Source organism: Prosthecobacter sp. Pr1, assembly GCF_057652315.1.
Window position 1 is genome coordinate 1 of record NZ_JBYFBS010000025.1, and the last position, 57671, is coordinate 57671.

Here is a 57671-nt window from a genome sequence, read left to right on the forward strand (position 1 = left end):
AATGCATGGCGATCTTCGTCACGAGGAACATATCACCGTAACAAGACCTGACTACGATAGTTTTATGACTAAGTATCCGGTTATCGCAACACATCTTTCGGCGATGTTGATAACCAGAACCCCGCTTTTTATCGGTTACAGCCTGACTGATCCGGATTTTTTACAAATCCGCAGTGTTATTAGGTCTAGGCTAGGAAACTTTGAACGAATGGCGTATTCCATTCAATTTAACTGTTCACCAGAGGATCACGAGAAAGCATTGGATCAAAGGGTTCATATTATCTCTCTTTCTACTAAAGGGGGGAAGAGCAGAGATCACGCTCTCGCAGAATTTTTTGAGAAAATTTTAAATAGGCTTGATTCTGAAGGCGGAACAAAGTTGCGGGAATCACGCCCGGACGCATTTGAGCACGTAGAAAAGAAGATCGTCACAGAAGCAATCACGTCCCCGGAACTCGCATCAATTTTGACTGCAACGTCCAAACTCTGCTTTGTGCTTATGCCATTCGGTGGTCAATTTGATATTGTTTACCGGACACTCATTGCTCCAGTTGTAACTGATTCGGGACTATCAGTGATTAGAGCTGACGAAATGACCGCCCCCGGTTCGGTCTTTGAGCAAATAAGAGTGGCCATTCAGCAAGCACGACTTTGTATCGTTGATCTGACGACCAATAACCCCAATGTTCTTTTTGAATTGGGGTTGGCTCAAGCTGCTGGCAAGCCAATAATTCTGCTTAGCCAAAGTGTCGATAGTTTGCCTTTCGATATTAGCTGGCAACGAGTAATTAAATATACTGGGGATGGTTCAACTGCCATTGAATCACTGCGTCTAGCCATTCAATCAGTATTAATTGGAGATCAACTTCAGAAGGCTCAGCAACTTCTTCAAGCCGGACATTATCGTGCATCCATCCTTGAATCTTCGATCATTCTTGATGGTGGACTGAGACGACTTGCTGGGAAAACAGCCGTAGCTGAGACTACACTGCACTCACCAGGTAAAATACCACTTATTCGTGTCCTGAAGCACCTCACGGACAACCAAATTATCGATGGCCATCTTTCCCCCGAACTTTCAAAAGTGCTTCACATACGAAACACTGCGGTTCACGAACAAGCAACGCCATCCAAAGCCGACGCCCTAAACATATTGAACGTTACGCAGAGATTTGCTTCACAGTTCCCCGACGTTTTTTAAGAGTGCATTTTTATGTGACCCTATGGCTTGCGACTTTTTCGCCACAGCCCACTCTCAAAGATTGAAAATTCAATCTTTGGTATTGACTCTTGGGCCAACATGGGTTGAAATTTCAACCCATGAAGAAAATTGCCCAATTGAGCCGCCGTGAGCGGGAGGTGATGGACCTGGTGTTTGCGCAGGGGGAGGCGACGCTGTCGCAGATTCTTGAGGGAATGGAGAAGCCACCGACGCGGGCGGCGCTGAGATCGATCCTGACGATTCTGGAGGGGAAAGGACAGCTGAAGCACCGGCAGGAGGGGCGGGAGTTTATCTACCAGCCGGTGCATTCGCGGGAGGAGGTGGGGCAGAGCACGCTGAGCCGGGTGATCGGGACGTTTTTCGGGGGATCGCTGACGCAGGCGCTGGCGGCGTATCTGAGCGCGCCGGGGACGAGGCTGAGCGAGGAGGAGGTGAAGGAGCTGAGGGGGTTTTTGGATGGGGCGAAGACGGACAAGAGGGCCAAGAAGGCCTGATTTTACACCGCAGAGATGGGAACGCCGCAGAGATTGAGCCTAAGACGACATGCGGTGTTTTGAGCCTCTGCTGCGCAGATTTTTTCAATGATTCACAACCACGTTAGCAAACAACAACGCAATCTATGAGCACTGAGCTTTTTCTTTCTTTCACACCGGGCTGGCTGCTGGATGTGACGCTGCAAACGACGGTACTGCTGGCACTGGCGGGAGGGGTGACGATGGGGGTGCGGCGGATGGCGGCGGCGCGGCGGCATTTTATTCTGGCTTCGGCGCTGATGCTGATCCCTGTGGTGATGGGGTGCAGCTTTATCGCGCCGGTGTGGCGGATTTCATGGGGAGCGCTGCATTCTCCGCAGACTGCGGGGGGACTTGAAACCACGGTGGCGCTGAACAATGAGGATGTGCCGCCAACGGTGGCTTCGACGGTGTCGGTGACGGTGGCGCAGGAGGAGGTGCCGTATTCGCCGCTGTGGGCGGTGCTGTGGCTGGGGGGCATCTGCGCGGGTGCGGTGGTGCTGGGGGGCTCGGCCTGGACGCTGCGGAGGCTGAGGGCGGAATCTCACATGGTGGTAGATACTACCATGCAGCGGTGTTTTGCGGAGGAGGCGGGGGCTTTGCGCCTGGAGCTGCCGGTGACGTGCCTGCGGATGAGCGCGGTGTGCGCGGTGCCGATGACGTGGGGGATTTCCAAGAAGACGGTGCTGCTGCCGGTGCAGGCGGCGGGGTGGGAGGAGAAGCGGCTGAGGCTGGTGCTGCGGCATGAGCTGGCGCACATCGCGCGCGGGGATGTGCTGGTCACGCTGCTGACGACGGTGGCGGCGCTGCTGCTGTGGTTTCACCCGCTGGTATGGGTGATGCTGAGGGCGAGCGCGAGGGCGCGTGAGCAGGCGTGCGATGATGTGGCGCTGGAGCGCAGCGGGGTGAGTGCGGATGATTTTGCCGAAGAGCTGCTGGCGGCGGTGGCGGGACTGGGGAGCACGGCGCGGCCATGGATGCCGCTGGCGCTGGCGGTGTCTGCGAGCGCGAAGGCGATGCGTGGGCGGCTGGCAAGCCTGGTGCAGGCGGGTCGTGAGCGCGGTGGGTACTCTATGGTGCAGAAGCTGGGGCTGCTGGTGCCGGCGGTGGCGGGGGCGTTTGGGCTGGCGGGGCTGAGTGCGTGCCGGAAGGCGGAGCCGGTGGCACCGAAGCAGATCATGGTGAAGAGCCGATTTGTGAGCATTCCCATGGACTCGCCGATGCTGGCGGAGGCGGGGCTGACGCTGGATGGGAACAAGTCCGGGCTGCAGAGCCTGGGTATTTTAAACGAGGAGCACGCCAACAACCTGCTGCGCAAGCTGAGCCAGCAGAAGGGCGTGAACCTGATGAGCGCGCCCTCCGTGACGACACGCAGCGGGCAGAAGGCGACGGTGGAGGTGGTGCGTGAGTTCATCTATCCCACGGAATTTGATCCGCCGAAGCAGGCGACGAAGACCGAGCCGCTGATCCCGACGACGCCGACGGCTTTTGAAATGAAGCCGGTGGGGGTGCGGATGGAGGTGGTGCCGACGCTGGCGGAGAATGGGAGCATCGACCTGACGGTGACGCCGGAGGCGACGAGCTTTGAGGGGTTTATGGAGTACGGCAGCCCGATCACGCACGAAGGCAAGGTGGTGTCTGAGAACAAGATCCAGCAGCCGATTTTCCACACGATGAAGACGACAGCGAGCTTTGTGATGGAGTCTGGGCAGAGCGTGGTGTTTGGCGGGCTGGGGAGCCCGGACGCGACGCCGCTGACGAGCAGCATGCCGAAGACGAAGGACCTGGTGTTTTTCATCATCCAGGCGAATGCGGTGGAGGCTGGGAAGGTGGCGGTGGTGCCGAAGGAGACGGCTGCGGTGGTACCGAAGAATGGTGCTGCAACGGCACCGCAGGAGCTGACGGTGACGGTGCTGGGGCAGGTGAAACGCCAGGGGCTCTATGTGCTGAAGCCGGGGATGACGGTGGGGGATCTGGTGAAGGAGGCGCAGGGGCTGAGCGAGCGTGCGGCAGGCGGGCTGATCCGGCTGAAACGGGGGTTTCAGTTTTCGTTTGTGGATCTGGAGAAGGACAGCGCGAAGGCGCTGGAGGATGGGGATGTGCTGACGGTGCCGGAGAAGTGAGGCTACCAAGGTGCGCGGCCTGCAGCATGACAGGCACATTTGTCTGCGGGTCTTGGGACTGAGCGCGGACGAAGGGACATTGCGGTGCCGCTGATCGACAGACAGGAGTGTCTGTCGTACTTCCCGGAGGTGGCTGCTTCGTGCGCGCTCATGGGTGAGGCAGCGGAGATGTTGTAGATCCTGACTGAGGCTGGAAGCCCCAGGCCGTTGACAGGCCGGAGGCCTATCCTCCGTGGGAGCTAATGGGTGAGGGCGTAGAAGACGATGTTGATGCCGAGGGGGTAGGCGTGCTTTTCGGAGACGTGGGTGAAGTACCAGGGATCGCTTTGCTCCTGCTCCCAGCCGTCGCCGAGGTCGTTGTTGAGGCAGATGAGCATGACCATGCGGCCGCGATCATCGAAGACGGCACGGAAGTGCGGGGTGGCGGAGTCTTTGCGGATCTCGTTGTGCATGTTGGTGCGGCCATGCTGGTTCATCTCGGCCCAGTAGACGTTGCTGTGGACCTGGGGTGGCGAGGGGAGATCGTAGACGCTGTGGAAGATGGGGTGGTCGGGCTTGAGCTCTTCGTAGCTGCGATCAGGCCAGATTTTTTTGAAGGCGGGCTCGAAGCCTTTCCATTCATCGCCGCCCCAGAAATCATCCATGAGGATGAAGCCGCCATTGAGCATGTAGTCGCGAAGGACGCGGGCCTGGGCGGTGGTGATGTCCATGTGGCCGGGCTCGGAGACGTAGAGGAAGGGGTGGTGGCGGAGTTGGGCGGGATCGATGTCGAGGATGACGGGATAAGGATTCACCTGGACGGAGGTGAGCTGGTGGAGGCGGAAGGAGAAATTGAGATCGGCCTCGGGGTAATCAGCGGTCCAGCGGCCGCCACGGCGGAAAGGGTAGCAGAGGCGTGCGAAGGTGAAGACGTCTTTGGGGAGCTCTGCGGGGAGATCCCAGACGGGGGCGTTTTGGCCGTAGTGGCGCCAGCCTTTGAACTGGCGTGCGTCATTGGGGAACTGGACTTCCCTGCCCCGGTAGGTGGCGCGGCGATTTTCGGGGACACCCTGTGAATGGGACTGCCCCAAGGTGAAAAGCGCGAGGCATGGCAGGAGCCATTTCCAGAATCTCATGGGTGGGTTTTACCCGATGAGGGGGAGGGATGGCGAGAGGTTTTCTATTGTGGACGATTTATGATGGGCTGTGGCGACAAGAAAGCTGGCCGTCCTACCGCTGTCTGCCTGTGCAGCGGTGGCAAAAACGCCCCCCCTCACCCCACCCCTCTCCCCGAAGAGGAATCATCGTTGTTGGCGTATGTCAGGGGCGAGGAGAGGGAGAATCGCTTTGGCCGCCCTGGATTTGTCGGACACGAAATGATGCCAAATCCACTACATCGCGTTATTCGGCGATGAGCTTGTTGAGCGTGTAGTAGGCCATGCGGTGCCACAGGGGGGAGCCTTCTTTGGATTTGAGCTGGGGGAGCTGGAACTCGTGGACGTAACCGGGGCGGAGGGTGGAGCAGACGATGTCGAGGACGAGGCCGTCGGAGGAGAGTTTACTGGAGGTGATGGTGAGGGGCTGGGTGTCGAGCTCGTCGCCGCCGTATTTGCTTTGGAAGGGGTAGGTGTAGCTCTGGCCGGTGAGGGTGGTGATGCTGGCAGGATCCACGGGGAGGGTGAAGGTGAAGCGGAAGCCGGATTGGGTGAGCTCCATTTTTTGGACTTCGAGCGGGGTCTTATGGGTCCACACGATGCGCTGGAGGCCGAAGGGGCGATTGCCTTTGCTGTTCCAGCCGCGGTTTGACTGGCCGACGACGAGGGAGCCGTCCTGGAGGAAATTGAGGGCGAGGGCGGCGCATTGGAGGCCATCGATGAAGGGGAAGCAGGCGCCCTGGTATTCGCCGCCGACTTTTTCGAGGAAGACGCGGTTCACGCCGCTGAGGACGAATTCGCCGAGGAACATCTGTTTTTCGAAGGGGCCGAATTTGCCGGGGCTGAGATCGCAGGTGATGCCGGTGCCGCTCTGGCCCATCTTGACGTAAGGGAGCCAGACGGCTGGAGGGGTGTAGCCCTGGACGGTTTTTATGGCTTCGGCGACGGTGATGCCGTCGGGCTGCTTGGCGGCGATTTTGACCGGGGACTCGGGACGCATGGCGTCGGGGATGGATTCGGCGTGGGAGAAGTAAGCTCCTTTGCGTGCGTGCATCAGCGGCGTGGTGGGCATCCAGTTGCCCTGCTGATCGGTGATGAAGATGTCGCCTTCGGCGTTTTGGCCGATGCCGCAGGGGCTGCGAAATCCGGCGCAAAAGGGCTCGAGTTTTCCGTCCTTGGTCATGCGCACGACCCAGCCGCGCCAGAGGGGATGTTTTTCTTCATCGCCTGCGCCTTTCCAGGCTTTGCCCATGCTGGAGTTTAGCGAGGTGTAGAGATTGCCTTCTTTGTCGAACACGGGGCCGTAGGCGTACTCGTGGTAGGCGCCGGAGACGCCCCAGCCGGTGGAGGCGCTGAGGTATTCGTCGGCTTTGCCGTCGGAGTCGGTGTCGCGGAGCTTGGTGACTTCGGAGCGCTGGGTGGCATAAAGTGCTCCATCATGCCATGCGAGGCCGAGGATTTCGTGCAGGCCGCTGGCGAAGAGTTTGAAGTCGGGCTTGGCGGTGTCGGAGGGATTTTGAGCGATCCAGACTTCACCTTTGCGGAGGCCGACGGCGAGTTTGCCATCGGGGAGAACGGCGATGCCGCTGGCTTCGAAATTGACGCCTTTGGGGAGCTCGTAGGTTTCGGTGCGGTAGTAGGTGGACTGGTCCTGGGCGTGTAATGAGGACGCGATCAACAAAAGCGCGAAAGCGTTCTGGAGTGCGCCGGTCCTCCGGCGCTTTCGAACGTCCACAGGCCTACGCAAAGCTCCAGAGGACTGGAGCACTCCAAAACGCTTCGCGACTACCATGACAAGATCTCCTTCGTTTGCTTTCCGTTTTTGCTGATCACGTGTTCAAAGCCACCCTGCACCGGACGCAGCGTATCCTCTACCTGCTGCCCATCCTCACGATAGCGGAAGGTGGGGACGCCGTCTTTGCCGAGGGTGTAGCCGCCGTAGATGCGTTCGCTGGTAGATGCTGGCATGGGCTTTATATCGGTGCCGAGGGGCTTGATGGGGGGCATGGAGCGGTCCTGCCAGTTGCTCATGGCATCGAGGAAGCGGCCTTTCCAGAGGATGGCCCAGCGGCTGGTCTTGGCATCGAAGGCGGCATTGAGTCCGCCGGGGAAACCGACGCCGATGGCGTGGGTGCCGACGCCTTCGATGAAGCTGCGGAAGATGATGGGGCGCTTTTCGGCATCGGGCTTCAATTCGAAATCGGCGGATGACATGAGGCCTTCGGGGAGCGGCTGGCCTTCGATCTCGCGGAGGTAGGTCCAGATGCTCTCGATTTCCTGATCGGCTTTTTTGCGGCCCATAAACATGGGTGGCATGACGGTGCCGGGTTGGGTGACCTGGGGATTGAGGAGGAGCTCTTTGAAATATTCGGGCTGCAGGCGTTCCACGGTGTGGGTGAGGCGGATGACGGGTGGGCCGAGGGATTTGCGATCCTTCATGCCATGGCATGCGACGCAGGCGAGGCCCTTGGCTCCGAGGAGCTGGCGTCCGGCTTCGGCGCGGTGGTGCTTGGCGAGGCCGCTGACATCGATCTGGAAGGGTTTTTCCAGGGCGTCGGCTTCGTTCAGCCAGGCGATGACCATTTCGGTTTGTTCGCGGCCGAAGCTGGGCATGTGGGTGTCCATGTAGGGGCGGACGCTGCCGTCTTTGCCCCAGAGGATTTTCTCGAACCAGCCGCGTGTGAGTTTGCGACCGACTTTGTCGAGATTTGGTGGCAGGTTACCGAGCTGGCCGAGGGATTCGGCGCCGGGGTCGTTCACGCCGAAGTACTGGGCGCGTGGATCTTCGGGGCCGCCTTTGCCATCGCGATCGTGGCAGGCGTAGCAGTTCAGGCGGGTGAGCTGCCAGTCGATTTTTTCCTGGGCGGTGAGCTTGGGGGCGTCTTCTTTTTGGATGAGAGCCAGGGCGAGTTTGATGGCGCGTTTTTCGAGGGCGTTGAGGTCGAAGCGCGGGGTGCCGGAGGGTTGTTTTTCGGCGAGGCAGCCTTGGTCTTGGGCGAGGTCTTTGAGGGGTTTGGGGGTGGTGGGTTTTGCGGAGCTTCCGGAACCGGCTGAAGCCGGGACTACAATACTGGAACCGGCGGAGACGGGAGCTGCAGAACTGGATTTGTGGCAGGCGATGCAGTTGAGCTGTTCGAAGAGCTGGCGGCCTTTTTCGATGGTTTGCTTGGGGAGCTTGAGGGCTGCGCGGGCGGTGGCTTTTTCGGCGACGCGGCCGACGTGGAGGTAGGCAGCTATGTCAGAGGCTTGCTGGGCGGTGAGGCGCATGTCGGGCATGCGACCTGAGGGGCGGATGGAGAGAGGATTGTGGAGGAAGTGGGAGAGAGCGGTGAAGTCGTAGGCATCGGCGAGGGCGATGGGCACGGAGGCATTGCCGGGTTTTTCGACTTCGGCATCTGCGGCGACCTTGGGCGGACGCACGTCTTTGGCGGGCTCATGGCAGGCGACGCAGCCGACTTTGTGATAGAGATCCTTGCCGCGCTCGACATCGCCAGCGGGGACTTTGGGCTGGGGCTGTTTCAGGCTGCTGAGGTACTCGACGAGGGCTTCGACTTTTTCGTCATCGCCTTCCGCACCTGCAAACAAGCCGGGCATCTGCGTGCCCTTCTTGCGGTTTTGCGGACTGCGGATCATGAGCCAGAGGGTGTCTGGATCGAGGCGGGAGCCCACGGCGCTAAGGTCGGGGCCGGGCTTGGGCTTGAGTCGTTCCTCCCATGACTTCGGCACGGCATGGCAAGTGGTGCAGTTCAGCTCTGCGAGGAGCAGCAGGCCGCCATTGACCAGTGATTCGTCGGGGTCTTCGGGAATGTGGAACTGATCGAAGGTGTAGACGAAGGCGTGGTTGATAGGCTCGGCCTGGAGAGGATGCGCCTGGAGATGGCCGCAAAAAAACGCAGAGGCCGCAAAAAGGGTCCAGAGTTTTGATGAATTCATTTTTGCGTTTTCTTTGCGTCGCTTTGCGGCCACTTATTAAGTTTCTTTGCTTCGAAGGATGCGCCTGGAGATGGCCGCAAAAAAAACGCAGAAACCGCAAAAAAGATGCTGAGTCTTGATGCAGTTATTTTTGCGTCGTTTTGCGACCGTTCACATCGGAGTTAGATGCCCATCTTGGCGCGCTCGGCGTCGAGGGCTCTGATCCAGGGGGCGATGAAGTGGCCGGAGTCGTGGTAGGTGCGGCCGGAGTACATGTGCTGGTCGATGACGCAGGGTTCGTTCACGTAGATGCCGCCGCAGATTTCGAGGTCGAATTTGCACTTGGCGACGGTGGCCATGCGAAGGCCTTTGACGATGTCTGCACGGGCGGGGATTTCGACGCCGTGGCAGACGCTGGCGCAGGGCTTTTTCTGCTCCCAGAACCATTTGGTGATGCGTATGAGATCGAGGTCTTCGCGGATGTATTCAGGGGCGCGGCCGCCGCTGAAGAAGATGCCGACGTATTCTTCGGGATTGATGTCCTTGAAGGCGATGTCGGCGTCGATGCTGTAGCCTTCCCACTCCTTGGTGATGGTCCAGCCGGGCTTGATTTCGTGAAGAACCATCTGGTATTTCCGTTTTTCCGGCGCGGCAACGACGGGCTTGTAGCCGCCTTCGATGAGACGGTAGAAGGGGTAGAGGGTGTCAACGGTTTCGGTGGCGTCGCCGACGATGATGAGGACTTTGGCTTCGGACATGGTGTGGTGGGTGTGGGCTGGATTCTTGTTACTAGATGCTGGATTAAAGAGTGGTGATGAGATTGTCGAGGTGGTTTTTGGCGCGGACGATTTCGGCGGTGGATTCGGCGAGGGTGGGCAGGATGGGGATGCCGCGGGGGGTGGGGTGCATGAAGATTTCGGTGGGGCCGGTGAACTTGATGGCTTTGAGGGCTTGCAGCAGGGGTTTCCAGTCGAGCTTGCCGCGTCCGGGCAGCTGCTGGAGTTCGTCTTCCTTGGGCATGGCCTTGGAGCAGCTCTTGCCGTATTCCCAGGCGTAGAAGAGCGTCATTTTTTGGTCGATGTGCTGGATGAGGTCTGCGAGCAGCTTTTCTTCCTGCGGGAGGTGATAGGGGGCGAAGGCGATGCCGATGCCGGGGATGCTGCGGATGCCATCGGCGAGCCAGCGGAGGGAGTCGGGGGTGTCGATGAGGTTGTTGATGTGGTTTTCGATGCCGAGGGTGAGGCCGTTTTCGGCGGCGAGCGCGGCGTGGGGTTTCATCTTTTCCACGAAGGCTTTGACGTTCAGCTTGAGCTGCTCGGGAGAGACCTTGTAGTCCCCTGCCCCGCCAGCGACGATGAAGGTGCCGCCGAGTTTTTTCACGATGGCGATCTCTTCGGTGAGGCGGAAGGGGCCGAGATCATAGCGGGTGGTGCCGCCGAAGGTGAGGCCGTGGTCCTTGAGCAGGGCGGCGAATTTGTCGTGGCCGATGGTGTCGATCTCCTCGCGCTGGGTGCCGTGTTTTTTGGGCCAGAGTTCGATGCTGGTGGCCCCGGTCTTTTTGACTTCGGGGAGGATCTCGGCCAGAGGAAGGCTGCCATACATGGAGGAGGCGAGCATGTAATTCAGCTTCCACGGCGGTGGCTCTGCGGCGAACGCGGGGGCGGCGGCGAGAGCGGAGAGTGATTGCAGGAAGCGACGGCGGCTGGTCATGGGGGAGTAAACGACGGGGCGGGCGCGTCTTCATTCAGACTTTGATTTGGGTTCTTCAGGTTTTGCGGCGGCAACAAGACGACGTCTGTCGGCAAAAAAGAAGTTCGTTCAAAGAAGCGATCGTTCCAGACATTGGTGCCGAGGCAACACCAGAGGCGCACGGTGTAACATGTTTCAGACAGTGCTGATACGGATCGTAATCGGAGTTTCGGCCCCTCACCCAGCCTCTCCCCGAAGGTTGTCTTGAAAAAGCGAAGCTTGGGGCGGGGAGAGGAGATGCGCATTGGGCCACTTCGGAAGTGAGTCCGCAACACAACACACCGCTATCTTCCAATCGGCGGGCCTGGACTGCCATATGAAGCGTCATCGGAATGTCGGCCCCTCACCCGGCCTCTCCCCGAAGGTTGTCTTGAAAAAGCGAAGCTTGGGGCGGGGAGAGGAGATGCGCGTTGGACCACTTCGAAAGTAAGTCCGCGACACAACGCAATGCATTGCATATCCCCCCATCCTGAGGAGGAGGGCATTGATGAATGATTGCCTAAAAGGAGGGAGTCCTAGATTCTGCGAGGTGAAAGGCTTGGCGTGATCGGATCTTTGCACCTCGGCCTCCAGCCTCACTTGTCCTGAACGCGTTCGAGCTGGGCGCCGAGGGCGGCGAGTTTGTCGTCGAGGTGTTCGTAGCCGCGGTCGATGTGGTAGAGGCGGTTGATCTCGGTTTTGCCTTCGGCGACGAGGCCGGCGAGGACGAGGGCGGCGGAGGCGCGGAGATCTGAGGCCATGACGGGGGCGCCCTTCATGACGCTGCCGCCGCGAATGCGGGCGGTGGCGCCCTGGAGATCAATGTTGGCGCCCATGCGCTTCATTTCGGCGCAGTGCATGAAGCGCTGCGGGAAGATGGTCTCGGTGATGGTGCTGGTGTCATTGATGACACAGGCGAGGGCGCACATCTGGGCCTGCATGTCGGTGGGGAAACCGGGGTAGCAGAGGGTGGTGAGATCGAAGCCTTTGGCGTTTGGATTGGGCTTCACCGTGATGCTGTCCTTGGTGATGTCGATGGGGAAGCCGCATTTGATCAGGGCATCGGTGACGGCTTTCATGTGTTCCGGCATGACCCGCTTGAGGGTGACGCCATCGCCGAGCATGGCACCGGCGACAAGGAATGTGCCGGCCTCGATGCGGTCTGGGATGACGGTGTGCTCTGCGCCGTGGAGTTCTTTGACGCCTTCGATGGTGATGCGGTGGGTGCCTGCGCCTTCAATCTTGGCGCCCATCTTGATGAGGAAGTTTGCAAGGTCCTCGACTTCAGGCTCGGCGGCAGCGCCTTCGATGATGGTGGTGCCTTTGGCGAGGACGGCGGCCATCATGACGTTGTCCGTGCCGAGGACGGTGGAGCCGTGCTTGCCCATGAGATTCATGGGGCCGCCTTTGAAGCCTTTCTTGGCGTTCACAAAGATGTCTCCGCCTTCCACGGTGATCTGCGCGCCAAGGGCTTCGAGGCCTTTGAGATGGAGATCGACGGGGCGATCACCAATGACGCAGCCGCCGGGGAGTGAGACGGTGCATTTTTTCAAACGGCCTGTGAGAGGGCCGAGCACGCAGATGGAGGCGCGCATTTTGCGGACGAGATCATAAGGTGCGACGGATTTGATCTTCTCCGCTTTGACGACGACGACGCCGCTGGCGCGCTCGACCTCGGCACCGAGTTCACCGAGGATGCGGACCATGTAATTGGTGTCGCTGAGATCGGGCACGCGGCGGATGGTGCAGGTGTCTTTGGTGAGGAGAGTGGCCGCGAGAATGGGCAGCGAGGAGTTCTTTGAGCCGCTGATGTTGATGCGGCCCTTCAGAGGTGCGCCGCCGTGAACGATGAGTTTTTCCATGGGTGGATGCTTTGTGCTGCGGAAAGAGGCAGTGGCAAGCCATTCTTCGAAATCCTGACAGATGAAAGACTGCTTGAAAAAAGTTCTTGCCGAGTCGGATTACACGTGTAATCCGTGGATCACGTTTGTAATCCGACCATGTCACGCCGCGCTCCCACACCACCCGCCCCGAAGATTTCTGACGCCGAATGGACGGTGATGAATGTCTTCTGGCAGCGCGGGACGAGCACGCTGGCGGAGGTGGTGAAGGAGCTGGAAGGGCGGCTGCACTGGAAGCCGCGCACGGTGCAGAGCCTGATCCGCCGACTGGCTGACAAAGGGGCGCTGGCGGTGGAGGCGGTGGGGCGAGAGTTTCGATACTCGCCTGCGGTGGCCCAGGACCAGTGCCAGCATGAGGAGAGCCGGAGTTTTCTGGACCGGGTGTTTAACGGTCGGCTGACGCCCTTCGTGGCGGGGCTGATGGAACGTGAAGATGTGACGCAAGATGACCTGGCTGCGCTGCGTGAAGTGCTGAATCAGGCCGAGAAGAAACTTAAAAAGTAATCCACCATGAATGCTGACGCTCTCCTCCACTGGCTGCTGCGCACTTCGCTCGAAGCGAGCCTCTTGATTCTGGCCGTGCTGGGACTGCGGCTGATGCTGGGGACGCGGCTGAGCCCGGCATGGCGCATTGGCTTGTGGCTGCTGGTGGGGACGAAGCTGATGCTGCCGGCTTTTATACCGGCGGGGTTTGGGCTGGGGGCGTGGTTTCAGCAGGATGAGGCGGCGCGTATGAGTGAGGTGTCGGCTGCGCCACTCGCTGCGGCGGTGGATGTGGTGAGGACGGCGGATGCGGAGAGCGCGCCGATGATTGCGGCATCCATCGGTGGTGGGTCTGAGTCTGCGGGAATGATTTCTGGATATACGCTGGCGCTGTGTGTGTGGGTGATGGGGGCGCTGGGGGTGTTTGCGGCGGCGTTGTATCGGCAGCGGCGGTTTGATCTTGAACTGCGTGAGCGTCCGCATGCGACGGCTGCGCTGCTGCGTGCGCTGGTGGCGAGTCTTTGCCAGAAGGCGGGTGTTCGTAAACAGGTGCGCATCGTCATGATGCCTGCGGGCACCACACCGGCGGTGGTGGGGATAGCGCAACCGAGCATCCTGCTGCCGGAGGACTGGGAGACGCGCTTTGATGAGCACAGCCTGAGGCATGTGCTGCTGCATGAACTGCTGCATGTGAAGCAGCATGATTTGATCTGGAACTGGGCCGCGACGGCGGTGCAGGCGCTGCATTGGTTTAATCCGCTGGTGTGGTTTGTGGTGTCGCGCTTTCAGGCGGACCGTGAACTGCGCTGCGATGCGGGGGCGCTGGAGCTGCTTTCCCCCACGGAGCGACTGGACTACGGGCACACGCTGCTGCGCATTCAAGAAAGCTTTTTCGCACCACCGGCCATGGCAGGGTTGGCCCCATGCGTGCGCAACCACCCTACCCTGCGCCAACGCATCCACATGATCGCCCATCCAACCGCCCGTCAGCCTGTGATTCAAATGCTGCTCGTTTTGACGCTCAGCGTTCTTGTTTGCTACTCATTCACGACTGCGCGTGCGGTGGAAAAAGAGGTGCCGGCGAAGGAGCGCAGCCGCGAGGGTACGCGTGCACCTGCTGCTGAGCAGACGAAGACTGGAGCAAGTGAAGAAGGAGCCCCTGCCCGCGCCCGTGAAGGTGATGGCGGTGCCAAGAAGTCCGGGATGCGTGAGGGGGATGGTGGCGCACGCAAGACTGGCACGGGTGATGGCGAAGGCACCAAGAAAACGGGCATGCGCGATGGTGAAGGCGGAAGCAGGAAATCCGGTGGGCGTGATGGTGAGGGCTCTGCCAAGACTGGCATGCGCGATGGCGAGAAGCCACGCACAGGAGGAGAACGCGAGGGCGATGGCGGCAGGAAGACTGGTGCGCGAGACGGCGAAGGCTCTACCAAGACCGGCATGCGTGATGGTGAGAAACCACGCACAGGAGGTGAACGCGAGGGTGAAGGCAGCCGGAAGACAGGGGCGCGTGATGGCGACAAGGCCACCTCTTCAGGCGAGACGATCACCCTCAAAGTGATCAAGAACGGCGAGGCGGTGATGGTGGGTGACCAGGAAGTGTCCATGGGAAGACTGCGGGGGCACCTGAGCACCTTTTTGCCGGAGCATCCTAGTGCCAAAGTCGTGGTGACGGGAGATGAGGATGTGCCACTGGGTGCGCTGCATAACACGGTGGATGCCGTGAGAGATAACGGGAACAAGAATGTGGGGATCAAGGCGGAGTAGCCGGAAGCTGCGCAGTCACCTTTCGTGGGGTCATGCCCACGGTGGGTGAACCAGCGGCATCAAATGACGAATGAGTCAGTCCGAATGACGAATAACTCCCGATGTCGAAGCCAGATTCCAACCAACACTTTATGTACGGTTCTTCATTGGGACTTCGGCAGTCTTGGGTCATGCTGGTTTCGGCCTTCGTCTTTTCGACGCACGCAGTGTCTGCGACTTCGCAGGAGGTCACGGCGGCGATCACGAAGGCTGTTACTTTTTATCATGCCAAGGCGGCGGCGCATGGGGGGTATGTTTATCGTTATAGCGCTGATTTCACGCTGAGGGAGGCGGAAGGGATTCCGGGGGCGGACACGATCTGGATTCAGCCGCCGGGGACTCCGGCGGTGGGGATGGCGATGCTGGATGCGTATGAGGCGACGAAGGATTCGACGTGCCTGGCGGCTGCGGTGGAGGCGGCGCATGCGGTGGCGCGCACGCAACTGGCTTCGGGGGGCTGGGATTACTCGGGGCATTTTGATGCGAAGAACCGTGGGGTGCAGCTTTACCGGCGTGATGGGGATGGCAGGCTTATCGAGCGGAAAAAAGTGCCTAAGGGTGAAGGTGGGTGGGAGGTGTGGAAGAGGCACCCGAACAAGAACAACTACTCGACGTTTGACGATGATGTCTCGCAGGCGGCGACGCGGCTGCTGGTGCGGGTGGACCATGCGCTGGGAGGCAAGGATGCGGAGATCAAGGAGGCGGCGGATTTTGCGCTGAATGCGATCATGGCCACACAGTATCCGGCGGGTGGGTGGAGCGCGAACTGGGACACGTGGCCGAGTGCGCCGCCGCCGATGGCGATGTATCCGATCAAGGCGGGGAGTTATCCGAATGACTGGCCGCGCAAGTGGCCGAAGGATTTCACGGGCTGCTATGTGCTGAATGACAACACGCATGCGACGCTGATGAGCACGCTGCTGCTGACGTGGCAACTGCGCGAGGATGCGAAGTATCTGGAGGCGGCGAAGCGTGGCGGGGATTTTCTTGTCACGGCGCAGATGCCGGATCCGCAGCCGGCGTGGGCGCAGCAGTATGATAAGGAGATGCAACCTGCGTGGAGCCGTGCGTTTGAGCCGAGTGCGATCTGCGGACGTGAAAGCCAGTCGGCGATGTGGGCGCTGCTGAAGCTGGCGGCGGCGACGGGTGACAAGAAGTACCTGGCACCGCTGCCGCATGCGCTTGCGTATTTGCGAAAGTCGCTGCTGCCGGACGGGAGGATCGCGCGCTACTATGAGTTGCAGACGAACAAGCCGTTGTACTTTGAGCGTGGTGAAGGCGGCAAGGGGTTTGTGCTGACTTATTCGGACAAGAAGGCCTCCTCCAACTATGGGTGGAAATGGGACAGTGAGCTGGACGCGATTGAGTCGATGGGAAGGAAGATCGGGCGCGGTGAGAGTGTTGTTTTTCCACGGGTGGAGAAGGAGCGGTGGTCTTCGCCACCGACGGAGGGGGAGATTGCGACGATCTTGAAGGAGCAGCAGGCGGATGGCTCGTGGCCCGTGACGGATGAGGAGCGCGGATGGATGCGCGATGCCAGCGGGAAGAAAACGCGGCCTGCGGGTGGAGTGATCTACAGCCTCGATTTTGTGCAGAATGTGAGGGCCTTGAGCGTGTGGCTGAAGGCGCAGAAGTAACACCTCTTTTGAACCACTGACTTCACTGATGATCCAAGCGATGAAAACTTCAGCCCATGAGCGTTTTTAAATTTTCCCACGGTCTTGCAGGCTCATGCTTTCGGGCGTGGCGGAAAGGCGATCCCCCCACCCCAGCCCTCTCCCCGAAGATAACTATTTGTTGTCGTTGTGTGTCAGGGGCGGGGAGAGGGAGAACCGTGCATGCCATCCTCTGCGCTCTTCTGATCTCCTGCCCGTCTCTTCCCGCTGCAGAGAAATATGAAAATGACACGCCGTGGTCGTATCAGCGGATCCTGCGTCCGGTGGTGCCGGTGGTGAAGGATGGGGCGTGGCCGAAGGATGACATTGACCGCTTTATTCTTGCGCGGCTGGAGAAGGAGAATCTGCGTCCGATTGGGGATGCTTCGCGGCTGACGCTGATCCGGCGGGCGTCGTTTGATCTGCGGGGGCTGCCGCCGACGCAGGAGGAGGTTGAGCGATTTGTGAAGGATGCGGCGGCGGATGATGCGGCGTTTGCGAAGGTGGTGGATGCGTTTTTGCAAAGCGAACGCTTTGGTGAACGATGGGCGAGGCACTGGCTGGATGTGGTGCGGTATGCGGACAGTGTGGGCCGGGTGTGGAATGCGCCGTTTACGTATGCGTGGAAGTATCGCGACTGGGTGATTGATTCGCTGAATGCGGACAAGGCTTACAATCGGTTTGTGGCGGAGCAGATTGCGGGAGATCTGCTGCCTGCCACCACGGTGCTGCAAAAGCGTGACCAGATTGTCGGCACTGGGATGCTGGCGCTGGGGAGCGTGAATTTGCAGGAGGGGGACTATGAGCAGTTTGTGCTGGATCAGGTGGATGACCAGATTGATGTGGTGTCGCGGGCGTTCATGGGGCTGACGCTGAGCTGCGCGCGGTGTCATGATCACAAAACGGAGCCGGTGAGCCAGAAGGATTATTATGCGCTGGCGGGGATTTTTTACAGCAGTCGCACGCTGCCGGGTCAGGCGAATCGGAGTGCCATGAACGGCTCGGGTTATGTGGATCCGGAGATGCTGGTGGATCTGCCGACGAAGCTGGATGAGGCGGTGGGCCCGCCTGCGAAGCTGCCGGAGGGGATTCATTCGATGGATGACATCCGGGCGCTGGGTAATCCGAAGACGACGATCCGCTACGATGTGGATCCGCACTTTTGCATGGGTGTGATCGAGGGTGAGGCGAAAGACTGCGAGCTGGCGGTGGGTGGGGATCCGCATGATCGCAAGGCGGCTCTGGAGCGTGGGAGGCTGGGCATGCCTGCCCTGCCCCCGCTGCCGAAGATTCCGGCGAAGTCCTCCGGGCGGCTGGAGCTGGCGCAGTGGATGACTCAGGCGACGCATCCGCTGACCTCACGCGTGGCGGTGAATCGAATATGGCAGCATTTGTTTGGTGAAGGGATCGTGCGGACGGTGGATGATTTTGGCATCACGGGGAGTGATCCGACGCATCCGGAGTTGCTGGATCATCTGGCGATTCGTTTTGTGGAAGGCGGGTGGTCGGTGAAGAAGATGATTCGGGCGATGATGCTGAGCCGCACGTATCGGCTGGCGAGCACGGGCAATCCTGAACACCCGGATGCTGGGAACAAGCTGCGGTGGCGCATGAATGCGAAGCGACTGGAACTGGAACCGCTGCGGGACACGCTGCTGCAGCTGGCTGGAAAGCTGACGTTTGAACGCCCTGAAGGCATTCAGGTGGCGGGCACGGGGGGCAAGGGACGACACGGTCTGACGCGTGGGTTGCTCAGTGTGGAAGATGGGTATCGCACGATTTATCTGCCGGTGGTGCGGGACAATGTGCCGGAGCTTTTCAGCACGTTTGATTTCCCCGGGCCGACGCAGATCAAGGGGCAGCGGGATGTGACGACGGTGGCTCCGCAGGCTTTGTTTTTTATGAACAACCCGATGGTGGAGGAACTGGCGGGTGAGATTGCGGAGAAAGCTGGGAAGGATGTGAAGGCGGTCTACAGACTGATTCTCGGCAGAGAGCCGTCCATTGAGGAAACTCGCGATGCGGGTGAGCTGGACATACAGACGCTGGTGCAGGCGCTGCTTGGCACGGCGGAGTTTCGATATGTGTTTTAACCTTTCATTTTCTACCATGACCACTCGTCGCTCCATTCTCCAATCGACCAGCACCGGCTTTGGCTGGCTGGCGTTTAACGCGCTGCATCAGCAGTGGGCGGGGGCTGCGGCACCGCCGAAGACGATCAATCCGCTGGCGCCGAAGGAGCCGCATTTTGCGGCGAGGGCGAAGCGGGTGATTTTTATGTTCATGCAGGGCGGGCCGAGCCATCTGGACACGTTTGATTACAAGCCGGAGCTGGCGAAGGCAGAGGCGAGCAAGGTGCAGAAGTACATGGGGAGCGTGTTTGAGTTCAAGCCGCGTGGGAAGAGCGGGATCATGATTTCGGAGGCGTTTCCTGAGCTTGCGAAGCATGCGGATGAGCTGTGTCTGCTGAACGGGATGCAGACGCGTACGAATGCGCACCAGATGGCGACGGTGGCGCTGCACATCGGGAGTGAGACGTTTGTGCGGCCTTCGATGGGGGCGTGGGTTGTGTATGGACTCGGCACGGTGGCGGAGGATCTACCGGGGTTTGTCACGATCAATCCGGCGGCGGACAATGGCGGGGCGATGAACTATGGGTCGGCGTTTCTGCCGGCGACGTTTCAAGGGACGCGGCTGAGCACGGGAGGCGGAGGCGTGCCGGATCTGAGCAATGGGAGGCTGAGTGATGCGCAGCAGCGAAAGCAGATCGAGTTCATTCAGAAGGCGAATCGCAATCTGCTCAGTGGTGATCCGGGGAATCCGGAGATCGAGGGGATTATTCAAAGCTATGAGCTGGCCTATAAGATGCAGACGAGCGTGCCGGAGGTGCTGGATCTGGACAAGGAACCGCAGAAGATTCGTGAACTTTATGGCCTGGATGACAGTGCGACGGAACGCTTTGGCACGCAGTGTCTGATGGCGCGGCGCATGGCGGAAAAGGGCGTGCGGTTTATCCAACTGACTTCGCCGGGATGGGATCATCACAATGGGCTGCGGGACAACCTGGCGCGGCAGTGCACTTCGATTGACAAGCCGATTGCGGGATTGATCGCGGATCTGATGCAGAGGGACATGCTGAAGGACACGCTGATTATGTGGGGTGGTGAGTTTGGCCGTGGCAGTGGCTACGACAATGAGCCGTATAATGGCCGTGGTCACAATGGTGGGGGCTACACCATGTGGATGGCGGGTGGTGGGGTGAAGGGTGGCTTTGCGTATGGCAGCACGAATGAGATGGGGGACAAGGCGGAGACGGGGATCATCGGCACGCATGATCTGCATGCGACGGTGCTGCATCTGCTGGGGATCAACCATGAGCGGCTGACGTATCGCTATGCGGGGAGGAATTTCCGGCTGACGGATGTGAGCGGCGAGGTGGCGAAGGGGATCCTGGCGTGAGGGAGCGCGACAGCGTCTTGGAGTGCGCCGGTCCTCCGGCGCTTTCGAACGTCTCCCGGTCCGCGCAAAGCTCCAGAGGGCTGGAGCACTCCAGGACGCTGTCGCGAAGTTCGAGCATGCGTCAACCAATCGCCCGCTTCAGCAGATTGGCGGTGATGCGTTGGACGCGGGGGTCGGTGCCGTGGGGGCGGGAGTAGTGGCTCCAGACGGGCATGTGGCCGGGGGGCTTGCTCAGGCCCTGGGCCCACCAGATGGTGGAGGCGTTGAAGATGTAGTTTCCTTTCGGGCCGTCGAAGATCACAGCCTGCCACTGCTGCGGATTGCTGCCGCCCTGGAAGGCGGTGCCTGCGGCGAGGATTTCGAGGCCGGGCAGGTCCTTCGGTGCATCACCATGATACTCCCAGCCGATCATGCCGGGAAGGGTGTCGCCCTGCTTCATGCCGGTGCCTGCAAACACCCAGTGCGCGGGCTTGGTGCAGATCCAGTCGCCGCCACCGTTCACGGGGTCGATGTTGCGCACGCCCATGAGATAGCCTTCGTCCGGCCCGCGATGCGGATAGGGACCGTAATCCTTCTCGCGATCCACGGCATACTTGTAGTCGCCACCGTAGGGGCCGCCGCGGAAGATCCGGCGATTGGGAACGCCATCGGCATTCGGTGAGAAAGGTGTGACCCAGCAGACGGAATTGCCGGAAAGGAAAAGCAGATTGACGCCTGCATCGCGCATCTTCGCGACGCTGTCGTGCTGGCGGATGTCCCAGTACTCGTCGTGCCCGATGCTGATGAAGGCCTTGCATTTCAAACCGTGATCCGGGGTGATCATATCGGCATTGGAGCAGTAGGTTACATCGTAGCCTTCCTTCTCCAGCCAGTAGGCGGCGGGAAACTCAAAGCACAGCCACTCGCCGCTGCCGACGGACTGCGGATTTTCATAGATCTGCGCATACTTGGCATACGGACGATCAAAGCTCACATCGGACCATGGGCCCTGATTGCCTTTGGGATCGGTGTAGAGCGAGTAGTTGTCCGGCCAGCGGTTGTAGGCCTGCCAGGTGTTGTCGCTGCACTGAAAGAGGATGTCGGCCTTGCGGTCGTCGGTGACAATGAAGACGATGTAGCTCTGCCAGTAGGGTTCGTCCTTCGAGGCTGGCAGCGTGGTGAGCCTGCCGAGATAGACGCCGCTGAGCCAGTCCTGCGGAATGGTGATGGTGGTCGTCTTTTCCCAGCGGCATTCGCGGAGGCGTTTTTCGCCGATCCCGGGCACGGGCTGCTCTTTGCCTTCAAAGGGGCCGAGTTCGGTCATCAGGCGCGCGCCGCAGCCGCCGTAGTAGCCGGTGCGGAAGATTTCGAGCTTGAAGCGGGCGGTGGGTTGGGTGCTGACGAAGATGTCGAGGGTCTCGCCTGCTTTCACGGACTGGCGCGAGCAGTAGCCTTCGATGAAGGGGGTGCGAAAGCCCTCGTTTTTGTCGAGGCGCATGCGGGTGAGCTGCCAGTCGTGTGAGCCGGGCTTGGAGTTTTCAGCGGTGATCAGGGACATTTGCAGAATACGCGGGTTGGAGGCGAAAACGATCAGAGGAGAGAGTTTCCGATGACAAGAGGCGTTTGAAGATCGCGGAGCGGGTGCGCGGCGGAGCGCATTGCAGACGCTGCTGGTGAATGTGAGGTGTAGCGGTGTACTGGGTTTGCTTCACCGGCGTGATGCCTGAAACCCAGGGTTGCCTCGCTGAGGCTCGTCGAACCCTGGGCTCAAATACGCAGCCCCGTTGGGGCTGGTGTGTGGCGAAGCTAAGTGACGAAAGAATGGAGGCGTGCAGATCGGATAGCAGAAGGCTTCTCGCAGACCTCCGGCATGCGCCCCAAGATGGGGAACATGATGCGAAGGGGCTGGTGGTTCACGCTGCACCGCTTCACCATACCTAATCTCTCTGATCCTTTTAGGATCGCCAGGCATGAGCCGAATGGTGTCGGGGTCAGGAGACCCCGGCGCCTTGGCTATGGGTGGTTTGACGAGCCTTTGGAGCAGCGATCAGTAGGTCGCGCGGCCGCCGGAGAGGTCGAAGACGGCGCCGGTGGTGAAGGAGCAGTCTTCGGAGGAGAGCCAGGCGACGAGGGCGGCGGCTTCTTCCTTTTTGCCGAAGCGGTTCATGGGGATCTTGGACAGCATGTAGTCGATGTGCTGCTGCGTCATCTGCTTGAGGATGTCGGTCTCGATCACAGCCGGGGTGACAGCATTGACGATGATATTGCTGGTGGCGAGCTCCTTGCCGAGAGATTTGGTCAACGCAACGACACCGGCCTTGGAGGCGCTGTAGTGGGCTGCGTTGGGATTGCCCTCTTTACCGGCGATGGAGGCGATGTTGACGATGCGACCGTAGCCATTTTTGAGCATGTGCGGAACGACGGCGTGGCAGCAGTGGAAGGGGCCGTTCAGATTGATGGCCATGACGCGCTGCCATTCGGCGGGGTCGGTTTCCCAGGTCTTGGCGTTGGTGCCGGCGATGCCGGCGTTGTTCACGAGGATGTCGATCTTGCCGAAGGCACCGATGGTGGATGCGGCGGCAGCTTCCACGGAGGTGATGCTGGTGAGGTCCACGGTGGCGGTGTGCACTTTGCCGAGGGCGGAGAGTTCAGCTTTGGCGGCTTCGAGCGCTGCGGCATCAATGTCCCAGAGGCTGACGCCTGCCCCTGATTGCAGAAGGCGCTCTGCGATGGCGTAGCCGATTCCGCGTGCACCACCGGTGATGATGGCAACTCTGTCCTTGAGGTCGATTTGATTCATGGGCAGAGAAATCGCACCTAGTCTTCCCAGACTTTCAGCAGTTCCACTTCAAAGATGAGCGTTTCATTGGGGCCGATGTCGATTCCGGCCCCGCGCTTGCCGTAAGCGAGCTCTGACGGGATGAAAAAGCGGAACTTGGCGCCTTCCTGCATGAGTTGCAGGCCTTCGGTCCAGCCTTTGATGACGCGCTTGAGGGGAAACTCGGCGGGCTCGCGTCCGGCGAGGTAGGAGCTGTCGAACTCCACGCCATTGAGGAGGGTGCCGCGGTAGTTGACCACGACGGTGTCCTTGGCCTTCGGGCTTTTGCCGGTGCCGGGGGTGAGCACCTCATACTGCAGGCCGCTGGCGGTGGTGGTGATGCCTTCTTTGGTGGCGTTGGCGGCGAGGAAGGCCCGGCCGGATTCGAGAGCAGATTGGGACATGGGAAAATGGGTGAAAGGGGCGGGCTTCATCACCGCAAGCCAGGGCGCATGCAACCGCAAATGATGCGCAATGTGGCGTTGGTTTTGGCGAAATCCCTGCCACTTTGCATGCGTATCTTTGATACCCCCCATTCCACCTTTTTCATGCTTCGTCGCCTCATCTTCGCCGCCATCGCGATTCCCTCCCTGCTGTCCGCCGCTGAACGCGGCCAGGATGCCTACAATCAGCGCATCCTGCCCCTGCTGCAAAAATTCTGCTATGACTGCCATGGCGACGGCACAGACAAAGGCGACTTCGCGCTGGATGAGTACCCGGAGTACTCCAAGCTCATCGGCGACAAGGTGCTGTGGGATCATGCGAGGCAGCAGCTGGTGACGCATGTGATGCCGCCGGAGAAGAAGGACAAGCCTTCACTGCCGGAGCGCGATGAGATCGTGGCGTGGATCGACAACACGGTGTTCTGGTTTGACCCGCAGAAGATCGATCCCGGCCACATCACCTACCGCCGCCTGAACCGCACGGAGTACAACAACACGATCCGGGATCTGCTGCTGGTGGACATGAAGCCTGCAAACGATTTCCCGCCGGACGACACGGGCTATGGCTTTGACAACATTGGCGACGTGCTGAGCATCTCGCCGATGCTGATGGAGAAGTACATCCGCGCGGCCAATGCGGTGGCGGTGAAGGCGCTGGACACCTCTGATGTGCCGCGGCTGGACATGGAGCTGGGCGCAAAGAAATTCTGGAACCAGAAGGGCGAAACGAAGGAGTGGGAGGGCGTGAGGTGGTTTCACAGCAACGCGGATGCGGCCACGAAATTCACCGCGCCTGCGTATGGCAACTACCTGCTGAAATTCCACCTCTCTGCGACGCAGGCCGGGCCGGATGCGGCGAAGGTGGCGCTGCGGGTGGATGACAAGGAACTGGGCACTTTTGATGTGACGGCTCCTTACCACGGCGACAAAGGTCCATGGCAGACGATCAAGCAGGTGGTCCCGCTGAAAAGTGGTGAGCACAAGATCGTGGTGCGGTTTTTGAATGATTTTGCTGATCCGCAGAATCCTGATCCTGACAAACGCGACCGGAACCTGGCGCTGGACAAGATCGAGGTGGAAGGGCCTGACGGGCTGCTGCCGCCGCGTGGCACCCGGCTTGTGCAATGGCTGCTGGATGGCAAGCCTGCGGGTCTGCCCGCCATCAACCTCAGCGGTGAGGATTTTGAAAACGGCCAGGGTAATGCATCCCGGGACACGGGCACCATCCAACTGCCCTCGAATGGCTACGTGAAGCATCACCTGGATCTCGCCATGACTGGAAAGTACCGCCTCATCATCAAAGCGGGCGCGCAGCAGGCGGGTGGGGAGCCGGCGAAATTTGATGTGCGCATCGGCGGGAAAAATGCGGGGTCGTTTTCCATCACGGCCAAGGACCAGACGCCGCAGGTTTTCAAAACGGAAGTCGAGCTGCCGGCGGGCAAGCATGAGATCCAAGTGTGGTTTCTGAATGATTACTACGACGAAAAAAAGCATGAAGACCGCAACTTCTGGCTGCATCAGCTCACCGTGGAAGGAGCGCTCGGACAGCCGGGAGGCATCGCTGTCGCGGACGTGCATGGCCTGGTGGACAAGCTGGGGCAGCGCCTCTTCCGCCGCCCGATGCGTGATGCTGAAAAGGCCAAGTGGCATGGCATCGCGGATCTTGGGCTGAAAGAAAACCTGCCGCCGCTGGAGGCCATGAGCTATGTGCTGCGGGGCATGCTGATGTCTCCGGGATTTCTGTATCGGGGATCTCCCACGCCGACCGGAGCGGTGCAAAACGGTGTCGCACTGATCGATGAGTACAGCCTTGCCTCACGGCTTTCGTATTTCCTGTGGTCCGCGCCGCCGGATGACAAGCTGCTGCAACTGGCGGCGAAAGGCGAACTGCGCAAAAATTTGGCTGCGGAAGTGAAGCGGATGATTGGTGACTACCGTGCGTGGAGCCTGACGGAGGACTTTGCGGGCCAGTGGCTGCAGCTGCGTGACATGGACATCGTGAATGTGGACGAGAAACGCTTCCCGGAGTGGAAGGGTGGAATAGGCTACGCGATGAAGAAGGAATCGCAGACGTTCTTCGACAACATTTTGCGAAACAACCTCAGCGTGATCGAATTTCTGAACGCCGACTACACTTTCCTCAATGAGAAGCTGGCGCAATACTATGGCATCCAGGGCGTGAAGGGTGACAAATTCCAGAAGGTGTCCCTGCAAGGCACTCCGCGTGGCGGCATCCTGACGCAGGGGAGCATCCTGACGCTGACCTCCACGCCAACGCGCACATCTCCAGTGAAGCGTGGCAAGTATCTGCTGGAAAACATTCTGGGAACTCCGCCACCGCCTGCGCCTGGCGGGGTGGCACCGCTGGATGAGAGGAAGCAGCAGTTTGGCAAGCTGACGCTGCGGCAGCAGTTTTCCGAGCACCGCAGCAATGCCGCCTGCGCCGGATGCCACGCTTTCCTGGACCCGATGGGATTTGCCTTTGAAAACTACGACGCCATCGGCCGCTGGCGCGACGAGGAGAAGAAGCAGCCGATCGATGCCTCCGGGTCGCTCGTGCGCGGGCAGACCTTTGCAAACCTGGCCGAACTGCGCAGCATCCTGGTGCGTGACATGAGTGATCAGTTTGTGAAAAACGTGGCGGACAATCTTCTCATCTATGCGCTGGGGCGCGGGCTGGAATACTCCGACAAGCCCACGACGGAGGAGATCCTGCGCAAAGCCAAGGCATCCGGCAACAAGATGCAGGACCTGATCCTGGCGGTGTGTGAGAGCGTGCCGTTTCAGAAGATGCGGGCGGCTCCTTAGAGACTCTTCCATTTGAAGACGACGGTGCAGATTCGCCGAGAGGATGGCCAGACTTTTGATCTGCCGCTAGATCAACTCACCGCCGACTCCAAGCGACGCATCGAAGAATACCGTGCGGCGAAAAGAAACGGTGTGGTGAAGTGATCCTGAGCCCACTGGTTCAATGATCGGACCAGATCATTTTTCTTTGAGCGGCCTCGTGGCGACGTTTACTGGGAGACATGCATTCCATCCTCATCATCGGCTGCGGCAGCATCGGCGAACGCCACCTGCGCTGCTTTCAAAAGACTGGCCGCTGTGAGGTCAGCGTGTGTGATGCGAATGCGAAGCTGCTGGGAGAGGTGAGCGAGCGCTATGGAGTGCCAGCGTATGGCAGCCTGGCGGAAGCGGTGCAGGCGCGGCGCTTTGATGCGTGGGTGATCTGCACGCCTGCACACACACATCTGGCGATTGCACGTGAAGGATCGGCGCAGGGTGCGGCGCTGCTGATCGAGAAGCCGCTGTCTGTGACACTGGACGGGCTGGAGGAAACGCGTGAGGCCCTTGCCCAAAGCGGTCGGTTTGTGGCGGTGGCGTATGTGTACCACTGCTTCCCATGGGTTGTGACGGCGCGTGAGTTTTTGCAGAGTGGTGCGCTGGGGAAACCGCTGCATGCGAGCGTGGTGGCGGGGCAGCATTTTCCCACGTTCAGGCCGGCGTATCGCGACATCTATTATGCACGGCATGAGACGGGTGGCGGGGCGATCCAGGATGCGCTGACGCACATCGTGAACGCCATGGAGTGGATGATCGGGCCGATGACGCGGGTCTTTTGTGACGCAGCGCATCAGCAACTGGAAGGCGTGAGCGTGGAGGACACGGTGAATGTGACGGCGCGTCATGGCGATGTGCTGGCGAGCTATGCGATGACGCAGTTTCAGGTGGCGAATGAGGCGGTGTTTGAAATCCACTGCGAAGGCGGCAGCCTCAAAATTGAATCTCATGCGCAGCGCTGGGGCAGCATGAAGCGTGGTGAGACTTCATGGACGTGGAACACCACCGCGCCGCTGGAACGCGATGATCTGTTCATCGCCCAGGCGAACGCTTTTCTCAATGGCATGGAGGGCAAGGCCTGCGCGCTGAGCACCTTTGAAGAGGCGGTGCAAACGCTGCGCTTTAACCGTGCCGCGCTCGATTCTGCCGCGACCGGCCTGCCCATCACGATTTCATGAACGACGGACGCAAAGAACTCCGCCTGGCGATGCTGGGCATGATTGAAGGAAACGGGCATCCATATTCGTGGAGCGCGATCGTGAATGGATTTGATCCGGCTGCGATGGCGCAGTGCCCCTACCCCGCCATTTTGAGCTACCTGGGCAAGCAACGCGTGGAGGAGGCACGCATCCCCGGGGCGAGGGTGACGCATCTGTGGACGGATGATCCGGCGGATGCGCCGAAGGTCGCTGCGGCGAGCTTGATTCCGAACGTGGTTTCGAAGCCGGAGGATGTGATCGGCCAGGTGGATGCGGTGATCATTTCGACGGATGATGGGGATGATCACATTCGCCGCGTGAAGCCGTTCATCGAAGCGGGGCTGCCGGTGTTTGTGGACAAGCCGATGGCGACGAACATCGCAGACCTGCGGCAGTTTGTGCAGTGGCACGAGGCGGGTGCGGTCATTCTTTCCACGAGCGGCATGCGCTATGCGCCGGAGATGAGGCTGAGCGATGAGCAGCGCAAGCAACTGGGCGATCTGCGCTGGATCACGAGCTTCACCTGCAAGACGTGGGAGCGCTATGGCATCCATGCGCTGGAGGCGGTGGAGCCGCTGCTGGGGCCGGGTTTTCTGACGGTGCAGGCGCTGAGTGATGCCGGAGGTGATGTGATGCACCTGACGCATCGCAGCGGCGTGCGCGTGACGATTGGCGCGCTGCATGATGCGTATGGCAGCTTTGGTGCGGTGCATCTCTATGGCACGCAGGGGCAGATGCCGCTGCGACTCACGGATACTTACAACGCTTTCCGCGGGCAGCTGGTGGCGTTCATCGAAATGCTGCAAACGGGCGCGCGTCCCCTGCCCTTTGACGAAACCGTGGAACTGATGGCGGTCATCATTGCTGGACGGCGCAGCCGCGAGCAGAGTGGGGCGGTCGTTCACATCTCAGACATCCTTTCCGAAACACATTCATGAAACTCCGCCCCTCCCGCATCCTTCGCGAAATTCGCGCCGGTCAAAACAGCACGGTCATCAAACTGAACATGGGTGATCCCCGCATCGTGGAGCTGGCGGGACTTGCCGGAGCGAGTGCGGTGTGGCTGTGCAACGAGCATGTGCCGAACAGCTGGCTCAATCTGGAGCATCAGGTGCGCGCGGCGAAGCTCTACGATATGGACACCATCGTGCGAGTGAACAAGGGCGGCTACAGCGAGTACGTGAAGCCTTTTGAGTGCGATGCCACGGGCATCATGGTGCCGCATGTGACGAGTGCTGATGAGGCACGCAACGTGGTGGACATGGTGCGCTGCCGACCGCTGGGCAGCAAGGCGCTGGATGCCGGCAACATGGACGGGTTGTTTTGCCAGGTGCCGCTGGCGGAGTACGCGCAGCACTGCAACACGGAGAAGTTTGTCATTCTGCAAATCGAAAGCCCCGAGGCGCTGGAGGTGGTGGAGGAGATCGCGGCGGTGCCGGGTTTTGACATGCTGCTGTTTGGCGCGGGAGATTTTAGTCATCGCATCGGCAAGCTGGGGCAGGCCACGCATCCAGAAGTGGTGGCTGCGCGCAAAAGAGTCGCGGCTGCGGCGCTGAAATACGGGAAGTATCCTGCTGTGGCTTCGCTCTATGGGCAGAAGGAGGAGGTGATGGCGGAAGGAACGCGGGTCTTCACGCTGGGTGCGGATGTGCTGGAACTGGGCAACGCATTCAAGAAGCTGGTGGGTGATTTTGGCGGGGCGGGCTCCGCGACGGGCAGTGATTCAATTTACCAATCCAAGTAAGCGCCATGTCCAACGATCTCTTTTCTCTTCAAGGCAAAACGATTCTTCTCACCGGAGGTGCGGGACTTTATGGCCGTGGGCTGGCGGCCATGCTGGCCCAGACGGGGGCGACGCTGATCCTGGCCTCGCGTGATGTGGCGAAGCTGCAGGTGGTGGCGGAGGAGGAGACGGCGAAGGGCAACCGCGTGTTTGCGGAATCGCTGGATCAGGGGGATGAAGGTTCTGTGGTGGCACTGCATGAGCGCGTGACGGCGCAGCATGGTCCGCTGCATGGACTGGTGAACAACGCGGTGCTGCGGCCGATGAAGGGGGCGAATGGCGCGGCGGAGCAGTTTGCGGAATCCATGCGCGTGAATGCCACGGGTGTGATGCTGATGCATCGTCACTTTGGCAAGACGATGGCCGAGGCGGGACGCGGCAGCATCGTGAACATCGGGAGCATTCAGGGGATGATCGGCCCGAGCTACGAGCTCTACACCGGCACGAACATGGGGGACATGCCGCCGGATTATTTCTTTCACAAGGGAGGCATGGAGAACCTGACGCGCTTCTACGCGGCGTACTACGGACCGCAGGGAGTGCGCGTGAACAACCTGGCTCCGGGGGGCTTTTTCAATAACCAGCCTGAGCCGTTTTTGCAGAGGTACTGCGAGCATACCATGCTGGGACGCATGGCGGATGAGACGGATCTGGGTGGCGCGGTGATCTTTCTGCTGAGTGATGCGTCGAGGTACATCACGGGGGTGAACCTGCCGGTGGATGGCGGGTATACGGCGAAGTAGTTTTCAGCGGACCGTTTGGGCGGGCGCTGAAGGGCGGAAGCTTTAGGAAAGGGGGTAAGCGGTTGGGATTGCAGGTGGCGCTGGGACGAAGAATTCTACGGACGCGCACAGCGCGTCCCTACCAGCCTTGGAGCTGCGGCACGAAGTGTGGTGCGCGGATTTGATGTGATGGCGCGGGGCTTCCGGAACGAGCTGAAGCTCGGTATTACTTTAGGTCTGCTGCGGGGATGCGGAAGAATTTGTCGGTGCGGGACTTCTGCTTGTCTTCGCCGCCGAGGCAGTAGATGAAGCTGTCGAGTTTTATGAGGCCGACCATGGCGGCGTAGGGCAATGGTTTGGCTTTGGTGTAGGTGTTGGACTTTACGTCGTAGATGAAAGCATCGGCGGTGAAATCAGTGGTGTAGCCACCGGCGAGGTAGATGTGCTGATCGTCGAGCGTGATGGCGGTGAGGCCGCGATTGGGTACTGCGAGGGGCTGCAGTTCGCGCCACGAGTTTTTTGCGGGTGAGAATGCGTAGGCTTCGGACGAATTGAGCGGAGCATTTGAGGCAGCGTCGTAGTTCATCCCGCCGAAGATGAAGAGTTCGGGGCCCACCACTGCGGAGGCGGCGACGGCGAAGGGTTTGCCGGGGTAGTCGGCTAATTTGGAAACGATAAAGCCCCCCGAACGGCTGACAGACGAGCGACCCACTTCGGCTGCCCTGATGCCAGCGCTCCAATTTTCTTTTCCCCACTGAAACGAATAAGTGGCTCGTGTCAGGCCCGCCAGATTCGCAGGGTCATTGGTCCCACCTGAGACAACAAGCACATCTCCAATCGCGCCACCCGCTGCCAACACCAGAGATAGGGGCTGGTCTAAATCCCAATGCAGTTCGATTGGATCGCTGCTGCTTCCCATGGCGAATCTTCCTGACGGCTCGGCACCCTCAAAGCCGCCGAGAAACGCAAATCTGTCGCCGCCGTCAAAAACCGGCGCGTAGGCCAGCGGTGTCTCCAGATCTCTGGTGCTGCTCCACTTCTGTGTGGAGGGATCAAACACCCGCACTGCTTTGAGCCAGTTCTTTTTTCCGCCCTCCCAGTTGGTGCCGCCGACGATCACGATTTTTTTGTTATCAACCCCGAGCATGAAGCCGCCGTTTGGCGCGGGGAGCGGGGGGAGCCGCTGCCAGTCGGCGGCGTGTGCAGTGCATGCGAGGAATGCCACCACGCTAAACAGTCGTTTTGTCATCGGGATCGGTTGCGCGTGCATAGTGGTCGGTGTGGGGTGATTTCCAGTCGGGACGAAGGCGGACGTCGCCTTTGCCGGCGAGTTCGCCGGGCTGGCTTGTGGGCGTGGCGTCTGCTGCCCTGCGCATCTCCCACCAGCACTGGCCGCAGTGGTTGTGCTCGTGGTCGATGACGAAGCCGGCCTTCTTCATCAGGGGGCCGATCCAGCCCATGCAGTGGTCGCAGTAGTCGGTGTACTGGTTCAGGCCATTGCGGAGCAGAAAGCCCTTGGAGGGGCACTCGTGCATGTCGATGCGGAAGACGTCGTCGGTGACGGTGCGCTCGTAAACCGCGCCTTCGTCCGCGAGCGTGGGGCCCCAGTATTCCTTCATGCCCTCGAAGCCTTTGGCTTCGATGAGATTTGAGGCGTGGAGCTGGGAGTCCTGATGGATGGCCTCGTCCCAGTAGGCGCGCACGAGGTCATGGCCGCCCTGCGCACGGAGCCATTCGAAGGTCCACTCGTAGTGCCCGCAGAAATCGTAACAACCGATCATGATGCTGGGGCGATGTCCTCCAGGTTTTGCGGAGCGGCTTCCGCTGTTCGTTTGGTGAAGCGCTGGGTGCAGGTGCCGTTGCCACCGCAGATGCGAACGGTCAGGCCGGCAGGCTCTGCGATGGCCTCGTTCACATAAAAGCAATGCTGGCAGAAATTGGGGACGATGGTGCGGCCATGATCGCGCAGGTGATGGATGGCGGGGCAGCGTTTGACTTCGAGGCGGACTTCATCAGCAGATTCGATGACCTCGACCTCGACCTCGGCCCCTGGCTCTGCCTTGAAAAAGGCGCGCCAGTAATCTGCCACGCCGCGCATCCCCTGCTCTGCCCACTTCAGTGACACGGGGCGGTAGTAGCTGGTGCCGATATCGCGCCAGTATTTTTTCAAAGCCTCTTCACCGTGATGCCGCTGAATGAAGCGAAAGGTGGCATTGATGGCGAAATAGAAATCCGCGTGGCCCACCGGCTTGGTGTCGGTGTAGGGCAGCGGTGAAGGCGTCTCGGCGTCTGACATGAGGGTAGACTGGCAGGCTTCATCCATACGATGAGACTCTTCCAGTTTCTTGTTTAATCGGCTGGTTCTAAAAACAAACCAGCAAACAATAGTCTCGCAAATCGTTGAATCCACGATCATCGCTTTCTCATGACGCACTTCTCCTGGCTCGATTATACCATCTTTGGCGGCTACCTCGCGGCATCAGTCGGCGTTGGTTTGTTCTCGGCACGCGGGTCCAAATCATTGGGGGACTACTTCCTGGCCGGGCGCGGGATGAACAGCATCCTGGTGGCGATGTCGATTCTGGCAGCGTTGTTTTCTGGCATCAGCTATCTTGCGGGTCCGGCGGATGTGTACAAGAACGGCTTTGCGTTTGCCTACATCGTGCTGGCGTTCTTCATCGCCACGCCCTTCACGGCGATTTACATGCTGCCGAAGTTTTATCAGTCGCGGTTCTTCACCGCATATCAGTTTCTTGAAGAGCGGTTTTCACTGTCCGTGCGGCTTCTTGCCTCCGGATTGTTCATCTTCCGTGTCGCGCTGTGGCTGGCGGCGGCCACGTATGCCCCGGCACTGGCACTGGAAAAAGTCACTGGCATGCCGCTGTGGATCACGATCCTTGCGACGGGCACGCTGACCACACTTTACACCGCGCTCGGTGGCATGCGCGCGGTCATCTGGACGGATGTGATGCAGCTGATCGTGCTCTTCGGCGGGCAGATGATCATTGTGTTTGTGGCGATTGGCAAAATCCCCGGCGGTCTCGGTGGGGTGTGGGACACGGCGATGGCGGATGGGCGCATGGATCTGAGCCTTTCCTTCAGCCTGTCTGAGCGCGTGAACATCTGGGCGGTGCTGCTGGCTGGTGCCTTCCTGCATCTGGTGCAGATGGCCACGGACCAGGTCTCCGTGCAGCGCTACCTGACCGCTGGCAGCCTGCAGGAGGCGAAGCGATCGCTGTGGATCAAGCTCTGGCTCATCCTGCCGGTGCTTGTGCTGTTTTACGGCACGGGGCTGGTGCTCTACGCTTTTTACAAGACGCATGGAGATCCCATGGCTGCAGGCCTGATTGCCAAAGAGGATCAAATCCTGCCCTACTTCGTGGTTACGCAGCTTCCAGCCGGATTGCCCGGACTGCTCATTGCGGCGATCTACGCGGCCAGCATGTCCACGATTTCTGCGGGACTCAATTCCCTGGCGTCCGCGACGGTGGTCGATTTCAAGCAGCGCCTCTCCACGGCCCCGGTCGGCACCCAAGCGCAGCAGGTTGGCAATGCGCGGTGGATCACCGTGGCTTACGGCATCATCGTCGTGGGGCTGGCCTTTGCGGTGTCATTCATGCCTGGAAATCTGGTGGAGTCGGTCAACACGGTGATCGGATTGATTGGCGGGCCGTTGCTGGGGCTGTTCTTTCTGGGCATGTTCACGCAGCGGACCACCACGCGCGGAGCACTGCTCGGCTGCCTGGCCGGATTCGTGACCCTGCTGGGAATCTTCATGTATCAAAACGGCGCCTTCACGGCGGTGAAGCCGGCGACGCTTGTGTCATTCATCTGGTTCAGCCTGCTGGGCACGATCATCACGATGACCGTGGGCCTGCTTACCTCCGGCCAATCTGCCCCGTCGTCAGGCCGCCATCAATGATGATGGTCTCGCCGGTGATGTAGCTGGCGGCGCTGGAGCAAAGAAAGACAGCGGCGCCTGCCACATCTTCCGGTGTGCCCAGGCGCTGCAGGAGGATTTTCTTCTCATAGTGCTGCACCATGCCGCAATCGCTGGAATGATGAAGGCCCGCGGTGAGGGGCGTCTTGATCAGACCTGGGGCTACGCCATTCACGCGGATGCCATGATCCGCGAGGGACACGGCGAGAGATTTTGTGAGCATCACGAGCGCGCCTTTGCTGGCATCATACGCAGCGGAATCCAACTCGGCCTGAAAGCCATTGGTGGAGGAGGTGATGACGATGCTGCCGCCGCGTTTCTCCGCCACGAGGCGACGAGCAAAAGCCTGTGCGGCGAAAAACGCCGAGGCCATGTTGAGATTCACGGTTTTGTCCCAGCGCTCGCGCGTCATTTCCAAAAAGGGCACATCGAAAAAGCTGCCAGCATTGCAGATGAGGGTGTCGAGTCCGGGCTCGGCTTCAAAGGCATGCTGCACCAACTGCGCGGGAGCCTCCGGGGGGGACAGATCGCATGAGAGATAGGAGGCCCACGCTGGGAAATCCACGGGACGTGCGGTGAGCCCATGGCACACCACGCGCGCCCCGGCCTCATGGAGGCCGTTTGCCATCGCGTATCCAATGCCCTGGGATGACCCTGTCACCAATGCGGCCCGACCTTCAAGAGAGAATGCTTTGATCATGAAATGTTACAAAATAAAATGAGAGTTTTTCAGAGCCCGAGCGCCTGTCGTGCGCTCTCGCGTATGGTCTTCGCATCCTGGTGGGCGGTTTTCATCTCCTGGGTCGTGGCCTCATTTCCAGGATAACGAACGCGTACTCCATAGTCACTGATTCGTGCTGCGGCAGGCACCAGCGCCGCCCACAACGGTTCAAGTGGCAGGGCAAGCCGGATCAAGTCGTCAACCTGATGAGTTTTTGGAATATGCGCGGTGGCTTCTTCCAGCCGTGCTTTCATATATTTCTCAGCGGCTTGCTGAAAATGGAAACAGGCATGATCATTCACCGGCACCTTGCGGCGACGAGTCAGGGAAACAGCCAGCAGCCAGTCTGATTCCGCTTTTTTGATCCGCTCACGCGTGGCTGCCTTCATACATGATTTTTCCCTTTTCGGTCACATCCAGAATAAAAGATTCGCGGTCGGCGATCCGTCTCTGTAGCTTATCACCCGGCTCCACAAGAATATCCACGGGGAATCCAGCCGGCACCTTCATGCGCATGCGAGAGCCAAGATCACGCTTGCAACGGCTCCTTGGCATCACCACCATCACATCCACATCGGAGTCTTCTGTTGGCTGGCCATAAGCGCAGGAACCAAACAGAATGATCTTCTGTGGCTTGAACGCAGCCGCTACGCTGTCGCAATAGCGCTGGATGTTGCTCATGGAAATCATGCGCCGGAGGATAGCGGAGACTGCCAACTGGTCAATATACCGATCTCTTTCCGAGAGAATGATGTTTTTTTCGCTGCGCAGGCGTCCGTCAGACGGACATTTCCACCCACGAGCCGCCGAGGAAATCGCGGATATTCGTGTGCGCAATGCGCTCCACCATTTCTGTTCCGCCGGCTGTCAGAGCCTCCACCTCTGCCTTGTAGGTGCTGATGAGGCGGACGATCTGGCCATTGATCTCTGCTGCGTAGCTGTAAAAGGGTGAATCGCTGCCCCACATGAACTTTTTCGGGTAGGCCGCCGCGAGATCGGCAATGACGCGAGCAGGATTGGTGTAGTCGGAGTCGAAGCGCCGGGCCTTGGGGGCGATGTAGGGCAGATCCTGCACCGCGCCGACGCAGTGGATGCAGTGGGCGGAGTTGTCGAACCAGGTGTTGGGAAGCGCCTGCACGCGGTCAAGGCACTCTTTGTCATAGCGGCAGGAGTGGGCGAGGCAGAAGCGCACGCCTGGATTTTCCTCGGCGATGTCGAGGATGTCGTGCGCCTGCGCCCAGAGATCGCTCTCGGCGACGCTGGAGTGGATCAAGAATGGCACGTCCCATTCTGCTGCGAGTTCCACGAAGACTTTGCCGCGATCCCGCAGGTGCTTGATGTCGGACTGAAGGATGGTGGTCTGCATCTTGATGCCGTAGAAGCGATATTCGCCGCGCAGCTTGCGCAGTTCCACGGCTTGCGCGGCGGTGTTGCGCATGGGATCGGCCATGACGAAGGGCAGCATGCGTTTGCCTTCTTCGGGAAAGAGCTCGTAGCATTCCTTCATGAGGCGGCGGTTTTCAAAGGCGTAGGGGATGTCCTGCAGGCGGCCTTTTTCGTCCTTGATCTCGTTTTGCATGAAGACGGTGACGTCCAGCGCGAGATGGCTGACGAAGGGGAAGACGATCCAGCGATCCACGCCGAGGGCGCGGCCTTCATCGTGCATGGCCACGAGGTGCTGGGCGTAGGGGAAATCGCCGTGGAGGTAGAACAGAAGGTCTGAGCCGACGTGGTTGTGGCAGTCAATGATCATGGGGGGGATTAGGCTTTGAGTTGGGAATACACACGCAGAGAATGCCATTTCATGGATTCACCTGCATCCACTTCACAGACTCCATACCCGAAGCAAGCTCGCGCACATGCACTTCCCAGGTTCCAGGAGTTTCGTTTCTGGCAAGATCCAGCCGCAGGATCAGCTCACCATTTTCCACGACATGGTAACCGTCAAATTCGGCAGGTGCTCCATCCGCATCACGAATACTGACAGCTACAGGAATAGCCGCAGGCATGGGCTTGCCACCAGAAGTCGTGAGCATGACGCGCACCTCGGCCACATTCCCACAAGTCGCGGTCTCTGGCACCTCAAGCTGCATTTCGAGCAGGGGCGAAGGCGTGAGCAGCAGCACACGACCCTCGGAGGGGCCGAGTTTCAACGGGATGATGAGTCCGTTGTCTTCGCGTTTCGGCAGCAGGAAAGTGGCATGCGTGAGGTCATAGACGTTCACTTTTTCCTGACCAAGATTCAAACTGGCAGCAAGAGGCATCCCGGACTCCCGCACCAGACCATGCTGGCCGACGTAGGAGCCGGACTGCCGGCGGTCATTGATGACAAACAGACAGGTCGCCTCTCCACTCATGCTGGCGTGAAGAATGACATCGGGACTGTCACAACTCAGCTTCGGCTGCCAGCCCAGGTCTTTGCACAGTTGCGTGATTCTCTCCGGCAAGGGCAAAGGATGAGAGGGTTGAGAGGGCTGGTCTACGGGTGAAGCGTCTGCCACGGGACCAGGTGCTTCGGAAACGCGCGCAACAGCGCTGGCCGCCACTTGTTCCGACCAAGACGCATTGGCTTTGAGCGCCGGGCAAAGGTTCTCGTCAGCCACCACTTTCCCACCCATTTCCTGCCACTTTCTCACCTTTTCGACCACGCTGACCGGCAGCACATCGCAATCGGGCATGATCAAAATTTGACGGCCATCCAGACCGCCCTGGCCAAGACTTTCTTCATAGACAATGTCTGTTTGGATGTGGGCACGCTGCAACGCCTGCCACACCTCCAGCGTCCTTGATGAACCACCACGATACAATCCACGACCAGCCATCACCTGTGAAGTGAAGCTCTCCAGCAGAGCCACGGGTGAACGCCACGGATGACGTCTGGCGAGCATGGGGCCAAGCGGAAACAGGAGCCGTTTCGCGACATCACCAAAGGCCGTATAACTCAGCGGATGTGTGGCACTGAATGCGCTGCGTTGCTGCGCGTTCCCAGCGCGCAAAGCGAACCAGTCAGAAAGCACGAGACCCTTCACTGGTCTCGACAGCATCATCCAGAGATTTTCTCTTAGAATGGCCGGAGCCATGGTGATCCGCTGCATCGGCGAGACGCGATCCTGCTGCAGGATGTATTCCGATGTGCCTTCTGCACCGAAGGGAGCCACCAGTCCACGCTCCCAGCCAAGCGGCAGGATGCCAAAGACACCCATCTCACGACCATGCGCAGCACTCATGGCGAACTGCTGGTCCATGCAAAGCCCTGCCATGAGCGGATCACGCGAGTCCATGCTCTGATCTCCGATGTTCATGACCTCGGTGAAGGCACCCGCCTTTGAAGGCTGATGCACCGAGGGATGGTGCATGATCCAGGTGTCAGAGCGATCCTGCTTGCGCCTCTCGTAGGCTCGATGCCAGGCCCCATTCACAGATTTCCAGCCGCTTCCCTCAGACCAAAACCAACGATAGTATTTGAGAATCGGATGGTCGTCCGGAATCATGCGGTCCTTGGGAAATCCTGGCAGCTTTTGCCAGTTCACCGCATCTCCCTGAATCTCGACGGGTATTTCCTGACTGCTGAATTTGCGGTAGGCGTCTGCCTCCGGCACGCTGAATCCAGGGTGAGCCTTGCTGAGAGAGGACGACCCCAGCAAGACCCCGGTCCAAGAATTGGAGTTTCTATAGTAAAGTGTGAACATATTCCCACACGCCGCCATAAAATTGGCCGCATCGGGATGGGCGGCATTGATCTCATTTGGAGAATACTCTTTTCCATCACGCCCCACTTTGCGGAATCCCCGGCTCAGCATTGACGGGGCATAATCAAGAGCCGCCACAGAGCGAAGCCCCGAGAGAAGACCTGTTTCGAGTTTTGGCCGCACAACCAGGGGCCGAGCTTTGTTGGCGGTGCCCAAATAGGGCGCATCATCGCTGCTGATGCCCGCCCAATGGGTGCAGGCCAGCGGCTGCAACTGGGGCAGATCAGCCTGCCCAGCGCCATCCATGACCACCGGCAGCATCTGCCTGCGTCTGCCAATGATTTGATACTCCTGAGAACGGCTGACGCGGTTGAGGCCCTTGCCCATGACCACTTCCAAAGTGTAGGTTCCAGGCTTGTGCGAAGTGTCTGGTCCGAACTCATTCACATTGGAAGCACCAGGAGCCAGGTCTGGAAAAATGAACGTTTGAGCCACACCATCGGCAATGAACGTCATGCTGGCTCCGCTCAAGGACTGAGTGCGCAAATTTGTGCAGGTGATCTTCATCGGCGAGGGGCGATCCATTCGTTCCCAAGCATGAGAGAGGCTGTTGATTTCCAGCGCAAAAGCAGCAAACCCACGAACGCCAGAACATAAGCGCACCTCGTCGATGAGGCCTGGGAAAACTGCCGTCCCAGAGAGAGTGCTGCCAAAGCAGAGCGGCTGTCCGCCAGGCTGCAATGCGCCGCACCGCTCTTCAAAAACCTCTCCCAAAAGCTGGGAATCGGCGAAGAAAGCAACCCTGCCAGCTCCGTCATAGGTGAAGGCCAGGTGCTTCCAGTCGTCGCCAGGCAGCAGTGCGGGTGCGGAAATAAACTCTTTAACAAACGAACCAAAACCAAGCCTGACCACCATCTGCCGCAAACCACGCTCATTCGCCGGGCTCAGGCTCCAGCTAAAGTCCTCCGTCCCCGCTCCTTGCTTGTCCAAAAGACAGGCCATTTGCTGCGGCTGTGCATTGATGGAAGGCTTCACCCACATTTCAGCAGAGAAGGCTCCCAGCGGCGAGTGGTGTGGCAGAGCCACAGCCACCTTGGCGAGGGCAGCACACTTGAGGCCACCGCCGAAACGCCCATCCGGCACCAGATTGCCGCTGTTCAGCACCAGTTGCGCTCCTCGACCGGAGGCGTCTGTGAGCGGCATCTCGTCAAACTTCCAGCAGCCCAGAACATGCGGCCCGGTGGCATCCTGATTGGCATAGCTCTCCTCCCAAGGATCCTGCAGTGGCGGAGCCCCCTGTGCGCTGAGACAGACCCCGATGAGGGCCAGAAGATACAGCATGGCAAAGCGGGAACTCATGAGACTCAAGGCATGCAAAGCTGTCACTGGGCGCCCAGATTGCGTCGTCCATTTGCAGGCAGATCCTCCACCTGCTGATGGCGGATGTAACGACGCAGGACGGGCGGCAGTCCGGCGGGCAGATCAGACGATGCGCCGATGCAAGGCGAAGCCGAAGCAAGGGTGAAATCCTGATCCTGCAATGACACAAAGCCTGGATCAGTTCCTTGTTCCGAGGCCGCCAGTGTTTCGATTTTCCCAGTAAACTCGTCCACACTGGGCACCCAGCCCTGCGTGATCCAGTTCCTGCCGAGTTTTAGCAGTCCCAGCTTGCACATGAGCGACAGGTTTTTCCCTTTTGAAGTGACATGCAGGATGTTTCCAAAGCACTCCACCGTCTCCTCTTCTGATGACAAGCGGAACAGGGCGACTGACCGCGAACGCGTGGATATGACCGTGTTGTGGTAGAAATACAGCACCCCTTTGCGATACCCCGCTGTCTTGCCACTGTCGCCACCATAATGAACAAGCTGGTTGTTCCCATCCCCCTCACGCTCAATGATCACATTCCCATAGACATGGGTTTGGCGATAGGCTGGTGAAGCGTTGAGCGCGGCGTTTCCTGTGGCATCCACCAGATCAAGCTGCCGGTTGCCCCCCTCGATCCAGTTATATGACACCACCAGGCCAGCGGAGCGGTCTTTGAGGTTGTTACCGGCACAGCCTTCCCGCAGAGGGCCGAAGTGATTCCCTTCAAACACGATTCCATTGCACTCCGTATAAGCGTTGTGCTCGGTAATGCTGCCGGGATTACCGTTGTCGTAAATGTGGCAGCGTTCCACACGCACATTTTTTGACTGCGGACTGACCATGAGGCCATTGCTGCTGTCATGAAGAGCGAGGTTTCGGAGCACCAGATGCTCAACGAGCTCCACATTCACACTCGCCGCATCTTTGGCATAGGCAGTGACACCACGCCGGCCTTTGAAGGTGAACGGAGCCCTGCCGCCTCTGATGTCCAGATTTTCCAATACAATGTACCCGGGAACGGATTTCCCCGAAGTGTTTGATCCCCCGATCTTCACAACTCCGCGCTCCTGGCCCCAGTAATTCAACTGTGCACGCGTCGTTGCATCCTGGCCGTCGATCACCGGCAGCTGTCCCTCGGGACCGGGCACGCCGCTGATCGTGATCGGCTTCGTTTCGGTGCCGCGGCAACTTAAAACCCACTTCTCTTTGTACGGTTGCGGCCGCCAGTGAATATGCACCGTATCCCCGGGCACCAAGGCCTCCCAACGCACTGATCCAATGTCGCTGCATGCTTGATTTGGACCGACTTCATAGACCGCCGCCTCCAAAACATTTGCCGACAACAAAGCACCTGACAATGCGATGAACCGAAGAAAGAGGAAGGGACAATCCAAAGGACGCATGATCGAATTTGGGTGAGAAAATCAGTTATATTCTCCGGTGCAGGCATTCATTTGCCAGTGAAATCTCCAATGATCGGTCACACCAACCGAGCAAAGGCTTGTTGAGGGCCTTGTGCGGCCTCCAGGGGAGTTTTGGAAACGATGGCGAGGGATTCATCCAGCGCGGCGAGCATGTCTGAGAGCATCGCCTCGGTGTGGGGCCATGTGACATAGAGCTGGCTGGACATCAGGAAGCCGCGCTGGAGCATGTGGCGGATCATGTGCTGCTTCGCGGCCGGATTGGCAAAGGCGAGCGAGGGCGCGCAGGGCATGCCGCCGATTTTGAGCTGGAGGTCCGGGTGCCGTGCGGCGACTTCACGGAGGCCGGACTGCAGGCGCTCGCCCATCTGCCACACTTTTTTCTGCACGCCCTCGCGCTGCATTTTGGCGATGCAGGCCAGCGAGGCGGCGGTGCCCACGCCATCGGTCCAGTAGCTGCTGGAGATGAAGCTGCTGTTTGCGGCATCCATGACCGCGTTTTTGCCGATGATGGCTCCGGCGGGGTAGCCGTTGCTCATGGCTTTGGCATAGACGGCGATGTCAGGCTCGATGCCCAGAACGGGGGCGGCCCCGGGGAAACCATAGCGCCAGCCGCTGGTGACTTCATCGAGCACATAGACGGCTCCGGCGGCATGGCAGGCATCGATGACCTGCTGCATGAAGGCATCGCGCGGGAGTTCGGAGCGCATGGGTTCCATGACCACGGCGGCGAGTTTGCCATCGAGCTTCTGCATGGCGGCCTTGAATGAGGCGATGTCGTTGTAGCGGAAGGGCACGGCGGTGCCGGCGAGTTCGCGTGGCACGCCGAGGGGCTGCAGGCCGGGGAGCAGGTGGCCATCGAGTGCGGCATCATCGCCGAGATTGGCGGCGAGATACCAGTCACTCCAGCCGTGGTAGCCGCAGAAGGCGATGCCGCTTTTGCCGGTGGCGGCGCGGGCGATGCGCACGGCGAGCCCGAGGGCCTCGCCACCGCCGCGTGCGTAGCGGACCTTGCCGGCCCAGGGATGGAGGTCGAGCAGGACATCGGCGAGTTTGACCTCATCCGGGGAGGCCAGGGTGGCGTAGCTGCCGAGATTCACGCGGCGCTTCACGGCGGCATTCACTTCATCATCGGCATGACCGAGAAGGATGGCGCCGACGCCGCCGGTGAAGTCGGTGTAGCGTTTGTCATCGAGATCCCAGATGAATGCGCCTTTGGCACGGGAGAAATAGGAGGGCCAGGACTGGGGATCGAAGAGATGCGCGCGCTTGGAAAGGAGGCCGGTGCCGCAGGAGATTTTTGTTTTTGCTTCCTCCCAGAGCTGGGGGCCGGAGGGAGCAGCCGGGGCGGGTTTGAGAAGGCGCAGCGCGTTCTCGCGGAAGATGTCTTCCAGATCTCCCGGCGTCATGCCGGTGTCTTCGCAGGCTTCGCGGAGGCAGAGGAGGGACTCGATGCCCACGGTGGTGTACTGGCCAAAGATGGTCAGCTTGTCTCCGGTGATCTCCGGATGAATCCAGGTAAAGCCATCGCCCTGCGTGATGCAGGAGCCGCGAAGCTCGCTGACCATGTAATCGCTGCCCCAGAGAACGCGGCGGGGGCCAAGGATCTCCAGCGCGGCGCGGAAGGCTCCGGCCTGGGTGACGGCGGAGGTGTCCACGACGACGTTGTCCAGATCAACGAGGTGATGGAGGCCTTTGCGAGCGTGGCGGTAATTGAACGAGCGGGCCACGTGCGCGAGCACCAGCTTGCAGCGTGGGTAGCGGCGGCAGAGACGGCGGAGCGCAGATACATTGCGCGGGTCGGTGATACCATCGGCCAGCATGATGTGCAGCATCATGATACCCTCGTACTCATGGCAGAGCTCCCACATCCACTCGGGGGCGAAGGATTCAATCTCTGCTTCCTTCGTATCTGGCACGTCTGCGTAGAGGCGGTAGGGCTTGATGCCGACAAACACGCCCGTGCTCAGGAGTCGCTGAACTTCGGCGGGGTCATCCGTCGGCGCGGCGAGGACGAGGGCGCGGGAATTGCCCGTGGCAGTCACCTGGGACTGCAGCCAGGCATTCTCCCCTGCCCTGTCATTGCCTGCGCTGGGGTAGCCGAAGAACAGGCCCTCGACCTGACGTTCTGGAAGCCAGAGGCGCATGGCGGCCTGGAAGTCCTGCATGCCGTAGCCGCGATTCTCTTCCAAAAACACCGGGCGGTTTCCCTGCGCGAAATGACGTGAGTGGAAGAGATGGGTGTGAACATCGAAGACCTTGGCCGGCACGAAGCCGTCAATGGCGCGGTGAAGCAGCTTGCGATCTGTTTCGTTGAGTTCGGTGACGAGGGTGAGGGACATGGAGGTCAGTCGTTGAGATAGATCGCATAGACCTTGGCGGCGCTGCCGGCCGGGTAGTTCACGCGCAGGGCGAACTTTTTGCCGGAGGGCAGAGGCTTGGGCCATGCGAGGGGGACGCGGACGCCGCTGGTGGTCAGTTTGATTTCGTAGCCGTCAAGCGGGTGGTCCAGGTGATCCAGAAGCTGCACGGTGAGCGGAGCCTCTGGCGTGAGGCCGTCCACATTCAGGGCGATCTCCTTTGCGGTGAATGTGCTGGTGATGAAATGGCCCTCCTCCTCGGCGATCTTGCGAGAGAGAGAGCCGAAGCCGTCGCGGCGCAGGGTGGCGAGGCCGATGTCCATGTTCTCCAGTTCACCGCCGGTGTTCCAGTGAGAATACCAGATCATGGTCTTGTCTCCCTCATTCACGAAGGCATGCCCCTGAAGGATGGCGATGTCGTCCCACTCGCCCCCTTTGCCGCGAGGGATGACTTTGAAGCCGGGGACGGGTTCGCGATAGTGCACGCCGTCGTTGCTGATCATGAGGCCGAGATCCACGCGCACGCCGTAGTTCCAGCTTTTGCCTTTGGGTGGTGCCTGCTCCGCATCCTGCCACATGCCGTGCAGACCGACCATGACATTGCCGCGATTCCACAGTCCTGCGCCCATGTGCATCTGCTGGCCTTTGACCGGAGGATCGGAGAGCTGGCCGGGGCGTGCATAGGCGAAGGCTTTGGCCTTGGACCACGTGACGAAATCAGGGGAGCGATAGGCGAGCATGTCGCGCCCGATATCGCTGCCATCTGCGCGCCATGACCAGGGGCTGAGAAGCTGGCCGGTCGCATAGTAGAAGTCTCCGAAGCGATAAAGGCCGCTGACTTCGAAGCGCTCGCCGCCGGCGTTGGCCGGACGATCGCCGACGCATTTCCATGACAGGCCGTCTGCGCTGGTGGCGGTGACAAACGAGCCCCAGCGTTTCTCATTGGGCCCGATCTTGCTGCGGCCGCCTTTGACTTCGTCGATGGGCATGTGGGCGATGTAGGCGCACTTGTAGCGTTTTGTGGCGTCCGGCTCATCAGGCTCATAGAGCACGGAGAGGAAATCATTCACTCGGGTCATGGAGTAAGGATCGCCTTCAATCTGGCAGATGTTGTTCTTGGTGCTGCCATTGAACTCGACGAGGCCGAGCTCCGGCTTGGTCCACGTGATGCCGTCCTTGCTCTCTGCATAGCACATGGGCCGCCACCAGCCGGGGGCCTGACCTTTCTCGATCTTTGGCTCGTGCATGCCGAGGTACCACATGCGGAAGGTGTCTCCTTGTTTGAGAACTGTTCCATAGAGCACGGCGTGGCCGTGATCGGGTGAACCCGGAGGACCGCTGCGGAGCACGGGGTTCGCAGGATGTTTTTGGGCGGTCTCCAGGGTGAGTTTCAGATTGTGCTGCCAGGCGATGTTGTGATCGTCAAAGGCGAAGAAGACTTGTTGGGCAGCCTGAAGATGGAGCGTCAGAGCGGCGAGGATGCAAAGGGTGAGCTTCATGGGCAAATTGTGAAGCCGGGAGAGAGTGTTGCGAGTGTAAAACGTTGGTCCGGTGTACGGACCAGCTAACGTCCGGCGGCATGCAACGACGAACTCATTTTCCTTCAATGAGCCTCTCCCTTTCGTCAGCAAGCATATGGGATGGCCCCTCACCCCAGCCTCTCCCCAAAGGGCAAGCTGGACATTGCGATATCATGGGTGGGGAGAGGAGAGTCGCTTTGCCTCCTCACGACGTCATGGGCCAGTAGAGCCATCAAGAACTCCAAAGCCTTCCCAGAACGAGCTGAAGCTCGTGAGCACTTTAATCGGCGCTGAGATCCGAGAAGAGCACGCACCAGTTCCACAAGGGATAGGGCTGGCCTGCGCGGGTGCCGTAGGTGGTGTCGGCAAAGGTGTGGATGGAGGGCGTGGGGTCGGAGTCGCGCAGATTGCCGTAGCTGAAGGAGCGCTGGACCACGAGAGGCTGCCCGGGCTGGAAGGGCACGCCGTTGCGGAGTTCTCCGGGTTCATACTGCAGCACAGTGACGCCGTTGACTTCTCTCACGGCACGAATGGCGACGCGGGTCGGCGGGCCGGAGAGGTTGACGACGAAGAAGGCACCTTCGGCGAGCAGCGGCTTGAGCTTCGCAGAAACGCTGGTGGTGAGCACGAGGTCCGCGCTTTGCTCCGGACCGGCGCGCACGGAGGCGATGACACCGAGGGCTACGGCATACGGGTGTCCGTAACTGATGCCGCAGGATTTGTCTGCGGGAAGAGATTGAGAGAGTCTGAGGCGCACCTGCGTGGACGCGATGACTTCGACTGCCGTGAGCGTGAGGGGCTTGCCGCTGCTGTCATGCACCCGAAAGCCTGCGAGTGAGGTGAAGCCATCCTTGGTGGCGATTTCCTGCCGTGCGAGGAAGGTGGTGTCGAGCACGAGAGGTGGATGTGGCACGGTGAAATCGAGGAGGATGCTGGCGCGATCAGTGGCGAGTTTTGCAGAGCGTGGGCGCAGGGGCTGCCAGTCTTCGTTGCGATCCAGCACGCGGTGCATGACTTTGCCGACTTGCTCGCCCCACCAGCGTTCGCCATCGGCGGAGAGATGGATGGGGTCGCCATGGCGGTCGGGTTTGGTGCGGCTGTTGATGGCGCTGGGCACGGCGTAATGGGGGCCGACGAGCCAGATGTTTTGATCGGCATCTGCGGCCATGAGCTGAGCTTCGCCGGCAGGGCCGAGGGTCTGATAGGTGAACATGGGCAGCTCGCCGCCCTGCCCTGTGATAGCGCACAGGTCTGCCGACCACTGCTTGCGATAGGCGATGAGTTGATCGCGATACCAGGCGAGTCCTGCGGGGCGTGGCAGTTCGGTGTCCCAGCGTGTGGGCACGAGGCTGCCGGTGGGGCCGCCATTGCCCTCTCCCTGCATCCAGTAGAGGGCGGCGATGCGGAAGTGTGAGCCCAATGATTTTGCCTGTGAGACAGCGCGGCGTGCATCATCCAGGCTGGCGCGATAGTAGCCGCCGCCGTGACGGCGTGACTCCGGGGTGCGTGGATCGGTGGAGAGATCTGCGATGGAGAGCTCCTGAATCTGGCGACCACCCTGCCCTGCGCAGGCGACGAGGAAGCGTGAGGCTGCCTGAGCTGCGCGTGCTTTATCATTTCCGAATCGCGCCGACTGCCAATGATCGGCCATGCCATTGGCCACGGTTTCACCGAGACCGCCGTTGGTTTGCGCGCGGAGTGGCACGAGCTTGAACAACTCTGCGGGACGCAGCTCGGGTGTGGCTGAATTGTCCTTGGGAAGCCAGGTGCGGACCCCGCGCTGGAAGCTGAGATTTCCCCAGCCGGTGTCTGCACTGGTGACGACTGGCAGGGACTCCGAGCCATCGCACAAGGACTGGCCCATCATCCAGATGCCGGAGATTTTTGGCGCTGTATCCGCAGCACCCGCCAGACCGGTGAGCGCGAGGAGGATGAAGTGAAGTTTCACGGGATGAACTGGAATGAGAAGATGTCGGCGTCCTTCATGGAGAAGCGCAGGCGCAGTGTTTTCCCGGCGAGCGTGCTGACATCCGCGCCGGACTTCCAGGTGACTTTGCGGTCCAGTTCATTGCCGATTTGCATCACACATTCCTCCAGGCCGAAGCCGGGGACGGGTTTGCCATCCGCGTCTTCAAAGCCGACCTTCACGCCACCGGCGGCGGAGGTGGAGAAGTTCAGCGAGAGCTCGCGCCCGGCAAACACGAGAGGCTTGGTGATGGCGTGGCCGCCTGCGTAGCCGCAATGCAACGAGGCAAAGCCGTCCGTGCGCAGCGAGTAGCGGCGCATGTGCGCGGTGGGCTGAGCGTAATCTTGATTCACAAAGACGGACATCTCATGCGGTCCTGTGGGCACCACGTTGAGGGCGGGATAGTTGGTGCGGGAGACCCAGTTTTGTGCGCCGATGCCGCCACGGATGAAGCCTTCGAGAAAGGTGCGATCGTACATGCCGACATGTGCAGAGCCCTCCGCAGGACGCGTGGTCATGAAGATGGCATCTGAGGTGTCTTTGAAATAACCGGGGTTTACATGAATGGCGGCGGCCTGCTCATCGGTGAGCACGCGGCGGCCTGGCATGAAGCGCGCGGCGATGGCCACATAGAGGTGGGGTGCGCGGAAGTAGGGGTGCGTTTGATTCGTGTACAAATGCTCGACCGGGGCCTGCATGGAGGGATTGCGATATTCCATGAGCACGGGGGCGGACCAGGTGCGGAAATCTTTGCTCTCGCTGCGGACGATGCGCCGGATGCCGCCCTCAAAGACGCGGTAGTAGGCCACGTATTTGTCTTCTGCTGCGGACCAGAAGGGCACGTTCTGCGAATCGAACATGTATTTGTAGGGCACCATGGCCTTGGTGATCACAGGCTCGGGACTGATCTTTTCCCAGCGCAGGCCGTCGGGGGATTTCCAGGCAGTGAGGCCGCCGCCCTCCATCGTGCCGCCAAAGGCTTTGAAGCGCTCGTCCTCGGGCACGCCGGGGCGCGCATCGCGGAAGGGGCTGAAGTTGTGCGTGGCGGTGTGCGCTTTCATGAGCACCACGTTGTTTTTGCGGGTGCCCATGACTTCATAAAGGCCGAGCTCGGGCTTGGTCCATTGGCGACCATCGGCGGATTCTGCGACGCAGGTCACTTCCTCCTCGCTGCCGTCTTTGTTGGCCACGGCCTTGCCACGGTAGTAGGCGCGCAGGCGACCATCTGCGAGAGTGACGAGGGTGGCGTAGCCGCTGAAGAGGCCCTCCCATGGCTGGTCAAACTTAAAGGCCACGCCTTCATCACGCGGGGTCTGCTGTAGGAGGTGCGTGCCGCTGAAGCTCTCGATCAAAAAGGAATCGGCAAACAGTTCGCGACGGCTGCCGATGTTGATTGGCGAATCGGCTGCGGCGAGAGTGCTGGCGAGCAGCAGTAGAGAAGTGAAGAGTGAGGATGCGGGCTTCATGGTGGGTAACTTTTCAGGTTTCGGAGGAAACAGGTGCGGCAGATTATGGGAGCTTTGGTTCAGCCCCTCACCCGGCCTCTCCCCGAAGGATGCCCAGAGTTATGATGTTTCGGACGGGGAGAGGGGTTCTGCGCTGGATGGCTTTGAGACTAGTTGCCATGGTTGATTGGTTTGAGGTGTTGCAGCAGGAGATCCTGCAGGGTGGTGGCGGGTTTGCCATCCTGTGGATAGTGGACCGAGCAGGGCACGCCGAGAGGCTGCAGTGTTTCTTGCAGCATGAGGGCATGGAGGACGCTGTGGCTGGGATCGGTTTGTGGCTGGCCTTTGACGGGGGGCTTGTCGTCCTTGGTGTAGATGATGAAGGCGGGTGGATCGTCGGCCGTGGCGTGGGCGATGGGTGACCAGAGGGGGATGTCTGCGAGGTGCTGCGAGCGGTTTGCGAGGAAGAGAGGGAAGGTTTCTTTGCGCGACTTGTCCATGGGGTAGCCGAAGGCGTGGGCGCCGTATTCGCTGTTGGGGATCCATTCGATGAGCTGCTGTGGATCAAACGAAGCCTGCGGGGCTTTGGTGGCGGTGAAGAGGAGGCGGGTGGATTCGCGGGCGATGGGATCGGTGCTTTGCGGATCGGCCATGTCAGCGTGCATGGCGAGCCAGAGGGAGGAGCAGCCCCCGGCGCTGACTCCGCTGGCGGCGATGCGTGTTTTATCGAGGTGCCATTCCTCGGATTTCGAGCGGAGGAACTGCAAGGCACGCGCGGCATCTTGCAGGGGCCATTGCAGCGGCGGCGTGACCTTGGCGGCGTTGGCATCCATGAGGAAGCGGTAGTTGATGGAGGCGACGGAGATGCCGGCAGTGAGGAATGCGCGCACGTCGAGGTGCTGATGGATGTCCGTCTTGTCCTGCGCGGCCCAACCGCCGCCGTGGATGTAAAAAACGACTGGGGTGGGCTGCTTCGATTTCGCGAGCCAGACGTCCATCGTCTGACGGAAATGGGTGCCGTAGGCCACATCGGTGAAGGTCGCGGGTGTGGCATCGATTTTCTCGGTGGCGTATTTTTTCTGCACTTCGGCAGGTGGCATCCAGCCGGTGGGGCGCTGCTCATCGGGCGCATAGGCGCAGGTGACGAAGTAGAGGCCGTGGGCGGGGAGCTTCTGCGGGGGCACGTTTACCTGCACCTGCGTGAAGCCGTCGGCGAACCAGCTTTCGTAGCCATCGGCGGCATCTGGCTTTAACACGGCACCATTGAGGCGCACTTCGAGATGTTTGGGCGCGGGATAGGGCAGACGCAGGCGGAAACCGATGCCGTGGGTGAATTTGGCGTCGGTCTTGGCGGCGAGGAGTTGCTCTGGAGTTTGCTCCATGGCGACTTTGAGCTCGGGACCGGTTTTGATGAAGCGCTCGATCTCGGTGGCGGAGTCGTCAAGGAGGGAGCGGAAGTCGTTGCTTGCGACGGCATGTTTTGCCGATGCCGTGGTGGCAACGACGAAGGTCTCGCGGCCTACTGTTTGCGGATAGAGAAAGCCGAGGGCGAAGTCGCTTTGCTGATTCCACAATTCCACGCGGCTGGTGCGGCGTGCGGAGGCTGTGGCGCCATACGCGGTGACGTAATGGCCGACGAAGTGACGCATGCGGTTCACGGGATAGCCGGGCGAATTTTCATCCAGCCAAACGCCGTTGCCGATGCGCATGAGACCCTGCATGCGGGCGACAAGGCTCTGCTCCCAGGCCACCTCCTGCGTGAGCAGCATGGTGTGGTATTTGGCGTAGCCGTAGTGCGCGGAGTAAAACATGGGCATGCCATGCCAGAGCTTCCTTCCCAGGGGTGCGAGCTCGGGGCCCCAGAAGGTGCGCTGTGCATCTGCCTCGAAACGATCGGAGGGGAATCCCGCTGCGCGCCCGGCATCGATCATGGCCTCCGTGACGCGCCAGTCCCAGGGGCGCAGGGCGTAGTTTGAATACGCGCCGCCGGTGACCTCCGTCATGATCTGGCCGTGATACATGCGGCGTGCGCCGAGCTGCGCGGGGGCGTATTCCTGCAGACCGGTGCCATGCAGGTCGGCGTGAACTTCGGGCTGGTAGTCGTCGATGACAGAAAGCACGGCGATGAGTTCTGGGGCATCCTCGGGCTTGGTGAGGGTGAGCGTCTTTACATCCCAGAGCTTGCCGATGCGGCCGCTGCCGGTGTAGGGATCGACGCCGTGCTCATTGCGGAAGCGGTCGGTGTAAAACATGGCCAGCGGATTCACGCAGGGCATCACGAGGATGATTTGTTTTTTACGCGTCTCCACCGCCAGGGGATCATCGCTGAGGCACCATTCCGCGAAGGCGAGCGCGCCGGTGGTGCCCGTGCGCTCAGGACCGCTGTGCAGGGTGGTGATGAGGCAGACCTGCTTGTCTGCGACGGGCACCGAAGAATCGGTGATCTTCAGCAAATACACGGGCATGTTCTGGCCGCTGATGCCGCGTGATTCGAGCGACATGGTCTTGGGAAACTTTTGCCGCCAATGCGTCAGTGTGCCCACATATTCCTCCCAGGTGAGGCGGTGCATGGGCGGGTAGGTCTCCTGCGCGCTGAGAGGTATCAGCACCGAGAGGAGGATGAAGATGAACAGGGCCGTCTTCATGGTTTGAAATCTTTCGGCACGAGCTTCATCAATTCATGGAGGTCAGCGCCCACTGAGCCGCTGCCTTCCGGAAAGGATTTGCCGTTGATGAGACAGTTTCCCCAGGTGGCGGTGCCGGCGACTTTGATCTCCATGTTTTCAAAGGTGCAGTGCTTTGCCTCCAGCACCGCGCGCAGGGCGACGCTGCCGGTGAGGGGCTCAGCAAGGCGGCGAATGAAGACGTTCTTCATCTGCATCCGGCAGTCGCCGGTTGTGCGGCCTGTGATGGAGAGCGGGTTCTGTGCCGATGAAAACACCAGCGCATTCGTGAGGGTGTAGCGGCCTTCGTCGAGGAAGTAGAGATCGAAGCCGATGTTTTTCGCGAGGAAGACATTGGTGTAGCTGGTCTGCGCGGTGCCGGTGTCGGTGATGCCGGTGCTGTTGCCGATGCTGACAAAGCCATCGACGCGATACTGCGCGGACTCGTGCGCGCTGATGCCATCGTCTCCACATTCGATGGCGGCGATGTTTTCAAAGACCACGTCACGGCAATCGCCGTGGATGTTGAAGCCGTCGTTGTAGGGATGGGTGGCGGTGAGGTTCCTGATGACGAGGTGGGCATTGTCGCCGCTGAACTGCACGCCAGCGCTGCGCAAGGGGGCGAAAACTTGGGCATCGGCGAGTTTTTGGCCGGCTGGCAGTTTGAGGTAGAAGCTGCCATAGATCTGCCTGGACGGCGGCTTCTCGCGCGAGGGATCTTTGACGAAGGTCCATTCGCCGGGCTGGAGTTCTTCAGGTTTTTTCAGGGGTGCGCTGCGGCCTTTGGAGGTGCGGCCCATGTGCTGCATCTGCCCATTCCACAGAAAGAACCAGCGGCCGATGATGGCGTCGTCATTGCGGGCGATGAGATGGTCATTGGCGAAGAGTCCGGGCGACACTTCAGTCCACTGCGCGGGATCGAGAGGATCGCTGCCTTCCAAGGTCGCGCCGTGACCATCGAGTGTGATGGGTTTGCCGGGCTCGCCTTTCTTGTTGTAGAAACCGGCATAGTCACGATACACCTTGGGTTCGAGATGGATGACGTCTCCCGGCAGCGCGGCCTTGATGGCATGAGCGATGGTGGGCGCGTCTGTGCCGACGTGGATGTCACGCGCAGTGGCACCTGTGGCGACGAGAAGCAGGACAAGGAAACCGGTTTTCATGCGGGTGGGGTCATGGCCACTGCGGCGGCGTAGGCTTCCTTCAGTTTGGGATCCGTCTGCGTATGGCTGCCGCGATAGACGAGCAGCAGACCAAGACGGGAATGGTCCGTGGTGTTTGGCGCGGAGTGGTGGATGGTTTCGCACTGATGGATGGTGGCGTCTCCGGGAGCCAGCAGGCCGCAGAATTGTTCACTGAGCGGCACGGGAGACGGAGTGGCCATGCCGATGCTGTTGCCACGCACGCCGCTGGGCTTGGTGGGCTGCATGCCGTCCTTGTGCGAACCTTTGACGAAGAAGACCGGACCATTCGCCTCTGTGACGGCATCGATGGCGATCCAGACGGTGAGCATGTCCGGTGGAGATTGGCAGAAGTAGGCGTTGTCCTGGTGATAGGGCACGCCGGAGCCGATGCGGGCGGGCTTGTTGAAGGTCTCGACACCGACCAAGATGGGATCGCCATGGACCAGCGGAGCGACGAGTGCGCGGATGTCCTCGCGTTCGCCAAGGTGGCGAAACCACTCGTTGTATTTTTCGAGACGCCAGAGATTCCGCACGGTCTTCTCATCCTTCTCGAAGGTGCGGGCATCGGCGGGCTGTGCGCTGAGATCATCGCGGATGTAACGCTCAAGCTCGGCGCGCACGGCGGACACTTCGTCAGCGGTGAGAAACTGAGGAATGAGAACGACGCCGTCGCGCTCATAGTCGGCGAGGAGTTGAACGTGGGCTGTGTTCATGCGGAGAGTTCGGCAAAGAGTGCGCGGTCATCGAGATCGAGGGCGGCGAAGGCCTGGTCGAGATGCGCCGGTGTGCGACCACCGACGAGCACGGAGGCGATGCCCGGCTGATGCAGCGCCCAGGCCAGGGCGAGATGCGCCTGCGAGTGACCGGTGCGCGCAGAGACGGCTTCAAGCGTCGCCAGACGGCGATACGAATCGCTGTGAAAATAGACGTCCTGATGTGCGGGAACGAGATCGAAACGCGATCCGCTTTGCACCCCCTGCTGGTGTTTGCCGGTGAGAAATCCGGCACCCAGCGGGCTGTAGGTGACGATGGCGACGCCGCGCGCCGCGCAGTGCTCACGCAAGGCATCGCTCACGTCACTGACCGCGAGGTTGTGGTTGTTCTGCACGACGCTGAAGCGCGGCCCTGCGGCCTGAAGCTGCTCCAGAGTGACGTTGCTGAGACCGAGCGCCTTCACCCTGCCGGAGTGCAGGAGTTCATCGAGCGCGGGGCCAGCAGCGGGCACACTGTCATGCCACTGATGCAAATAGAGCAGATCGATTTGATCGACGCCGAGGCGCTCCAGGCTGGCACGGATGTCGATGCGATCATACGGAGGCAGGATCTTGGTGGCGATGGTGATGCCACTGGGGCGGCGAGAGGCCAGCCAGCGGCCGAAGATGCTTTCTGAGGCTCCGCCGCCGTACGCAGAGGCGGTATCGAAGAGACGAACGCCACGCGCGAGGGCGTGATCAAGCAGCGCGAAGGAGGCGGCCTCGTCAATCTCACGCCCCAGAGTCACGCAGCCGAGACCGATCAGGCTGACCGGCAATGCTGCGGGCGTGATGGTTGTGAGGTTCATGGAAACTGGATGCTTTCGCCAATGAAGCGGGCGCGCGAGCCGAGGTGACGCTGGATGCGGAGCACTTCGTGAATGACTCTTATAAAGCTCTGCGCTCCGGCGGAGGCGCGCTGAGAACAGCCCGCCCTGCCATGTACCCAGGACGTTCGAGCGTTGCAGCGCAGGCTCCTCACGGCTTTCCTCCCAGCAACTGTTGCATGGCCGACGTCAGCACCAGCTCGACCTCAGGCGCGACGTTTGAAGAGGTGGGGCCGGTTTCGTAGCCGCCTTCGGGATAGGCGGCGGCGGTGCCGATGTAACCGGGGCCGTAGTTGCCGTAGGCGGCCATCATGACGTGGAGATCGGGACGCATGGCCTTGGCGGCGAGCTGGTATTCGACGAAGAGCTCGCCGGGGAGGTGCAGCATGCGTGAGTCGCCCACCTGAAGGCAGGTGATGTCGATCCCCTGCCCGGCCTTGCTGCGGCGCACAAAGGCGAGCTGATCGGCGAAGGAGATGTAGCCTTTGGCTTCGGTGGCTTTGAGCTTGGCGGTCAGATCTTCTTCGTTGAGCCGGGGTGAGAGTGGCAGTTTCACGGGCACGGAGCCCCAGCCGATTTCGGCGGCTGTGAGCGGCAGCTTGGTGGTCTTGTCATAGGCTTCGCGCATTCCGGCGGCGAGACGGGTGGCGAGGATGACGCGGTTGCTCTGCGTGCCGTCGTTGTACTTGCCGGCGGCGACGTTGCCACCAGCGCCGTTGAAGTGGACATGCAGTGCGGCGTTCACATCCTGCCCGCGGATGAAGCGCGCGATGCCGGGGAAGTCCGGGCTGGGAATGCCAAGGCGATAGTAACTCTGCGGATGGCAGGCGTAGGCGCTGAGCACGGCGATGGGCTTGTCGCCGTTCCAAAAGCTGAGCAGAGAGACGACGGGATCGATGAGTCCTTCGGGCAGGGAGATGAGTCCTTCGATTTTGCAGGCGCTGCCGCGCATGCGTCCGATCTTGCCCTCCGGAGTGCGCTCCACACGGCGGTTTGAGGCCACTTCTTTGACCACGGCCTCGCCATAGCCGTAATGGGTGGCGGTCTGGGCATTGGGTAAGGCTGCGCGAATGGCATCCGCTGCGCGCTGGATGACCTGGCGATGAAAGGTGCCCTCAAAGCAGGTGTAGCCTTTCACGCCGAGTTCCTGGATGAGCTTCTCCGCCGTGAAGTCACAGCCTGGGGCGTCGTGTTGATGCAGGGTGTGCACCGCCACGCGGCCCGGCACGGTGCCCGCCGCCTCTGCGAGTGCGGAACGAAAGGCATCGTGACCTTCATTGGCAATGCCGATCCAGTCCACCGCGCAGAGCACGATGGGCTGACCGCTGCCAAGGATGACGATGCCACGGCAGCGGAGGGTGAGATCATCCACGCGCTTCACCGGATCATAGGCCATGGCTGAGCCCAGCGGTGGCGTGGCATCCACATCAAAGGTCGCGATGCGCACGGGCTCGGCGGCGTGTGCTGCATTCCACAAGCAGATGGGTGAAAGGAGAAACGCGAGAACGAGGAGGGCTTTCATGATGACGAGATGAAACAAACGCGCCTCGTCAGTATGTCTTGCCCGTGGGGATGGCGGTCTGGGCGGAGATTTCACTGAGCACGGTGTCAAAGTCGGCGGCACAGGCGCTGAGATGCGCGTGCAGTGCGCCGAACTCGCTGCCGAGCACGACGAACTGAGCGCCTAGCTCGATGATGGTTTTTGCATCCGCAGCGGAGCCCACGGGACGGCCCCAGGTCTTGCCGTGTTTGCGGCAGGCGGCGGCGATCTGTTTTTGCGCATCCATCATCACCGGATCATTCACGGCAGGCGTGCAGCCGATGCGCAGGGACATGTCTCCAGGGCCTAGGAAGAGGACATCGACACCGGGCACGGCGGCGATTTCTTCGGCATTGGCAAGTGCTGCGGGGGTTTCGATCTGAGCCACCAAGCAGGTCTCGCGGTTCGCCTGCTCGATGTAGTCGTCGGGCTTGCCGATCCAGTAGTCGGCATCACGGCCACCGCCGCAGAAGCCGCGGTCTCCGAGCGGCGGAAACTTCATGGCATTTACCAAGGCGCGGGCTTCTTCCGCACTGCCCACATGGGGAATCATCAGCCCGGCGGCACCGTCTTCGAGCAGCCGGTAGAGACCGTTTTTTTCCTTCGTCGATGATCGCCAGATGCAGTCGATGTCCGCGGCGTGATGACGGCCCAGCATGGTTTCGGCTTCGCGGGGGTCCCACACGCGGTGCTCGGCATCGAGCCAGATGCCGTCGTATTTGAAATGTGCGGCGATGGCCGGAAAGAAGGCGATGGGCGAGCCGGTGCAGCAGATGCGGGCGACTTGACCGGAACGGATTTTGGCGAGGACTTTGGAGCGTCTCATAAAAGGGGTCAGGGTTGATGTTGGGCGAGCCAGGTGGAGAGAATTTCGAGTAATGGAGACTTATCGCCGCTACGCCGTGTGACCATGGAAAGGTCCTGGGCTTGGATGAGGCGCAGGGCGAGAGCTTCGTGGCGGCGTTCTTCTGGGCTGAGCGTGGGTTTCGCGACGGAAGGCAAGGCCACCACCACATCCCATTCCTGTACGCCGAAGCTAAGGGACCAGTTCATGATCCATGAATAATCGTGATGAAACTGCAGCGGATCTTGCAACGGGAGTTCGGCAGGCACGGCGATGAGGACCAGGTCTTGTTTCATGCTGCGGACCTTGCGGGCGGAGACTTCAAGCTGCGCGAGTGTCTGGCCTGCAACGGGCCATGGCGTAACTTTGACGACGGCACCAGGATAGAGGCGCTGCAACGCAGGCGTGATGAGTGTGTCATATGGAGGCATGGCGAGCACTTGGAGGGGCTGACCGGCTTTGAGCCTGGCGAAGGTGTGCGACAGCGGAGACGCGGGTGGGCCGATATCGCGGAGTGAAACGGTGCGGCCGGTGATGGTCTGGGCGAGCGTTTCGGCGAAGAGTTTGTGACCGGCCATGTTGGGATGAATGGTATCGCTGAGGAGCAGATTCCATTCGGCAGCATCGGCGGCGTGCACGGCCTCGAATGCGGCAAAGCAATCGGCAACGACGAGCGTCTCTTCTTTGGCCACGTCACGAATGGCCTGCGTGAATTCGGCAAGACGGGCACAGGGGCGCTGCGGGGTTTCGACGATGGAATTCTGCGTACACAGCACGACTTCGGCTCCGCTTTTCTGGCAGCGGGTGATCATTTCATGAAGGTTCTTTTTGAAGGTGTCCACGGGTGTGCCGACCAGATCGTTCATGCCGAACATGATGGTCACGAGATGGGGCTTGTGCGCGAGCACGTCACGCTCCAGGCGCTTGAGGCCGCCTGCGGTGGTGTCGCCACTGATGCCGGCATTGTGCACGCTGAGCTGCGCCTGGGGGTGGAGCTGCTGGAGCGCGAGCTGAACCATTTCGGCATACGCGCGGCGGCCGCCGCTGTGATAATAGACGCCGGTGATGCTGTCGCCGATGCAGACGATGCGGACGGGTTCCTTGCCTGCGGCGAGCAAGGCTGCGGTTTTGAGCGGTGCTGCGGGAAGCAGATTGGCGCAGAAGCAGAGGAGGAGAATGAGTGAGCGCATGGGAGGATCAGGGTTGCTTCAGCCAGTCGAGAGTGATGCGGCGGATGCGCAGGCGATTGAGGGCACCGACTTTGCTGTCGCCAGCGCAGTAGCCGATGAGCATGGCATCGCCGACGAAATGGATGGCGGTGTAGTGATAGAGGCCGTCTGGGTCGTTCTCGATGAGCTTGCGCTTCGGCCAGGTCTTGCCGCCGTCGGTGGAGATGGCCGCGACGAAGGGATTGCGCTTCTTGGGAGGGAACGGAAACATGCCGGAGTGGTCGTTGTAGATGGCGAGCAGGTCGCTGCTGCCGGGCAGGCGCTTGATGCTGGCGGGGCCGTTCGGAGATTTCATTTCCGTGGGCACCGGCGGCGAGAATGTTTTGCCAGCGTCGGTGGAGAAGAAGCCGTACTGCGCGCCTTGATCGGTGCGGCACCAGGAGAAGAGGCCGCCGTCTGCCAGCTCCACCACGCCGGGCTCCTGCAGGCCGCTGCCGCTGCGCACGGGCATGGCCCACCAGCTGGAGGATTCCGTCCATGTGG

The 57671-nt window shown here is 60.4% G+C and carries 44 protein-coding genes (1 of these 44 running past the window's edge); 14 read left to right on the plus strand and 30 right to left on the minus strand.

Annotated features, from left to right (window positions below; all coding sequences use genetic code 11):
- The 3 genes from AC24GY_RS26450 to AC24GY_RS26460 all read left to right on the plus strand — a co-directional run.
- Positions 1-1201 (plus strand): SIR2 family NAD-dependent protein deacylase (locus tag AC24GY_RS26450; protein ID WP_487689171.1); only part of this gene is annotated, 1201 nt, incomplete at its 5' end.
- Positions 1202-1320: 119 nt separating this feature from the next.
- The gene (locus AC24GY_RS26455; protein WP_487689173.1) at positions 1321-1716 is read left to right on the plus strand and encodes a BlaI/MecI/CopY family transcriptional regulator; all 396 of its coding nucleotides are present in this window, start codon (positions 1321-1323) and stop codon (positions 1714-1716) included.
- A gap of 125 nt (positions 1717-1841) precedes the next feature.
- Positions 1842-3857: a M56 family metallopeptidase gene (locus AC24GY_RS26460; protein ID WP_487689175.1), complete on the plus strand. Its 2016-nt coding sequence runs from the start codon at positions 1842-1844 to the stop codon at positions 3855-3857.
- Positions 3858-4096: 239 nt separating this feature from the next.
- On the opposite strand, the gene AC24GY_RS26465 is transcribed toward AC24GY_RS26460, so the two are convergent.
- The 6 genes from AC24GY_RS26465 to murA all read right to left on the minus strand — a co-directional run bounded on the left by AC24GY_RS26465 (position 4097) and on the right by murA (position 12492).
- Complete coding sequence (locus AC24GY_RS26465) at positions 4097-4972, minus strand: DUF4159 domain-containing protein (protein WP_487689177.1); 876 nt, start codon at positions 4970-4972, stop codon at positions 4097-4099.
- Positions 4973-5237: 265 nt separating this feature from the next.
- Positions 5238-6671: a DUF7133 domain-containing protein gene (locus AC24GY_RS26470; RefSeq protein WP_487689179.1), complete on the minus strand. Its 1434-nt coding sequence runs from the start codon at positions 6669-6671 to the stop codon at positions 5238-5240.
- A 104-nt stretch (positions 6672-6775) separates the two neighbouring features.
- On the minus strand, positions 6776-8923 hold the full coding sequence (locus tag AC24GY_RS26475; RefSeq protein ID WP_487689181.1) for a c-type cytochrome: 2148 nt from the start codon (positions 8921-8923) through the stop codon (positions 6776-6778).
- A 161-nt stretch (positions 8924-9084) separates the two neighbouring features.
- A complete protein-coding gene (locus AC24GY_RS26480; RefSeq protein ID WP_487689183.1) occupies positions 9085-9660 on the minus strand; it encodes a DJ-1/PfpI family protein in 576 nt (191 codons plus the stop codon).
- Between the two features lie 43 nt (positions 9661-9703).
- A complete protein-coding gene (locus tag AC24GY_RS26485; RefSeq protein ID WP_487689185.1) occupies positions 9704-10612 on the minus strand; it encodes a sugar phosphate isomerase/epimerase family protein in 909 nt (302 codons plus the stop codon).
- A 614-nt stretch (positions 10613-11226) separates the two neighbouring features.
- On the minus strand, positions 11227-12492 hold the full coding sequence (murA, locus tag AC24GY_RS26490) for a UDP-N-acetylglucosamine 1-carboxyvinyltransferase (RefSeq protein WP_422320159.1): 1266 nt from the start codon (positions 12490-12492) through the stop codon (positions 11227-11229).
- A 138-nt stretch (positions 12493-12630) separates the two neighbouring features.
- On the opposite strand from murA, the gene AC24GY_RS26495 reads away from it, so the two are divergent.
- From AC24GY_RS26495 to AC24GY_RS26515, 5 genes are all read left to right on the plus strand, one after another.
- A complete protein-coding gene (locus tag AC24GY_RS26495) occupies positions 12631-13035 on the plus strand; it encodes a BlaI/MecI/CopY family transcriptional regulator (RefSeq protein ID WP_422320158.1) in 405 nt (134 codons plus the stop codon).
- Between the two features lie 6 nt (positions 13036-13041).
- Positions 13042-14781, plus strand: coding sequence for a M56 family metallopeptidase (locus AC24GY_RS26500; protein ID WP_487689188.1), 1740 nt, complete (start codon positions 13042-13044; stop codon positions 14779-14781).
- Between the two features lie 170 nt (positions 14782-14951).
- Positions 14952-16457 carry a polysaccharide lyase gene (locus tag AC24GY_RS26505; RefSeq protein ID WP_487689190.1) on the plus strand — a complete coding sequence of 502 codons (1506 nt, stop codon included), beginning with the start codon at positions 14952-14954 and terminating at the stop codon, positions 16455-16457.
- 197 nt (positions 16458-16654) lie between these two features.
- Positions 16655-18568 (plus strand): DUF1549 and DUF1553 domain-containing protein, encoded by a 1914-nt coding sequence (locus AC24GY_RS26510; RefSeq protein ID WP_487689192.1) that lies wholly within the window; start codon positions 16655-16657, stop codon positions 18566-18568.
- 16 nt (positions 18569-18584) lie between these two features.
- Entirely contained in the window at positions 18585-19934 is a 1350-nt protein-coding gene (locus AC24GY_RS26515; RefSeq protein ID WP_487689194.1) for a DUF1501 domain-containing protein, read from the plus strand.
- A gap of 121 nt (positions 19935-20055) precedes the next feature.
- Here AC24GY_RS26515 and AC24GY_RS26520 read toward each other — a convergent pair whose 3' ends face one another.
- The 3 genes from AC24GY_RS26520 to AC24GY_RS26530 form a co-directional block, all read right to left on the minus strand.
- Entirely contained in the window at positions 20056-21471 is a 1416-nt protein-coding gene (locus AC24GY_RS26520) for a N,N-dimethylformamidase beta subunit family domain-containing protein (protein WP_487689196.1), read from the minus strand.
- A 489-nt stretch (positions 21472-21960) separates the two neighbouring features.
- Positions 21961-22713, minus strand: a complete 753-nt coding sequence (locus AC24GY_RS26525) for an SDR family NAD(P)-dependent oxidoreductase (protein WP_487689198.1) — start codon at positions 22711-22713, stop codon at positions 21961-21963.
- Positions 22714-22730: 17 nt separating this feature from the next.
- Positions 22731-23135, minus strand: coding sequence for an FKBP-type peptidyl-prolyl cis-trans isomerase (locus AC24GY_RS26530; protein ID WP_487689200.1), 405 nt, complete (start codon positions 23133-23135; stop codon positions 22731-22733).
- A 144-nt stretch (positions 23136-23279) separates the two neighbouring features.
- On the opposite strand from AC24GY_RS26530, the gene AC24GY_RS26535 reads away from it, so the two are divergent.
- The 5 genes from AC24GY_RS26535 to AC24GY_RS26555 all read left to right on the plus strand — a co-directional run bounded on the left by AC24GY_RS26535 (position 23280) and on the right by AC24GY_RS26555 (position 29740).
- Positions 23280-25982 carry a DUF1592 domain-containing protein gene (locus AC24GY_RS26535; protein ID WP_487689202.1) on the plus strand — a complete coding sequence of 901 codons (2703 nt, stop codon included), beginning with the start codon at positions 23280-23282 and terminating at the stop codon, positions 25980-25982.
- A gap of 221 nt (positions 25983-26203) precedes the next feature.
- The gene (locus AC24GY_RS26540; protein ID WP_487689204.1) at positions 26204-27193 is read left to right on the plus strand and encodes a Gfo/Idh/MocA family protein; all 990 of its coding nucleotides are present in this window, start codon (positions 26204-26206) and stop codon (positions 27191-27193) included.
- Positions 27190-28152: a Gfo/Idh/MocA family protein gene (locus AC24GY_RS26545; protein WP_487689206.1), complete on the plus strand. Its 963-nt coding sequence runs from the start codon at positions 27190-27192 to the stop codon at positions 28150-28152. The genes AC24GY_RS26540 and AC24GY_RS26545 overlap by 4 nt, the downstream gene beginning before the upstream one ends.
- Positions 28149-28958 (plus strand): HpcH/HpaI aldolase family protein, encoded by an 810-nt coding sequence (locus tag AC24GY_RS26550; RefSeq protein WP_487689208.1) that lies wholly within the window; start codon positions 28149-28151, stop codon positions 28956-28958. Before AC24GY_RS26545 ends, AC24GY_RS26550 begins: the two co-directional genes overlap by 4 nt.
- A gap of 5 nt (positions 28959-28963) precedes the next feature.
- The gene (locus AC24GY_RS26555) at positions 28964-29740 is read left to right on the plus strand and encodes an SDR family oxidoreductase (protein WP_487689210.1); all 777 of its coding nucleotides are present in this window, start codon (positions 28964-28966) and stop codon (positions 29738-29740) included.
- A 205-nt stretch (positions 29741-29945) separates the two neighbouring features.
- Here the strand turns inward: AC24GY_RS26555 and AC24GY_RS26560 are convergent, their stop codons facing one another.
- The 3 genes from AC24GY_RS26560 to AC24GY_RS26570 are packed head-to-tail and all read right to left on the minus strand — an operon-like array spanning position 29946 to position 32015.
- Entirely contained in the window at positions 29946-30968 is a 1023-nt protein-coding gene (locus AC24GY_RS26560) for a Kelch repeat-containing protein (protein ID WP_487689212.1), read from the minus strand.
- Positions 30949-31500, minus strand: a complete 552-nt coding sequence (locus tag AC24GY_RS26565) for a hypothetical protein (protein ID WP_487689214.1) — start codon at positions 31498-31500, stop codon at positions 30949-30951. Before AC24GY_RS26565 ends, AC24GY_RS26560 begins: the two co-directional genes overlap by 20 nt.
- On the minus strand, positions 31497-32015 hold the full coding sequence (locus AC24GY_RS26570) for a hypothetical protein (RefSeq protein ID WP_487689216.1): 519 nt from the start codon (positions 32013-32015) through the stop codon (positions 31497-31499). Before AC24GY_RS26570 ends, AC24GY_RS26565 begins: the two co-directional genes overlap by 4 nt.
- Before the next feature lie 129 nt (positions 32016-32144).
- Between AC24GY_RS26570 and AC24GY_RS26575 the strand changes: the two genes are divergently transcribed.
- Positions 32145-33641, plus strand: coding sequence for a sodium:solute symporter family transporter (locus AC24GY_RS26575; RefSeq protein WP_487689218.1), 1497 nt, complete (start codon positions 32145-32147; stop codon positions 33639-33641).
- On the opposite strand, the gene AC24GY_RS26580 is transcribed toward AC24GY_RS26575, so the two are convergent.
- The 18 genes from AC24GY_RS26580 to AC24GY_RS26665 form a co-directional block, all read right to left on the minus strand.
- A complete protein-coding gene (locus AC24GY_RS26580) occupies positions 33598-34359 on the minus strand; it encodes an SDR family NAD(P)-dependent oxidoreductase (RefSeq protein ID WP_487689220.1) in 762 nt (253 codons plus the stop codon). The genes AC24GY_RS26575 and AC24GY_RS26580 overlap by 44 nt on opposite strands.
- 29 nt (positions 34360-34388) lie before the next feature.
- On the minus strand, positions 34389-34769 hold the full coding sequence (locus AC24GY_RS26585; RefSeq protein ID WP_487689222.1) for a HEPN domain-containing protein: 381 nt from the start codon (positions 34767-34769) through the stop codon (positions 34389-34391).
- Positions 34750-35061 (minus strand): nucleotidyltransferase domain-containing protein, encoded by a 312-nt coding sequence (locus AC24GY_RS26590; protein ID WP_422316622.1) that lies wholly within the window; start codon positions 35059-35061, stop codon positions 34750-34752. Before AC24GY_RS26590 ends, AC24GY_RS26585 begins: the two co-directional genes overlap by 20 nt.
- A gap of 97 nt (positions 35062-35158) precedes the next feature.
- Entirely contained in the window at positions 35159-36133 is a 975-nt protein-coding gene (locus tag AC24GY_RS26595) for an amidohydrolase family protein (RefSeq protein ID WP_487689224.1), read from the minus strand.
- Positions 36134-36182: 49 nt separating this feature from the next.
- Complete coding sequence (locus AC24GY_RS26600) at positions 36183-39428, minus strand: LamG-like jellyroll fold domain-containing protein (protein ID WP_487689226.1); 3246 nt, start codon at positions 39426-39428, stop codon at positions 36183-36185.
- A gap of 23 nt (positions 39429-39451) precedes the next feature.
- Positions 39452-40585, minus strand: a complete 1134-nt coding sequence (locus tag AC24GY_RS26605) for a right-handed parallel beta-helix repeat-containing protein (protein ID WP_487689228.1) — start codon at positions 40583-40585, stop codon at positions 39452-39454.
- A gap of 332 nt (positions 40586-40917) precedes the next feature.
- A complete protein-coding gene (locus AC24GY_RS26610; protein WP_487689230.1) occupies positions 40918-43200 on the minus strand; it encodes an aminotransferase class III-fold pyridoxal phosphate-dependent enzyme in 2283 nt (760 codons plus the stop codon).
- A 5-nt stretch (positions 43201-43205) separates the two neighbouring features.
- Positions 43206-44717 (minus strand): glycoside hydrolase family protein, encoded by a 1512-nt coding sequence (locus tag AC24GY_RS26615; protein ID WP_487689232.1) that lies wholly within the window; start codon positions 44715-44717, stop codon positions 43206-43208.
- Between the two features lie 301 nt (positions 44718-45018).
- A complete protein-coding gene (locus AC24GY_RS26620; RefSeq protein WP_487689234.1) occupies positions 45019-46686 on the minus strand; it encodes a phosphate ABC transporter substrate-binding protein in 1668 nt (555 codons plus the stop codon).
- Entirely contained in the window at positions 46683-48170 is a 1488-nt protein-coding gene (locus AC24GY_RS26625; RefSeq protein ID WP_487689236.1) for a hypothetical protein, read from the minus strand. Before AC24GY_RS26625 ends, AC24GY_RS26620 begins: the two co-directional genes overlap by 4 nt.
- A 149-nt stretch (positions 48171-48319) precedes the next feature.
- Positions 48320-50794, minus strand: a complete 2475-nt coding sequence (locus AC24GY_RS26630) for an alpha/beta hydrolase fold domain-containing protein (protein WP_487689238.1) — start codon at positions 50792-50794, stop codon at positions 48320-48322.
- Positions 50791-51975, minus strand: coding sequence for a hypothetical protein (locus AC24GY_RS26635; RefSeq protein ID WP_487689240.1), 1185 nt, complete (start codon positions 51973-51975; stop codon positions 50791-50793). The genes AC24GY_RS26630 and AC24GY_RS26635 overlap by 4 nt, the downstream gene beginning before the upstream one ends.
- Positions 51972-52709 carry a phytanoyl-CoA dioxygenase family protein gene (locus AC24GY_RS26640; protein ID WP_487689242.1) on the minus strand — a complete coding sequence of 246 codons (738 nt, stop codon included), beginning with the start codon at positions 52707-52709 and terminating at the stop codon, positions 51972-51974. The genes AC24GY_RS26635 and AC24GY_RS26640 overlap by 4 nt, the downstream gene beginning before the upstream one ends.
- Entirely contained in the window at positions 52706-53557 is an 852-nt protein-coding gene (locus tag AC24GY_RS26645; RefSeq protein ID WP_487689243.1) for an aldo/keto reductase, read from the minus strand. Before AC24GY_RS26645 ends, AC24GY_RS26640 begins: the two co-directional genes overlap by 4 nt.
- Before the next feature lie 169 nt (positions 53558-53726).
- Positions 53727-55097 carry a hypothetical protein gene (locus tag AC24GY_RS26650; RefSeq protein WP_487689245.1) on the minus strand — a complete coding sequence of 457 codons (1371 nt, stop codon included), beginning with the start codon at positions 55095-55097 and terminating at the stop codon, positions 53727-53729.
- A gap of 28 nt (positions 55098-55125) precedes the next feature.
- Positions 55126-55941, minus strand: a complete 816-nt coding sequence (locus AC24GY_RS26655) for an HpcH/HpaI aldolase family protein (RefSeq protein ID WP_487689247.1) — start codon at positions 55939-55941, stop codon at positions 55126-55128.
- Between the two features lie 8 nt (positions 55942-55949).
- Positions 55950-57149, minus strand: a complete 1200-nt coding sequence (locus AC24GY_RS26660) for an SGNH/GDSL hydrolase family protein (RefSeq protein ID WP_487689248.1) — start codon at positions 57147-57149, stop codon at positions 55950-55952.
- Positions 57150-57156: 7 nt separating this feature from the next.
- Positions 57157-57671: the end of a sialidase family protein gene (locus AC24GY_RS26665; protein ID WP_487689250.1), read on the minus strand. 589 nt of this gene lie beyond the right edge of the window; 515 of the gene's 1104 nt are visible here — the last part of the coding sequence; the start codon falls outside the window, past its right edge — the gene reads right to left on this strand; its stop codon occupies positions 57157-57159.

Excerpts from the sequence above, each read along its gene's own strand:
- AC24GY_RS26535 (WP_487689202.1), top strand. The coding sequence starts at position 23,280 with ATGCTTCGTCGCCTCATCTTCGCCGCCATCGCGATTCCCTCCCTGCTG.
- AC24GY_RS26550 (WP_487689208.1), top strand. The coding sequence starts at position 28,149 with ATGAAACTCCGCCCCTCCCGCATCCTTCGCGAAATTCGCGCCGGTCAA.
- AC24GY_RS26640 (WP_487689242.1), bottom strand. The coding sequence starts at position 52,709 with ATGAACACAGCCCACGTTCAACTCCTCGCCGACTATGAGCGCGACGGC.
- AC24GY_RS26560 (WP_487689212.1), bottom strand. The coding sequence starts at position 30,968 with ATGACAAAACGACTGTTTAGCGTGGTGGCATTCCTCGCATGCACTGCA.
- AC24GY_RS26545 (WP_487689206.1), top strand. The coding sequence starts at position 27,190 with ATGAACGACGGACGCAAAGAACTCCGCCTGGCGATGCTGGGCATGATT.
- AC24GY_RS26480 (WP_487689183.1), bottom strand. The coding sequence starts at position 9,660 with ATGTCCGAAGCCAAAGTCCTCATCATCGTCGGCGACGCCACCGAAACC.
- AC24GY_RS26525 (WP_487689198.1), bottom strand. The coding sequence starts at position 22,713 with ATGAATCAAATCGACCTCAAGGACAGAGTTGCCATCATCACCGGTGGT.
- AC24GY_RS26515 (WP_487689194.1), top strand. The coding sequence starts at position 18,585 with ATGACCACTCGTCGCTCCATTCTCCAATCGACCAGCACCGGCTTTGGC.
- AC24GY_RS26540 (WP_487689204.1), top strand. The coding sequence starts at position 26,204 with ATGCATTCCATCCTCATCATCGGCTGCGGCAGCATCGGCGAACGCCAC.
- AC24GY_RS26460 (WP_487689175.1), top strand. The coding sequence starts at position 1,842 with ATGAGCACTGAGCTTTTTCTTTCTTTCACACCGGGCTGGCTGCTGGAT.
- AC24GY_RS26630 (WP_487689238.1), bottom strand. The coding sequence starts at position 50,794 with ATGAAGACGGCCCTGTTCATCTTCATCCTCCTCTCGGTGCTGATACCT.
- AC24GY_RS26520 (WP_487689196.1), bottom strand. The coding sequence starts at position 21,471 with ATGTCCCTGATCACCGCTGAAAACTCCAAGCCCGGCTCACACGACTGG.
- AC24GY_RS26530 (WP_487689200.1), bottom strand. The coding sequence starts at position 23,135 with ATGTCCCAATCTGCTCTCGAATCCGGCCGGGCCTTCCTCGCCGCCAAC.
- AC24GY_RS26635 (WP_487689240.1), bottom strand. The coding sequence starts at position 51,975 with ATGAAAACCGGTTTCCTTGTCCTGCTTCTCGTCGCCACAGGTGCCACT.
- AC24GY_RS26615 (WP_487689232.1), bottom strand. The coding sequence starts at position 44,717 with ATGAAGCTCACCCTTTGCATCCTCGCCGCTCTGACGCTCCATCTTCAG.
- AC24GY_RS26565 (WP_487689214.1), bottom strand. The coding sequence starts at position 31,500 with ATGATCGGTTGTTACGATTTCTGCGGGCACTACGAGTGGACCTTCGAA.
- murA (WP_422320159.1), bottom strand. The coding sequence starts at position 12,492 with ATGGAAAAACTCATCGTTCACGGCGGCGCACCTCTGAAGGGCCGCATC.
- AC24GY_RS26625 (WP_487689236.1), bottom strand. The coding sequence starts at position 48,170 with ATGAAGCCCGCATCCTCACTCTTCACTTCTCTACTGCTGCTCGCCAGC.
- AC24GY_RS26485 (WP_487689185.1), bottom strand. The coding sequence starts at position 10,612 with ATGACCAGCCGCCGTCGCTTCCTGCAATCACTCTCCGCTCTCGCCGCC.
- AC24GY_RS26475 (WP_487689181.1), bottom strand. The coding sequence starts at position 8,923 with ATGAATTCATCAAAACTCTGGACCCTTTTTGCGGCCTCTGCGTTTTTT.
- AC24GY_RS26645 (WP_487689243.1), bottom strand. The coding sequence starts at position 53,557 with ATGAACCTCACAACCATCACGCCCGCAGCATTGCCGGTCAGCCTGATC.
- AC24GY_RS26455 (WP_487689173.1), top strand. The coding sequence starts at position 1,321 with ATGAAGAAAATTGCCCAATTGAGCCGCCGTGAGCGGGAGGTGATGGAC.
- AC24GY_RS26595 (WP_487689224.1), bottom strand. The coding sequence starts at position 36,133 with ATGATCATTGACTGCCACAACCACGTCGGCTCAGACCTTCTGTTCTAC.
- AC24GY_RS26585 (WP_487689222.1), bottom strand. The coding sequence starts at position 34,769 with ATGAAGGCAGCCACGCGTGAGCGGATCAAAAAAGCGGAATCAGACTGG.
- AC24GY_RS26655 (WP_487689247.1), bottom strand. The coding sequence starts at position 55,941 with ATGAGACGCTCCAAAGTCCTCGCCAAAATCCGTTCCGGTCAAGTCGCC.
- AC24GY_RS26590 (WP_422316622.1), bottom strand. The coding sequence starts at position 35,061 with ATGAGCAACATCCAGCGCTATTGCGACAGCGTAGCGGCTGCGTTCAAG.
- AC24GY_RS26465 (WP_487689177.1), bottom strand. The coding sequence starts at position 4,972 with ATGAGATTCTGGAAATGGCTCCTGCCATGCCTCGCGCTTTTCACCTTG.
- AC24GY_RS26650 (WP_487689245.1), bottom strand. The coding sequence starts at position 55,097 with ATGAAAGCCCTCCTCGTTCTCGCGTTTCTCCTTTCACCCATCTGCTTG.
- AC24GY_RS26500 (WP_487689188.1), top strand. The coding sequence starts at position 13,042 with ATGAATGCTGACGCTCTCCTCCACTGGCTGCTGCGCACTTCGCTCGAA.
- AC24GY_RS26575 (WP_487689218.1), top strand. The coding sequence starts at position 32,145 with ATGACGCACTTCTCCTGGCTCGATTATACCATCTTTGGCGGCTACCTC.
- AC24GY_RS26610 (WP_487689230.1), bottom strand. The coding sequence starts at position 43,200 with ATGTCCCTCACCCTCGTCACCGAACTCAACGAAACAGATCGCAAGCTG.
- AC24GY_RS26570 (WP_487689216.1), bottom strand. The coding sequence starts at position 32,015 with ATGTCAGACGCCGAGACGCCTTCACCGCTGCCCTACACCGACACCAAG.
- AC24GY_RS26555 (WP_487689210.1), top strand. The coding sequence starts at position 28,964 with ATGTCCAACGATCTCTTTTCTCTTCAAGGCAAAACGATTCTTCTCACC.
- AC24GY_RS26495 (WP_422320158.1), top strand. The coding sequence starts at position 12,631 with ATGTCACGCCGCGCTCCCACACCACCCGCCCCGAAGATTTCTGACGCC.
- AC24GY_RS26600 (WP_487689226.1), bottom strand. The coding sequence starts at position 39,428 with ATGAGTTCCCGCTTTGCCATGCTGTATCTTCTGGCCCTCATCGGGGTC.
- AC24GY_RS26505 (WP_487689190.1), top strand. The coding sequence starts at position 14,952 with ATGCTGGTTTCGGCCTTCGTCTTTTCGACGCACGCAGTGTCTGCGACT.
- AC24GY_RS26580 (WP_487689220.1), bottom strand. The coding sequence starts at position 34,359 with ATGATCAAAGCATTCTCTCTTGAAGGTCGGGCCGCATTGGTGACAGGG.
- AC24GY_RS26660 (WP_487689248.1), bottom strand. The coding sequence starts at position 57,149 with ATGCGCTCACTCATTCTCCTCCTCTGCTTCTGCGCCAATCTGCTTCCC.